Origin of the sequence: Streptomyces sp. NPDC058637 (assembly GCF_042717325.1) — a bacterium.
In the GTDB taxonomy this organism is placed as follows: domain Bacteria; phylum Actinomycetota; class Actinomycetes; order Streptomycetales; family Streptomycetaceae; genus Streptomyces.
The window spans coordinates 57,546-113,650 of the sequence record NZ_JBHXRD010000005.1 but is presented as its reverse complement, the minus strand read 5'-3'; the positions used below and the strand labels follow the sequence as shown (position 1 = coordinate 113,650).

50 protein-coding genes and 4 tRNA genes (2 of these 54 cut by a window edge) are annotated in these 56,105 nt (G+C 70.2%); 18 read left to right on the top strand and 36 right to left on the bottom strand.

Annotation, left to right across the window (positions count from 1 at the left end; all coding sequences use genetic code 11):
- Positions 1–146, bottom strand: the beginning of a protein-coding gene (locus ACFWVP_RS06680) for a hypothetical protein (protein WP_384494159.1). It extends 274 nt beyond the left edge of the window; only the first 146 of its 420 coding nucleotides appear in the window; it begins with the start codon at positions 144–146; its stop codon lies beyond the left edge, outside the window.
- A gap of 157 nt (positions 147–303) precedes the next feature.
- Between ACFWVP_RS06680 and ACFWVP_RS06675 the strand changes: the two genes are divergently transcribed.
- Positions 304–2,394: a PIG-L family deacetylase gene (locus ACFWVP_RS06675; protein ID WP_384494157.1), complete on the top strand. Its 2,091-nt coding sequence runs from the start codon at positions 304–306 to the stop codon at positions 2,392–2,394.
- 332 nt (positions 2,395–2,726) lie between these two features.
- Positions 2,727–3,467 carry a S1 family peptidase gene (locus ACFWVP_RS06670; RefSeq protein ID WP_384494155.1) on the top strand — a complete coding sequence of 247 codons (741 nt, stop codon included), beginning with the start codon at positions 2,727–2,729 and terminating at the stop codon, positions 3,465–3,467.
- Between the two features lie 146 nt (positions 3,468–3,613).
- Here the strand turns inward: ACFWVP_RS06670 and tuf are convergent, their stop codons facing one another.
- The 4 genes from tuf to rpsL form a co-directional block, all read right to left on the bottom strand.
- Positions 3,614–4,807: an elongation factor Tu gene (gene tuf / locus ACFWVP_RS06665; RefSeq protein WP_384494153.1), complete on the bottom strand. Its 1,194-nt coding sequence runs from the start codon at positions 4,805–4,807 to the stop codon at positions 3,614–3,616.
- 158 nt (positions 4,808–4,965) lie between these two features.
- On the bottom strand, positions 4,966–7,095 hold the full coding sequence (gene fusA, locus ACFWVP_RS06660; protein ID WP_384494151.1) for an elongation factor G: 2,130 nt from the start codon (positions 7,093–7,095) through the stop codon (positions 4,966–4,968).
- A gap of 38 nt (positions 7,096–7,133) precedes the next feature.
- Complete coding sequence (rpsG, locus tag ACFWVP_RS06655; protein WP_018101248.1) at positions 7,134–7,604, bottom strand: 30S ribosomal protein S7; 471 nt, start codon at positions 7,602–7,604, stop codon at positions 7,134–7,136.
- Between the two features lie 2 nt (positions 7,605–7,606).
- The gene (gene rpsL, locus ACFWVP_RS06650) at positions 7,607–7,978 is read right to left on the bottom strand and encodes a 30S ribosomal protein S12 (RefSeq protein ID WP_003948652.1); all 372 of its coding nucleotides are present in this window, start codon (positions 7,976–7,978) and stop codon (positions 7,607–7,609) included.
- Between the two features lie 457 nt (positions 7,979–8,435).
- Between rpsL and ACFWVP_RS06645 the strand changes: the two genes are divergently transcribed.
- From ACFWVP_RS06645 to ACFWVP_RS06620, 6 genes are all read left to right on the top strand, one after another.
- Positions 8,436–9,152 (top strand): Crp/Fnr family transcriptional regulator, encoded by a 717-nt coding sequence (locus ACFWVP_RS06645; protein WP_384494150.1) that lies wholly within the window; start codon positions 8,436–8,438, stop codon positions 9,150–9,152.
- 143 nt (positions 9,153–9,295) lie between these two features.
- On the top strand, positions 9,296–10,228 hold the full coding sequence (locus tag ACFWVP_RS06640) for a hypothetical protein (protein WP_384494148.1): 933 nt from the start codon (positions 9,296–9,298) through the stop codon (positions 10,226–10,228).
- Positions 10,225–12,468, top strand: a complete 2,244-nt coding sequence (locus tag ACFWVP_RS06635) for a hypothetical protein (RefSeq protein WP_384494146.1) — start codon at positions 10,225–10,227, stop codon at positions 12,466–12,468. Before ACFWVP_RS06640 ends, ACFWVP_RS06635 begins: the two co-directional genes overlap by 4 nt.
- A 32-nt stretch (positions 12,469–12,500) precedes the next feature.
- On the top strand, positions 12,501–14,114 hold the full coding sequence (locus ACFWVP_RS06630) for a hypothetical protein (RefSeq protein ID WP_384494144.1): 1,614 nt from the start codon (positions 12,501–12,503) through the stop codon (positions 14,112–14,114).
- Positions 14,111–14,635, top strand: coding sequence for a Pycsar system effector family protein (locus tag ACFWVP_RS06625; RefSeq protein WP_384494142.1), 525 nt, complete (start codon positions 14,111–14,113; stop codon positions 14,633–14,635). Before ACFWVP_RS06630 ends, ACFWVP_RS06625 begins: the two co-directional genes overlap by 4 nt.
- A 55-nt stretch (positions 14,636–14,690) precedes the next feature.
- A complete protein-coding gene (locus ACFWVP_RS06620; RefSeq protein WP_384494140.1) occupies positions 14,691–15,845 on the top strand; it encodes a M48 family metalloprotease in 1,155 nt (384 codons plus the stop codon).
- Positions 15,846–15,925: 80 nt separating this feature from the next.
- On the opposite strand, the gene ACFWVP_RS06615 is transcribed toward ACFWVP_RS06620, so the two are convergent.
- From ACFWVP_RS06615 to ACFWVP_RS06570, 10 genes are all read right to left on the bottom strand, one after another.
- A complete protein-coding gene (locus ACFWVP_RS06615) occupies positions 15,926–19,825 on the bottom strand; it encodes a DNA-directed RNA polymerase subunit beta' (protein ID WP_384494139.1) in 3,900 nt (1,299 codons plus the stop codon).
- Positions 19,826–19,953: 128 nt separating this feature from the next.
- Entirely contained in the window at positions 19,954–23,439 is a 3,486-nt protein-coding gene (gene rpoB / locus ACFWVP_RS06610; RefSeq protein WP_384494137.1) for a DNA-directed RNA polymerase subunit beta, read from the bottom strand.
- 599 nt (positions 23,440–24,038) lie between these two features.
- Positions 24,039–24,422 (bottom strand): 50S ribosomal protein L7/L12, encoded by a 384-nt coding sequence (gene rplL / locus ACFWVP_RS06605; protein WP_384494135.1) that lies wholly within the window; start codon positions 24,420–24,422, stop codon positions 24,039–24,041.
- Between the two features lie 86 nt (positions 24,423–24,508).
- A complete protein-coding gene (gene rplJ / locus ACFWVP_RS06600; protein ID WP_384494133.1) occupies positions 24,509–25,072 on the bottom strand; it encodes a 50S ribosomal protein L10 in 564 nt (187 codons plus the stop codon).
- 295 nt (positions 25,073–25,367) lie between these two features.
- Entirely contained in the window at positions 25,368–26,285 is a 918-nt protein-coding gene (locus tag ACFWVP_RS06595) for a hypothetical protein (protein ID WP_384494131.1), read from the bottom strand.
- Positions 26,286–26,404: 119 nt separating this feature from the next.
- Positions 26,405–27,127 (bottom strand): 50S ribosomal protein L1, encoded by a 723-nt coding sequence (gene rplA / locus ACFWVP_RS06590; protein ID WP_056796660.1) that lies wholly within the window; start codon positions 27,125–27,127, stop codon positions 26,405–26,407.
- An 81-nt stretch (positions 27,128–27,208) separates the two neighbouring features.
- Positions 27,209–27,643 (bottom strand): 50S ribosomal protein L11, encoded by a 435-nt coding sequence (gene rplK, locus ACFWVP_RS06585; protein WP_384494130.1) that lies wholly within the window; start codon positions 27,641–27,643, stop codon positions 27,209–27,211.
- Between the two features lie 176 nt (positions 27,644–27,819).
- Positions 27,820–28,731 (bottom strand): transcription termination/antitermination protein NusG, encoded by a 912-nt coding sequence (nusG, locus tag ACFWVP_RS06580; RefSeq protein ID WP_384494128.1) that lies wholly within the window; start codon positions 28,729–28,731, stop codon positions 27,820–27,822.
- 74 nt (positions 28,732–28,805) lie between these two features.
- Positions 28,806–29,093: a preprotein translocase subunit SecE gene (secE, locus tag ACFWVP_RS06575; protein ID WP_384494127.1), complete on the bottom strand. Its 288-nt coding sequence runs from the start codon at positions 29,091–29,093 to the stop codon at positions 28,806–28,808.
- 106 nt (positions 29,094–29,199) lie between these two features.
- Positions 29,200–29,272 (bottom strand) — tRNA-Trp (locus tag ACFWVP_RS06570).
- 214 nt (positions 29,273–29,486) lie between these two features.
- On the opposite strand from ACFWVP_RS06570, the gene ACFWVP_RS06565 reads away from it, so the two are divergent.
- Entirely contained in the window at positions 29,487–30,713 is a 1,227-nt protein-coding gene (locus ACFWVP_RS06565; RefSeq protein ID WP_384494125.1) for a pyridoxal phosphate-dependent aminotransferase, read from the top strand.
- A gap of 123 nt (positions 30,714–30,836) precedes the next feature.
- Entirely contained in the window at positions 30,837–31,850 is a 1,014-nt protein-coding gene (locus ACFWVP_RS06560) for an adenosine deaminase (RefSeq protein WP_384494123.1), read from the top strand.
- Positions 31,851–31,898: 48 nt separating this feature from the next.
- On the opposite strand, the gene ACFWVP_RS06555 is transcribed toward ACFWVP_RS06560, so the two are convergent.
- The 6 genes from ACFWVP_RS06555 to ACFWVP_RS06530 form a co-directional block, all read right to left on the bottom strand.
- Positions 31,899–32,954 (bottom strand): UDP-N-acetylmuramate dehydrogenase, encoded by a 1,056-nt coding sequence (locus ACFWVP_RS06555; RefSeq protein ID WP_384494121.1) that lies wholly within the window; start codon positions 32,952–32,954, stop codon positions 31,899–31,901.
- 173 nt (positions 32,955–33,127) lie between these two features.
- Entirely contained in the window at positions 33,128–33,556 is a 429-nt protein-coding gene (locus ACFWVP_RS06550; RefSeq protein WP_384494120.1) for a MaoC family dehydratase, read from the bottom strand.
- A complete protein-coding gene (locus ACFWVP_RS06545; RefSeq protein WP_384494119.1) occupies positions 33,553–34,008 on the bottom strand; it encodes a MaoC family dehydratase N-terminal domain-containing protein in 456 nt (151 codons plus the stop codon). Before ACFWVP_RS06545 ends, ACFWVP_RS06550 begins: the two co-directional genes overlap by 4 nt.
- A gap of 114 nt (positions 34,009–34,122) precedes the next feature.
- Positions 34,123–34,287, bottom strand: coding sequence for a 50S ribosomal protein L33 (gene rpmG, locus ACFWVP_RS06540; RefSeq protein WP_003956487.1), 165 nt, complete (start codon positions 34,285–34,287; stop codon positions 34,123–34,125).
- A gap of 88 nt (positions 34,288–34,375) precedes the next feature.
- Positions 34,376–34,448 (bottom strand) — tRNA-Met (locus tag ACFWVP_RS06535).
- Between the two features lie 45 nt (positions 34,449–34,493).
- Positions 34,494–34,566, bottom strand: a tRNA-Thr gene (locus tag ACFWVP_RS06530).
- A 310-nt stretch (positions 34,567–34,876) separates the two neighbouring features.
- Here ACFWVP_RS06530 and ACFWVP_RS06525 point away from each other — a divergent pair.
- Together ACFWVP_RS06525 and ACFWVP_RS06520 are read left to right on the top strand one after the other, a co-directional pair.
- Positions 34,877–36,139, top strand: a complete 1,263-nt coding sequence (locus ACFWVP_RS06525; RefSeq protein WP_384494117.1) for a hydrolase — start codon at positions 34,877–34,879, stop codon at positions 36,137–36,139.
- 34 nt (positions 36,140–36,173) lie between these two features.
- Positions 36,174–36,830 carry an SDR family oxidoreductase gene (locus ACFWVP_RS06520; RefSeq protein ID WP_384494115.1) on the top strand — a complete coding sequence of 219 codons (657 nt, stop codon included), beginning with the start codon at positions 36,174–36,176 and terminating at the stop codon, positions 36,828–36,830.
- Between the two features lie 558 nt (positions 36,831–37,388).
- Here the strand turns inward: ACFWVP_RS06520 and ACFWVP_RS06515 are convergent.
- Positions 37,389–37,470, bottom strand: a tRNA-Tyr gene (locus tag ACFWVP_RS06515).
- 166 nt (positions 37,471–37,636) lie between these two features.
- On the opposite strand from ACFWVP_RS06515, the gene ACFWVP_RS06510 reads away from it, so the two are divergent.
- The 3 genes from ACFWVP_RS06510 (at position 37,637) to ACFWVP_RS06500 (ending at position 39,558) form a co-directional block, all read left to right on the top strand.
- On the top strand, positions 37,637–38,125 hold the full coding sequence (locus tag ACFWVP_RS06510) for a YajQ family cyclic di-GMP-binding protein (RefSeq protein WP_056796691.1): 489 nt from the start codon (positions 37,637–37,639) through the stop codon (positions 38,123–38,125).
- A 189-nt stretch (positions 38,126–38,314) separates the two neighbouring features.
- Positions 38,315–38,833, top strand: a complete 519-nt coding sequence (locus ACFWVP_RS06505) for a methylated-DNA--[protein]-cysteine S-methyltransferase (RefSeq protein WP_384494113.1) — start codon at positions 38,315–38,317, stop codon at positions 38,831–38,833.
- Positions 38,833–39,558, top strand: a complete 726-nt coding sequence (locus ACFWVP_RS06500) for an alpha-ketoglutarate-dependent dioxygenase AlkB family protein (RefSeq protein WP_384494367.1) — start codon at positions 38,833–38,835, stop codon at positions 39,556–39,558. Before ACFWVP_RS06505 ends, ACFWVP_RS06500 begins: the two co-directional genes overlap by 1 nt.
- Before the next feature lies 1 nt (position 39,559).
- Here ACFWVP_RS06500 and ACFWVP_RS06495 read toward each other — a convergent pair whose 3' ends face one another.
- The 14 genes from ACFWVP_RS06495 to ACFWVP_RS06430 form a co-directional block, all read right to left on the bottom strand.
- Complete coding sequence (locus ACFWVP_RS06495) at positions 39,560–39,832, bottom strand: GlsB/YeaQ/YmgE family stress response membrane protein (RefSeq protein WP_384494111.1); 273 nt, start codon at positions 39,830–39,832, stop codon at positions 39,560–39,562.
- An 81-nt stretch (positions 39,833–39,913) separates the two neighbouring features.
- Complete coding sequence (locus ACFWVP_RS06490; protein WP_384494110.1) at positions 39,914–40,306, bottom strand: YccF domain-containing protein; 393 nt, start codon at positions 40,304–40,306, stop codon at positions 39,914–39,916.
- Positions 40,303–41,166 carry a zinc metalloprotease HtpX gene (gene htpX, locus ACFWVP_RS06485; RefSeq protein ID WP_384494109.1) on the bottom strand — a complete coding sequence of 288 codons (864 nt, stop codon included), beginning with the start codon at positions 41,164–41,166 and terminating at the stop codon, positions 40,303–40,305. The genes ACFWVP_RS06490 and htpX overlap by 4 nt, the downstream gene beginning before the upstream one ends.
- 289 nt (positions 41,167–41,455) lie before the next feature.
- The gene (gene mscL / locus ACFWVP_RS06480; protein ID WP_384494108.1) at positions 41,456–41,926 is read right to left on the bottom strand and encodes a large conductance mechanosensitive channel protein MscL; all 471 of its coding nucleotides are present in this window, start codon (positions 41,924–41,926) and stop codon (positions 41,456–41,458) included.
- 92 nt (positions 41,927–42,018) lie between these two features.
- Complete coding sequence (locus ACFWVP_RS06475; RefSeq protein ID WP_384494106.1) at positions 42,019–43,551, bottom strand: NADH-quinone oxidoreductase subunit N; 1,533 nt, start codon at positions 43,549–43,551, stop codon at positions 42,019–42,021.
- Positions 43,548–45,098 carry a NuoM family protein gene (locus tag ACFWVP_RS06470; protein WP_384494365.1) on the bottom strand — a complete coding sequence of 517 codons (1,551 nt, stop codon included), beginning with the start codon at positions 45,096–45,098 and terminating at the stop codon, positions 43,548–43,550. Before ACFWVP_RS06470 ends, ACFWVP_RS06475 begins: the two co-directional genes overlap by 4 nt.
- A 27-nt stretch (positions 45,099–45,125) precedes the next feature.
- A complete protein-coding gene (locus ACFWVP_RS06465) occupies positions 45,126–47,126 on the bottom strand; it encodes an NADH-quinone oxidoreductase subunit L (RefSeq protein WP_384494104.1) in 2,001 nt (666 codons plus the stop codon).
- The gene (gene nuoK, locus ACFWVP_RS06460) at positions 47,123–47,548 is read right to left on the bottom strand and encodes an NADH-quinone oxidoreductase subunit NuoK (RefSeq protein WP_384494103.1); all 426 of its coding nucleotides are present in this window, start codon (positions 47,546–47,548) and stop codon (positions 47,123–47,125) included. The genes ACFWVP_RS06465 and nuoK overlap by 4 nt, the downstream gene beginning before the upstream one ends.
- Positions 47,548–48,099: an NADH-quinone oxidoreductase subunit J gene (locus ACFWVP_RS06455; protein ID WP_384494101.1), complete on the bottom strand. Its 552-nt coding sequence runs from the start codon at positions 48,097–48,099 to the stop codon at positions 47,548–47,550. The genes nuoK and ACFWVP_RS06455 overlap by 1 nt, the downstream gene beginning before the upstream one ends.
- The gene (locus ACFWVP_RS06450; RefSeq protein WP_384494099.1) at positions 48,096–48,695 is read right to left on the bottom strand and encodes a NuoI/complex I 23 kDa subunit family protein; all 600 of its coding nucleotides are present in this window, start codon (positions 48,693–48,695) and stop codon (positions 48,096–48,098) included. Before ACFWVP_RS06450 ends, ACFWVP_RS06455 begins: the two co-directional genes overlap by 4 nt.
- Positions 48,695–49,663: an NADH-quinone oxidoreductase subunit H gene (locus ACFWVP_RS06445; protein ID WP_384494097.1), complete on the bottom strand. Its 969-nt coding sequence runs from the start codon at positions 49,661–49,663 to the stop codon at positions 48,695–48,697. The genes ACFWVP_RS06450 and ACFWVP_RS06445 overlap by 1 nt, the downstream gene beginning before the upstream one ends.
- Positions 49,660–51,252, bottom strand: coding sequence for an NADH-quinone oxidoreductase subunit C (locus tag ACFWVP_RS06440; RefSeq protein WP_384494095.1), 1,593 nt, complete (start codon positions 51,250–51,252; stop codon positions 49,660–49,662). Before ACFWVP_RS06440 ends, ACFWVP_RS06445 begins: the two co-directional genes overlap by 4 nt.
- Positions 51,249–51,884: an NADH-quinone oxidoreductase subunit B gene (locus ACFWVP_RS06435; protein ID WP_384494094.1), complete on the bottom strand. Its 636-nt coding sequence runs from the start codon at positions 51,882–51,884 to the stop codon at positions 51,249–51,251. The genes ACFWVP_RS06440 and ACFWVP_RS06435 overlap by 4 nt, the downstream gene beginning before the upstream one ends.
- Positions 51,875–52,276, bottom strand: a complete 402-nt coding sequence (locus ACFWVP_RS06430) for an NADH-quinone oxidoreductase subunit A (RefSeq protein ID WP_033297557.1) — start codon at positions 52,274–52,276, stop codon at positions 51,875–51,877. Before ACFWVP_RS06430 ends, ACFWVP_RS06435 begins: the two co-directional genes overlap by 10 nt.
- 169 nt (positions 52,277–52,445) lie before the next feature.
- On the opposite strand from ACFWVP_RS06430, the gene ACFWVP_RS06425 reads away from it, so the two are divergent.
- The 3 genes from ACFWVP_RS06425 to ACFWVP_RS06415 all read left to right on the top strand — a co-directional run.
- On the top strand, positions 52,446–53,636 hold the full coding sequence (locus tag ACFWVP_RS06425) for a sensor histidine kinase (protein ID WP_384494092.1): 1,191 nt from the start codon (positions 52,446–52,448) through the stop codon (positions 53,634–53,636).
- A 245-nt stretch (positions 53,637–53,881) separates the two neighbouring features.
- Complete coding sequence (locus ACFWVP_RS06420; protein ID WP_384494090.1) at positions 53,882–55,246, top strand: sensor histidine kinase; 1,365 nt, start codon at positions 53,882–53,884, stop codon at positions 55,244–55,246.
- Between the two features lie 298 nt (positions 55,247–55,544).
- A protein-coding gene (locus ACFWVP_RS06415) for a LuxR C-terminal-related transcriptional regulator (protein WP_384494364.1) crosses the window boundary here: on the top strand, positions 55,545–56,105 show its 5' portion. The gene runs 99 nt beyond the window's last position; the window shows 561 of its 660 coding nt (coding positions 1–561); the start codon lies at positions 55,545–55,547; its stop codon lies beyond the right edge, outside the window.

The following is a 56,105-nucleotide window of genomic DNA, read 5'->3' as shown; positions in this document are numbered from 1 at the left end:
TCCGCCACGGCCAGCGCCTGCGCCTGGGTGCCGCTGACGGGGTGGCTGGCCACCAGTGACCAGCGGTGCAGCTTCAGATCGACGCCGTCTGCCTGCCGAGTCACCCGGGTGTCCTCCTCGATGAGGACGTACCACTGATCAGTCATGACCGGAGCCTAGCCACCCCGGGGTGGCCCGGTGCCTCCACCGTCGCCGTGCAGGCAACCCGGACGGCCTGATCGCCGTCTGACCCCTCGCGGGAGCGCGGCACGGGCGCCATGGGGTGTCCATCCGCTGCGGGGGGAGCGGACGGACGTGTACAGCATGAGGGACCAGCCCGGCCTGCCCGGAAACGGCGAGCGGGTCGACCGGAAACGGTTTGCGGCGGCACCGGGCGTGGGGCGGCGGGCCGTGCTCACGGCCACCGCCCTGGGCTCGGCGCTCACCGCCTGCTCCGTACCACCGCCCCGGCGCAGCGATCCGCCCCCGAACCCGGCGCCGGGCCTCCCGATCAGCACCGGGCGGCGGGCTCTGCTGATGCAGATCCTCGCCCACCCCGACGACGACCTGTACTTCATGAACCCGGACACCCGGCAGGCCGTCGACGCCGGTACGCCGCTGGTCTGCGTCTACCTCACGGCCGGCGAGGCCGACGGCGTCAACAGGATCCCGGGTGCTCCGCGCCCCGCACCGGACAAGGCCGCCTACTCCTCCGCCCGCCACCAGGGACTGCGCCAGGCGTACGCGACGCTGCTCGGCCTGGACCGGTTCACACCCTGGGAGACGTCCGTCGCCGAACTCGCCGGCGACCACCGCGCCGAGGTCGACACCCTCACCGCGGGGGCCCGACGGGTCGAGCTGGTCTTCCTCAACACGGCCATGCACACCGGCCGCCAGCGCCTCGGGCTCCCCAGCCTCTGGCGGGACCGGCGGCTCGTGCTGCGTACGGTCGTCGCCGACGGGTCGCCGCTGACCCGGGCGGGTTCGTACACGTACGACGGGCTCGTCGACGTCCTCGCCGGGCTGCTGGAGGGCCACCGGCCGACCGTCGTGCACACCCTGGACCCCGATCCGGACATCCAGCACAGCACCGAGGCCGTCCGGCGCGCGGACAGCGAGCAGCGGGGTTACTCGGACCACGCCGACCACACCGCGGCCGCGTGTTTCGCCTGGGCGGCGATGATCCGCTGGGTGGCCCGGACCACGGCGACCGGCGGGGACGTGCCGGGCTTCGTCACCACCGCCTACCGCGGGTACTACAGCCGGCACTGGCCCAAGAACCTGCCGCCCGGTGTCCTGGAGACGAAGGCCGCGCACCTCGTGCCGTACGGCGGCTCGCCGGACTGGGAGTGCGGGAACGCGGCGGGGTGCGGCGACTACAACGTGGGCGGCGACCGTCCGCTGACCAACAGGAAGGGGTGGGTCCGGTCCACCCACCACCGCTACCCGGGCGCCCGGGTGGCCGTGGCCGCCGAGTCCGACGGGCGGCTGGCAGCGTACGCGGTGCTGGGGCTGCGGGTGGCACGGTGGCGCGAGACGGAACCGGGCAGCGGCGTCTGGGGGCCGCCGCACGACCTCGGCGGCGGCCCGCTCGCCCCGGCGCTGGGCACGGCGGCCGCGGCCGACGGCCGGCTGCTCCTGTTCGGGCTCCGCTTCGCCGCGCTCGGCGGGCACGGCGGCGACAACGAGCGCGAGATCGTGGTGCTGGAACAGACCGCGCCGGGCGGCGGCTTCCTCCCCTGGCGCGGTCTCGGCAACCCCTCCCCCGGCCGCGACCAGGGGCGGCGCATAGGTGTGCCCGTCGCCGTCACGGCTCCCGACGACCGGGTCCACCTCTTCGTACGCAACGCGGAGAAGGGCCTCAGCACCCGGGTACGGGAGGGTGACGGCCGGTGGGGCGGGTGGCGGGACACGGGTGGCGGCGAGGTACAGGACGGGTTCAGCGCCGTGGTGGACGCCGAGGGGAGGGTCCATGTGTACGGGGCCGGCCACCACGCGGTGCACCACTGGACGCAGGACGGCCCGGGCGAGGAGCTGACCGCCCGGACGCAGGTCGACGCGGGTCCGGTGCCGGGCACTCCCCCGGCCGCCCTGGCCGCCGCCGACGGGTCCGTGGAGCTGTTCCACCGCGCCGAGGCCGGGCCCCGGCTGACCGCTGTACACGCGGGCACCGCGGCGGAGCTGCCCGGCTTCGACGGGTACGGACCGGTCACGGCCGCCGCGTCACCGCGGGGCCCGGTGCTGCTCGGCCGTACCGGCGAGGGGCTGCTCCAGCTCCGTACCGCTGAGGGCGTCCTCGTACGGTCCCGGGGCCCGGTGGCCCTGGACGGGCCGGCGCTCCACGTCGGTGAGGCGGGGCGCGCGGCGGTGGTGGGGCTGGGTACGGACGCGCTGCCCTGGCTCTGGCGTCCTTAGGTCGTATCGCCGGCCCGCCGGCCGCTCCGTCGGCCCGCTCCGCCTTCCCGCGGGGCAGCAGCACGCCTCGTGCGGTCACGCCGGTCTGCGAGCAACTGTTCCAGCCTTACGTGACCAACGGGGCGTGCGAGGCGTGCGAGGCGTGCGAGGCGTGCGAGGCGTGCGGGGTGTACCAGGCGTGCGGGGTGTCCAAGGCGTGCGGGAGGGCATAACGCCGCGACATGGCCGAATGTCAGGTACCCGCCAACGTCGTTCTCCGGAACCCTGGGTCCGTCGAAGCCTCTCGACCCCCCACAGACACGCCCCCGTCGTGTCCCGCGAAACGAGGAAGCATGCGAATAGCCAGGTTGGTCCCCGCCGTCTCCGCCGTGGCGGTCTCCGTCCTCGCCCTGCTCAGCCCCACCGTCTCGGCGTCGGAGGCGTCCACGGCGTCTCAGGTGGCGACCGCGTCGACCCGGGCCGCCGTACAGCCCATCATCGGCGGCGGGTACGCGCAGAACGCCCCGTGGGCCGCCCGCCTCTTCTCCAACGGCAGGGAGACGTGTTCGGCGACGATCATCGCGCCGACCTGGATCCTCACGGCGAAGCACTGCGTCACCGGCGGCGGCCTGTCGTTCCGCATCGGCAGTCTCGACCAGCACAGCGGCGGCACCGTGGCCAACGGCGTCCAGACCTACACCCACGGCTCGGACCTGGCGCTGGTGCGTCTGGACCGCTCCGTGCAGGGGACCTACTCCCCGCTCGGGCAGCCCGGCACCGTACGCGTCGGGCAGAGCGTCCAGGTGTGGGGGTGGGGCGCCACCTCGCAGTGCGGCTCCGAGGCCAACTGCCAGTCCCGCTATCTGAAGGTCGCCGACGTGACGGTGAGCGGCGGCTGCACCGACGCGTACGGGGGCTCGGCGATCTGCGCCCGCCGCGGCAACGGCATCACCGCCGGCGGCGACTCGGGCGGCCCGATGACGGCGGGCGGCGTCCAGGTCGGGGTCGCCTCGACCAGCGACCGGCAGACCACGACCGCGTACACGAACGTCACGGCGTACCGCTCCTGGATCCGGTCGGTCGCGGGCGTCTGAGCCCGGGGGCCCTGCGGTCCGGCGGCCCTGCGGCCATTGGGCTCGGCCCCGCACACACCGAAGGGCCCCGTACCTCTCTCGCGAGAGGTACGGGGCCCTTCTTGGTGCTCTGTGCGGAGCTACCAGGTCAGACGATCAAGCAGGAACTACTTGATGATCTTGGTGACCTGGCCGGCGCCCACGGTCCGGCCACCCTCACGGATGGCGAACTTCAGGCCCTCTTCCATGGCGACCGGCTGGATCAGCGCGACGTCCATGAGGGTGTTGTCACCCGGCATGACCATCTCGGTGCCCTCGGGGAGGGTCACAACGCCCGTCACGTCCGTGGTACGGAAGTAGAACTGCGGGCGGTAGTTGTTGAAGAAGGGGGTGTGACGGCCACCCTCGTCCTTCGACAGGATGTAGGCCTGGGCCTGGAAGTCGGTGTGCGGCGTGACCGAACCCGGCTTGATGATGACCTGGCCGCGCTCGACGTCCTCGCGCTTGATGCCACGAAGAAGCAGACCGACGTTCTCACCGGCCTGGCCCTCGTCGAGCAGCTTGCGGAACATCTCGATGCCGGTGACCGTGGTGGTGGTCTTCTCGGTCTTGATACCGACGATGTCGACGGTCTCGTTGACCTTCAGGACACCACGCTCGATGCGGCCGGTGACGACCGTACCGCGACCGGTGATCGTGAAGACGTCCTCGATGGGCATGAGGAACGGCTTCTCGACGTCACGCTCGGGCTGCGGGATGGACTCGTCGACGGCCTTCATCAGGTCGAGAACGGTCTGGCCCCACTCGGCGTCGCCCTCGAGGGCCTTGAGCGCCGACACCTTGACGACCGGAAGGTCGTCGCCCGGGAACTCGTACTCGGAGAGGAGCTCACGAACCTCGAGCTCGACGAGCTCCAGGATCTCCTCGTCGTCCACCATGTCGGCCTTGTTCAGGGCGACGACGATGTACGGAACGCCGACCTGGCGGGCCAGGAGCACGTGCTCCTTGGTCTGCGGCATCGGGCCGTCGGTGGCGGCGACCACGAGGATGGCGCCGTCCATCTGCGCCGCACCCGTGATCATGTTCTTGATGTAGTCGGCGTGACCCGGGCAGTCGACGTGCGCGTAGTGACGCGACTCCGTCTGGTACTCGACGTGCGCGATCGAGATCGTGATACCGCGCTGGCGCTCTTCGGGAGCCTTGTCGATCTGGTCGAAGGCCGAGGCCTCGTTCAGGTCCGGGAAAGCGTCGTGCAGCACCTTGGTAATGGCGGCCGTGAGGGTCGTCTTACCGTGGTCGATGTGACCGATGGTGCCGATGTTGACGTGCGGCTTAGTCCGCTCGAACTTTGCCTTCGCCACTGGGGTCCTCCTGAGTGGTTCTGTACGCCTTGCTTCATCGGCGCCAGGTGATCTTTGCTGGAATGCCGGTGCCGGGGGCATTCACCACGTCGCTTACGCGCTGCGGCGAATGCCCGGCCGGACTCCGGTGACAAGCCTAAAGCGTGAACTCGGAAGAGTTACTCGCCCTTGGCCTTCGCGATGATCTCCTCGGCGACGTTCCGCGGAACCTCGGCGTAGGAGTCGAACTGCATCGAGTAGCTTGCGCGACCCGAGGTCTTGCTGCGGAGGTCTCCGACGTAGCCGAACATCTCCGAGAGAGGCACGAGGCCCTTCACGACGCGAGCGCCGCTGCGCTCCTCCATGGCCTGGATCTGGCCACGGCGGGAGTTGAGGTCGCCGATGACATCGCCCATGTAGTCCTCGGGCGTGGTGACCTCGACGGCCATCATCGGCTCGAGGAGCACGGGGGACGCCTTGCGGGCACCCTCCTTGAACGCCTGCGAACCGGCGATCTTGAAGGCGAGCTCCGAGGAGTCGACCTCGTGGTAACCACCGTCGAGAAGGGTGACGCGGACGCCGACCATCTCGTAACCGGCCAGGATGCCGAACTGCATGGCTTCCTGAGCACCCGCGTCCACCGAGGGAATGTACTCACGGGGGATGCGGCCACCGGTGACCTTGTTGACGAACTCGTAGGAGGCGTCGCCACCCTCGATGGGCTCGAGGGCGATCTGCACCTTCGCGAACTGGCCGGTACCACCAGTCTGCTTCTTGTGCGTGTAGTCGATGCGCTCGACGGTCTTGCGGATCGTCTCGCGGTACGCGACCTGGGGCTTGCCGACGTTCGCCTCGACGCGGAACTCGCGCTTCATGCGGTCGACGAGCACCTCGAGGTGGAGCTCGCCCATACCACCGATGATGGTCTGGCCGGTCTCCTCGTCCGAGTGCACCTGGAAGGAGGGGTCCTCCTCCGAGAGGCGCTGGATGGCGACACCCAGCTTCTCCTGGTCACCCTTGGACTTGGGCTCGATGGCGACCTGGATGACCGGCGCCGGGAAGTCCATGGACTCCAGGATCACCGGCTGCTTGTCGTCACACAGCGTCTCACCGGTGGTGGTCTGCTTCAGGCCCATGACGGCGACGATGTCACCGGCGCCCACCGAGGGGATCTCCTCACGCTTGTTCGCGTGCATGCGGTAGATCTTCCCGATGCGCTCCTTCTTGCCCTTGACCGAGTTCAGCACCGCGGTGCCGGCCTCGAGGCGACCGGAGTAGATCCGGACGAAGGTGAGCTTGCCGAGGTGCGGGTCGCTCGCGATCTTGAACGCCAGACCGGAGAACGGCTCGTCGTCCGAGGGCTTCCGCTGGACGACCTTCTCCGGGTCCTTGACGTCGTGGCCTTCGATGGCCTCGACGTCCAGGGGAGAAGGCAGGTAGCGGACGACCGCGTCGAGCAGGGGCTGAACGCCCTTGTTCTTGAACGCGGTGCCACAGAACACCGGGGTGACGGTGACGGAGTCGGCGCTGCCCTTGGACGCGAGGGTGATCCGACGGATCGCCTCGTAGAGCTGGTCCTGGGTGGGCTCGACGCCCTCCAGGTACAGCTCCATCATGTCATCGTCGTTCTCCGAGACGGCCTCGAGGAGCTTGCCGCGCCATTCCTCGGCGGCCTCCTTGAGGTTGTCCGGGATCTCGACGGTGTCGTACATCTCGCCCTTGACGGCCTCTTCGGGGTACACGAAGGCCTTCATCGTCACGAGGTCGACGACGCCGCGGAAGTCTGCCTCCGCACCGATGGGGAGCTGCATGACGATCGGGACCGCGCCGAGGCGCTGGACGATCATGTCGACGCAACGGAGGAAGTCTGCACCCGTGCGGTCGAGCTTGTTGACGAAGCAGATACGCGGCACGCCGTAGCGGTCCGCCTGACGCCAGACAGTCTCGGACTGGGGCTCGACACCCGCCACACCGTCGAACACGGTGACGGCACCGTCGAGGACGCGGAGCGAACGCTCCACCTCGACGGTGAAGTCGACGTGACCCGGGGTGTCGATGATGTTGATGGTGTGGTCAACATCATTGAGCGGCCAGTGACAGGTCGTCGCGGCGGACGTGATCGTGATGCCGCGCTCCTGCTCCTGCTCCATCCAGTCCATCGTGGCTGCGCCGTCGTGGACTTCACCGATCTTGTACGAGACGCCGGTGTAGAAGAGGATCCGCTCGGTGGTGGTCGTCTTGCCCGCGTCGATGTGGGCCATGATCCCAATGTTGCGGACCTTGGCCAGGTCAAGCGAAGTGGTGGCCATAAGGCTCAATCTTCTCTCGGTCTCGATGGGGTAAGCGACTACCAGCGGTAGTGCGCGAAGGCCTTGTTCGACTCGGCCATCTTGTGGGTGTCCTCGCGCTTCTTGACAGCAGCGCCAAGACCGTTGGAGGCGTCGAGCAGCTCGTTCATGAGGCGCTCGGTCATGGTCTTCTCGCGACGGGCGCGGGAGTAACCGACGACCCAGCGGAGAGCGAGGGTGGCGGCGCGACCGGGCTTGACCTCGATCGGCACCTGGTAGGTGGCGCCACCGACACGGCGGGACTTGACCTCGAGCGAGGGCTTGACGTTCTCAAGCGCGCGCTTCAGCGTGATGACCGGGTCGGCGCCGGTCTTCTCGCGGAGGCCTTCCATGGCGCCGTACACGATCCGCTCGGCGGTGGAACGCTTGCCGTCGAGGAGGATCTTGTTGATCAGCGAGGTGACAAGAGGAGAGCTGTAGACCGGGTCGATGATGACCGGGCGCTTCGGGGCGGGGCCCTTACGAGGCATTCTTACTTCTCCTTCTTGGCGCCGTAGCGGCTGCGGGCCTGCTTGCGGTTCTTGACACCCTGGGTGTCGAGCGAACCGCGGATGATCTTGTAACGAACACCCGGCAGGTCCTTCACACGGCCACCACGCACGAGCACGATGGAGTGCTCCTGCAGGTTGTGCCCCTCACCCGGGATGTAGGCCGTGACCTCGATACCGGAGGTCAGACGCACACGCGCGACCTTACGGAGCGCCGAGTTCGGCTTCTTCGGGGTAGTCGTGAACACGCGCGTGCAGACGCCACGACGCTGGGGCGAACCCTCGAGCGCGGGCGTCTTGTTCTTCTCGACCTTGTCCTGCCGGCCCTTCCGGACCAGCTGCTGGATCGTAGGCACTACTTCTCCGGTTTCTGTGTGCCGTTCGTGAAACTAACCTGGAACACTCACCGACCCACGCGGTCGGGTGTGTCGAACACTGCAAGCTCCTGCCCTGAGGCAGAAGAAGCGCAGATTGCGGTGGCCACTTACGGACTCGCCATGCGGTTGAGGACACGCACCCGAGCCCAGGCACACCCCAGGCACAAGGCTTGAGCGTACCTACCTCACGGAGCTGGGTCAAAACAAATGCCCGGGAGCGCGGCCCACGCGGGCCCGGGGCGCGCTGTGGCGAGCTGCCGCGGGCCAGATCCGGCTTTCTCCCGGCGGGCGGCGTTCACTGCCAGTAGTTTGACCTGCCCGCCGCGTCGGCGGGCGGGCCACCGGAGCGGCCACCGCGACAGCGGGAGGGGCCGGGCCCGGGACGGGCCGTCCGCGCCGGGCGGGACGGTCAGCGCGTGATGCGCAGGGGGGCACGATGACCATGCTCGAACCGCCGGGGGGCCACGGACTGGACGACCGCGTCCCCTTTCTCGCCAGGCTGGAGCGGGCGGACCGCGCCGCGCTCCTCGCGCTCGGCGGAAGGCTCCGCTTCGGGACGAGGTCGGCGCTCATCCACCAGCAGGAGCCGTCCTCCCACGTCCTGCTGATCACCGAGGGCTGGACCAAGGTCACCGCGTCCGCGGCGAACGGCTACGAGGCGCTGCTGGCCCTGCGCGGCCCCGGCGACATCGTCGGGGAGTCGTCGGCACTGACCGGCCGCGCGAGATCGGCCACCGTCACGGCGCTGGAGCCGGTGGAGGCCGTGGCCGTGGAGCACGACCTCTTCAAGGAGTACCTGTCCCGGTCCCCCGCCGCGGCCTTCACCCTCCTCGGGCTGACTTCCGACCGCACCAGGGCTGCCGACCGCCGCAGGCTGGAATTCGCCTCGCTGACCGTACGGGAACGGTTCGCCGTACTGCTGCTCGATCTGGCTCGCACCCATGGCGTCCGCACCGAGGAGGGCATCGAGCTCACCGTGCCGCTGAGCAAGCAGGAGCTGGCCGGTTCCGTCGGGGCGTCCCGGGAGATGGTGCAGCGGCTGCTCAGGGATCTGCGGGCCCGGCAGGTGGTGTCGACCGGCCGGCGGACCCTGCTGATCCTGCGGCCCGACGTGCTGCGCCGGATCGCCCGGGCCCAGGACCCCGCGGGCTGACCCGGGCCTGCGCCCGGCCCGCTCCTGACCGTATGTGCACACGGTCACACTTCCAGTGGGTCATCTGCCCTCACCGGTCCGGGCCCGGCGGGCCCAGGCTGCTGCCACTCGCAGATCCCCGAAAGGCAGCCATGACCGATCCCGTGAGCCGCACCATCCTGCTGTTCGACATCGAGCGCTTCAGCGACCGTGACGACATCGAGCAGAACTACCTGCGGCGCATGCTCTACGACATCGCCGACCGCACACTCACGGCGGCCGGGATCGAGGAGGGCCGGCGGATCCGCGCCGACCGGGGCGACGCGGTCATGGAACTGATCGACGCGAACGCCTCGGTGGCCGCGCTGCTGCGGGCGCTGCTGACCGAGACCCCCGTGCAGCTGCGCGGGGTCAACCGGTTGGCGTCGAGCAGCGCCCAGATCCGGCTGCGGGCCGTACTCGCCACGGGGTACGTCGCCGTCGACGGGCGGGACGGCTGGGTGGGCTCCGACCTGAACCACGCCTGCCGGCTGCTGGACGGCGACGTGTTGCGGGCCGCCCTGCGGGAGCGCACGGGCGATCTGGCGCTGTGCGTGTCCGAGGACGTGCACCGCGGGATCGTGCGGCACGGCCATCCCGGCATCGTGCCGGAAGAGTTCCGCCCCGTCACCGTGGCCGGCAAGAACGGCCCGATGAAGGCCTGGCTGCACGGCGCGGTGCCAGGGGCGGGAACGGCCGCGTCGGCGTACGGGGACACCGACGCGGCCGGAAGGGCGGAGGCGGCGCACGGGGGCGACACCTCCGCCGCGGGGGGAGCGGGGCGCGGGGGCGCCGACGGCGGGTCGCCGGAGGGGACGGACGGGGGCCCCTCCGGCGATCCGGCGTCCGGGACGGCGGGCGGGGCCGTGTTCCACTTCCACGGCGGCGCGCCCTCCTTCGGTGGCGGGCTGGCCGGGCGTGACCTGCACGGGGTGAGCGGCGGGAACGTCTCGGGGGATGTCGTGCTCGGTGGTACCGGCGACGGCCGCCCGGCGGACGTCCGCGGCCCCCGCGCCGTCGACACGGACGGCCCCGTGGACGGCGGTGCCCTCCGATGAGCCAGGATCCGCCCGCACCGACGGGCCACGGGCCGGACGGTGCCACCGGCGCCCCCGGGGCGGCGTCGGGCGGCGCTGCCGACGCGTCCGAGGCACCGAAGGCCGGGGACGGCGCGCCCTCCCCCGCTCCCGACGCCCCGGAGGAGGAGGCGGAACAGCCGCAGGACGCCTGGAGCGCGCGCCGCGACCTCTACGCCCACAGCCCCGGCATCATGGTCGGCGCCTCGGCGCGCTTCGAGGGCGGGCTGAGCGGCCGCGACCAGCACGGCGTCAGCGGGGGCCACGTCGTCGGCGACGTGATCATGGGCAGCAAGACCGAGATCTACCAGCTCGGGGTGTCCAGCGACGCGCACACCTCCGGCCTGGTCCCGCAGGACAGCCTGGACCGGACGGCGGCCCTCTTCGTACCCGGTGGGGACGGGTCGGTGTTCACCGGGCTCGTGGAGCGGCTGCGGACGGAACGCGTCCTGGTGCTTTCCGGGCAGCACTTCACCGGCCGTCGTACCGCCGCCCTGATGCTCCTGAACCGTCTGGGCGCCACCCCCGTACGCGCTCTGGACCGCGACACCACCCCCGCGGCGCTGCCCGGGCTGCTCGACGGCGCCCGAGGCCATGTGCTCTGCGACCTCGCGCTCCGGCGTGACCTGCCCCTGCGCGATACGCACCTGCTGGCGCTGCGGGACAGGCTCGTCGAGCAGGACGCCTATCTGGTGATCACCGTCGACCCGGCCGCGGCACTGGAGGACGTGTCCGTCGCGCACTGGCGGCCGCCGCGGTCGCGTGCCGTCCTGGAGGCCCATCTGACGGCCCGGCCCGACGGCCCCGCCGGTCTCGGAGCGGAGGCCGCAGCGCTGCTGGAGCACCGTTCCGTCAAGGAGTTCCTGGACCGCGGCCACCAGTTGCGCGAGGTGGCGGCCTTCGCCCGGCTGCTGGCCCGCGTCGCGACCGGCCGGGCCGCGGGGCACGAGCTGGAGCACTTCTCGCTCGCTGCTCTGGAGAGCCAGGTCGAGGAGTGGTTCGGCGATCCGTCGGCCTCGCTCTCCGACAAGGCGTTCCTCGTCTCGCTCGCCGCGTTCGACGAGGCGCCGTACGCCCTGACCGCCGAGCTGAGCGATGCGCTGTACGCGCTGCTCCAGAAGACCGAAGACCCCTCGAAGTCACCCCTCGTGCCGGTCTTCGGCAATGCGGCGGGCGGACGGCTGAACCGGGCGCGCGCCGAGCGGTACGAGGAGAACGAGATGACCGAATGGGGTCCGGTCGCCCAGCGCAAGGCCCGGTACCGCGACGACCGCACCGCGCTCGTCCTGCTGCGCGAGGTGTGGACCGGCCACCCGTCCGCCCGCCCGGCCCTGGTGGCCTGGCTGGACCGGCTCGCGGACGACGGGCGCCCCCTCGTACGGACCCGTGCCGCCTCGACCGCGGCCGTGCTCGCCGCGGCGGACCTGCCGTCGGCGATGGCCCTCGTCATCACCCGCTGGGCCACGTCGCGTCGTTACCGTCAGCGACTCGTCGCGGTCAACGCGCTCACCCTGGCCCACTTCCTCGGGGCGCCCAACGTCCTGCGGATCCTGGGCAGCTGGTGCACGGGGGGTGACCGCAGGGAACGCTGGACAGCGATCCGCGCCTATGCCCTGATCGGCCCCGCCCACCCGGCTCAAGCCCTGCTCGCCCTGCGCTCCGCTGCCTGTACGCACTTCGCGGCGGGTGACGGACGCGGCGGCGACACCGACAGGCTCGCCGAGGAGATCGACGAACTCTCCTCGTCCGTGGCCCTGTTGCTGCTGTCCCCGGCCGGCGGACAGGTGCTGGCCGAGATGGAGAGCTGGCTGGGCGACGAACCCGCCCTGCGCGATCTCGCCCTGCGTGCCTTCCTGTACGCCTGCGCGCATCCCCAGGACGACGATCCGGCGGGCTCCCCGGCCCCGCTGCTGGAGTGGTACGCCCAGGCGTCCGCCGTGCGCGCCCCGCAGGCCCGGGACCTCACGGACCTGTGGGCGGCCGCGCTCCGCGACCGCCACCACACGGACGACGCCCTCGCGGTCCTGCGCACGTGGACGTGGTCCGCGGACCACCTCCCCCGCGCGGAGGCGGCCCTGACCGCCCTGCTGTCCGACCTCGCCGAGACCGAGACCGACCGCAGGCGGCTCGCCCATCTGCTGCGCACGATGCCCGCCGAGGACGGCGGTGCGACACCGCCGCCGGTCGCGGGCCGGATGCTCGCCGTCGTCGATCCCGGCTGAACCAGCCGTACCCGTCAAGGAGAAGAGTTCCGATGGCCGACTTCCGCCGTCCGCCCGAATGGCAGCAGAATGCCGACCGCCACACGCGGCTGACCGATCCGGTGCTGACCGTGCGGCAGCTGACGCGCTTCGAGTACGTGACCCGCAAGCCGGTCACCCAGGTCGATCACGCGCTGGTGTTCGTCACGTCCAGGGGTGAGTACGACACCTTCCTGCCGCCCCACCGCCCCCTCCGCGCCGACATGGCGACCCGGCGCTACACCGCGGTCTACGAGGTGGACATGGGGATCCATCCGGTGCGCACGGAGCTGGCCCTGCCCAGCGACAACGACGCGTTCGAGTTCGGCGTGGCGGTCGACCTGTCCTGGCAGGTGCTGGAGCCGGACGTCTTCGTCAGGAGCGGCCACCGCCACGTCCCCGAACTCCTGCTGGGCGAACTGCAGCAGGCCGCACGGCCGGTCACCCGGGCGTTCCCCGTCCATCGCAGCGCCGAGGCCGAACAGGCGGTGCTGCGGGCGGTGGAGGCGCGCGGGCAGCTGGGGGCGACGGCCGGACTCCTGGTCACCTGGACCGTGCGGGTGCGCCGGGACGACGACAACATCGCCCACGAGAGGCGCAAGCAGGCCATCGAGCACCAGAGTGCGGAGCAGGTCCTCATCGCCCGGCGTGGCATGGACATCGATCTGGAGGTCGACCGCCGCTCCCGGCAGCAGGACCAGCTCCTCACGGGCAGGGCCCTCGAACACCAGCGGCAGCAGCACGAACTGGCCATGCAGCAGCAGGCACTCCAGCACCAGCACGCGCTGCTCGCGGGCCGCCAGGACCTGGAGCTCCAGGCCCTCCAGGCACAGAAGATCAATTTCTACGCCTACCACCTCCAGCACGGCGGGGTGCACGCCTGGGCGCTCCACCTCTCCGAACACCCGGAGGACTCCCGGCTGGTGATGCAGTCCATGCGCGACGACCAGCTGCGGCTGATCCAGCAGCAGAAGGAGCTGGTCTCGGAGCTGCTAGGCGGCAAGCACGCGGAGGCGTTCGAGCTCGACGGGCCGAAGGAGCTCGCGCTCAGGACGGTCACCGAGATCCTCGCGCAGCGGTTGCCGGGAGTGGCCGACACCGTGCCGAGCCCGGTCCCGCCGGCCTCGCTCCCACCGGCGGACGCCGTACCCGAGGATCCCGTCCCCCCCGCGCCGTCGCTGAGCGGGATCGTTCCCGGGCAGCCCGCCACCACGCCACCGGTGGCCGGATTCCACCCCCCGGCCGGGGGTGCGGCGGTCCACCCGGCCGCGCCGTTCGACGGGTACGTACCGCCCCCTGCCTACGCACCGGCTCCGGCCTACGCACCGGCTCCGGACCGGCAGCCGTCCTACGGCCCCGCGGTCGCGGCGTCGCCGGGGCCTGCCGTGCCACCGCCGTACGGTTTCCCGCCCCCGCGGCCTCCCGTCGCGCCCACCGTGCCGACGGCCGGACCGCCCCCGATGCCCGCCGTGCCCTTCGCCGGCCCGGCGCACGCCGCCGGGCCGCTGCAGGGCACCGGCCCGTGGCAGGGCGCACCACCGTCGCAGGGCGCACCACCGTCGCGGAGCGAGGCTGCCGAGCCCCAGGACGAGCCTTCCGCCACGGGCCTGGAAGGCGGGCCGTCATGACCGCCGACCCGGCCCCTGCCCCCTCGGAGGCGGCCTCCCTGGAGGTTGCCGGCCGGCTGCTCACCGACGCCCGCAGCGAGATCGCGCGCGCTGACAGCAAAGCCGCGGTGCTCGCAGGGGCGCTCGGGGTGACGGTGGGCGTCCTCAGCGGATTCCTGTCGGCCAGGCGCTGGCGTCCGTGGGACCTGAGCGGACTCAGCGGCGTGCTGTGGTGGGCCGGGGCCTGCTGTGTGGCGCTGGCCCTGCTGTCCCTCCTCATGGCGATCCTGCCGCGCTACCGGCCGAGTACCTGGGTGCCGGGACAGCCGCTGACCTACTTCGCCGACACCCGACGGGCCTCCTCGCAGGGCCTGCTCGCACGGGCACTGGCCGACACGGCCCGCTCCCCGGCCGACGCCCTGCTCGTCTCGCTGGCGGAGACCAGCCGCATCGTCGCGGACAAGCACCGCTGGATACGGATCGGTCTGGCCGCCTTCTTCCTCAGCACCTTCTTCTTCCCGGTCGCGGGGCTTCTGGGCTGAGCCGCCCGTCCACAGGACCCGTGCACGCGCCGCCCCACCCCGAGGAGCCAGTCCGATGACCCACCCGCCCGGCCATGACGCCCCACCGCCGGAATACCCCGGCCCCCCGCCCACGTACCCCGGCACGACCGCGGACACCGCACCCGCGTACCCCGGCACACCCACCGACCTCGCACCCCCGTACCCCCACGTCCCGTTCCCTCCGCCGCCTCCGGCGTACCCCGAGGCGCTCGGCCCCGCGCCTGCTCCGGTTCCGGGGCGGCCCGGGCACCACCCGCACGAGATGGACTTCGAGCAGCGGCGTGTCCATCTGACCGCTCGCCAGCGGGGCGCGGACGCCACCGCCCTGAGCCGGCTCCTCGTCCAGGTGCCCGCGTTCCTCTGCAGCCTCGCCGTCGTGACCGGCTTCGCGTCTGCGTTCTTCGGGTCGGCCGCCTGGCTTCCCGTCACCCTCTGGGTGCTCAGCGGCGCCCTGGTCTTCCACCGGCCCACCGAGGGCTTCCTCGCCCGCAGGCTGCTGCGGCTGCGCGTTCCGACCGCCGCCGAACGGGCCCGGCTGGAGCCGGTGTGGCGGGAGGTCACGGCACGGGCGGGCGTCGATCATCAGCGGTACGAGCTGTGGATCGAGGAGAACGACGGCATCAACGCGTACGCCGCGGCCGGCCACATCGTCGGCGTCACCACCTTCTCCCTGAACCACCTGCCGGGCGGGCAGCTGGCCGCCACGCTCGCGCACGAACTCGGCCACCACACGGGCGGGCATGCCTGGGCCTCGCTGCTGGGCCACTGGTACGCACAACCGGCCGAGCTGACCTGGCGGGCGATACGCGCGATGTCGCGGCTCGCGCTGCGCGTGGCACGCGTCATCTCGCTGCCGGCGACAGGAGTCCTGGTCCTGCTGTTCGGCTGCGGGCTGCTGGCCTTCGTCGCGGCGGCCTGGATGGTCGTCCTGCCGATGGCGGTCGCTCCGTACCTGCTGGCCCTGGTCAACAGGAGGTCCGAGCTCCGGGCCGACGCACTCGCGGCAGGCCTGGGCTTCGCCCACCCCCTCGCCGGGGTCCTGCACACCATGCGGGCGCACGAGGAGGCGGCCGCGGGCCCCCGGGCCGCCCGTACCGGCGGCCTCACCAAGCTGCTGTCCTCGCACCCCGGCTACGCGGACCGGCTGCAGCACCTCCGGCCCTACCTGGAGGACCGTCCGCCCCGGTGACACAGGCACCGGGCACGCCGAAGGGCGGCCACCCCGTACGCAACGGGGTGACCGCCCTTCGGTCGTGTCAAGCGACTCGCTTACTGGTTGTACGGACCGTAGTCGTAGTCCTCCAGCGGAACGGCCTGGCCGGAGCCCGTGCCGAACGGCGAGTAGTCGATGTCGTCGTAGCCGACGGCCGAGTACATCGCGGCCTTGGCCTCCTCGGTCGGCTCGACCCGGATGTTGCGGTAGCGGGACAGACCCGTACCGGCCGGGATGAGCTTACCGATGATGACGTTCTCCTTGAGGCCGATCAGGGAGTCCGACTTGGCGTTGATCGCCGCGTCGGTCAGGACCCTGGTCGTCTCCTGGAAGGACGCCGCCGACAGCCACGACTCGGTGGCGAGCGAGGCCTTGGTGATACCCATCAGCTGCGGACGGCCGGAGGCGGGGTGACCGCCCTCGGTGACCACACGACGGTTCTCGACCTCGAACTTCGACCGCTCGACGAGCTCGCCCGGCAGCAGCTCCGCGTCGCCGGACTCGATGATCGTCACCCGGCGCAGCATCTGCCGGATGATGATCTCGATGTGCTTGTCGTGGATCGACACGCCCTGCGAGTTGTAGACCTTCTGGACTTCGCCGACCAGGTGGACCTGGACCGCGCGCTGACCGAGGATCCGCAGCACGTCGTGCGGGTTCGTGGCACCGACGGTGAGCTTCTGGCCCACCTCGACCGCGTCACCCTCGCCGACCAGCAGACGGGCACGCTTGGAGATCGGGAACGGCGTCTCCTCGCTGCCGTCGTCCGGAGTGACGACGAGCTTCTTGGTCTTCTCGGTCTCCTCGATCCGGACCCGGCCCTTGGCCTCCGAGATCGGGGCGACACCCTTGGGGGTACGCGCCTCGAAGAGCTCGACGACACGCGGCAGACCCTGCGTGATGTCGTCACCGGCCACACCACCGGTGTGGAAGGTACGCATCGTCAGCTGGGTACCGGGCTCACCGATGGACTGGGCGGCGATGATGCCGACCGCCTCACCGATGTCGACCAGCTTGCCGGTGGCGAGCGAACGTCCGTAGCAGAAGGCACAGGTGCCGACCGCGGACTCACAGGTCAGGACCGAGCGGGTCTTGACCTCCTCGACGCCGGCGCCCACCAGGGCGTCGATCAGGACGTCACCGAGGTCGACGTTGGCAGGCGCGATGACCTTGCCGTCGACGACGACGTCCTCGGCCAGCATGCGGGCGTACACCGAGGTCTCGACGTCGTCCGTCTTGCGAAGGACACCGTCGGCACCCTTGACCGCGATCTTCAGCTTGAGGCCGCGGTCGGTGCCGCAGTCCTCCTCGCGGATGATGACGTCCTGCGAGACGTCCACCAGACGACGGGTCAGGTAACCCGAGTCGGCGGTACGCAGGGCGGTGTCCGCCAGACCCTTACGGGCACCGTGCGTGGAGATGAAGTACTCCAGAACGGTGAGGCCCTCACGGAAGGACGCCTTGATGGGACGGGGAATCGTCTCGTTCTTGGCGTTCGACACCAGACCACGCATACCCGCGATCTGACGCATCTGCATCATGTTTCCTCGGGCACCCGAGTCGACCATCATGAAGATGGGGTTCGTCTTCGGGAAGTTCGCGTTCATCGCCTCGGCAACCTCGTTGGTCGCCTTGGTCCAGATCGCGATGAGCTCCTGCGTGCGCTCGTCCTTGGTGATCAGACCGCGCTCGTACTGCTTCTGGACCTTCTCGTCCTGCTCCTCGTAGCCCTTGACGATGGCCTTCTTGGCCTCGGGTACGACGATGTCGGCGACAGAGACGGTGACCCCGGAACGGGTCGCCCAGTGGAAGCCCGCGGCCTTCAGGTTGTCGAGCGTCGCCGCCACGATGACCTTGGGGTAACGCTCGGCCAGGTCGTTGACGATCTCGGAGAGCTGCTTCTTGCCCACCGAGTAGTCGACGAACGGGTAGTCCTCGGGCAGCAGCTCGTTGAAGAGCGCGCGGCCCAGGCTCGTACGCAGCCGGAAGGTGTCACCCGGCTGGTACTCGGGCTCGCCCTCCTCGGCGACCGGCGGCACCCAGCCACGCGGGGGCATGGTGCCCACCGGGAAGCGGATGTCCACCTGTGCCTGGAGCGAGAGCTCGCGGGCGTCGAAGGCCATGGTCGCCTCGGCCGTGGAACCGAACGCCCGGCCCTGACCGATGACCTTGCGCTCCTCCTCGTCCGTGGTGAGGAAGAACAGGCCCAGCACCATGTCCTGGGTCGGCATGGTGACGGGACGACCGTCGGCCGGCTTCAGGATGTTGTTCGAGGACAGCATCAGGATGCGGGCCTCGGCCTGCGCCTCCGCGGAGAGCGGAAGGTGCACGGCCATCTGGTCACCGTCGAAGTCCGCGTTGAACGCGGTGCAGACGAGCGGGTGGATCTGGATGGCCTTGCCCTCGACCAGCTGGGGCTCGAAGGCCTGGATGCCGAGGCGGTGCAGGGTGGGCGCGCGGTTCAGCAGCACCGGGTGCTCGGCGATGACCTCTTCGAGGACGTCGTACACGACGGTGCGGCCACGCTCGACCATGCGCTTGGCCGACTTGATGTTCTGCGCGTGGTTCAGGTCCACCAGGCGCTTCATCACGAACGGCTTGAAGAGCTCCAGCGCCATCGCCTTCGGCAGACCGCACTGGTGCAGCTTGAGCTGCGGACCGACGACGATCACGGAACGCGCGGAGTAGTCCACGCGCTTGCCGAGGAGGTTCTGACGGAAACGGCCCTGCTTGCCCTTCAGCATGTCGCTGAGGGACTTCAGGGGACGGTTACCGGGACCGGTGACCGGGCGACCGCGGCGGCCGTTGTCGAACAGCGCGTCGACGGCCTCCTGCAGCATCCGCTTCTCGTTGTTCACGATGATCTCGGGGGCACCGAGGTCAAGGAGACGCTTGAGGCGGTTGTTGCGGTTGATCACACGGCGGTACAGGTCGTTCAGGTCGGAGGTCGCGAAGCGGCCACCGTCCAGCTGCACCATCGGACGCAGGTCCGGCGGGATGACCGGCACGCAGTCGAGCACCATGCCCTTGGGCTTGTTGCTGGTCTGCAGGAACGCCGAGACGACCTTGAGGCGCTTGAGCGCGCGGGTCTTCTTCTGGCCCTTGCCGGTACGGATGATCTCGCGGAGGCGCTCGGCCTCCTCGTCGAGGTCGAAGGACTCCAGGCGCTTCTGCAGGGCAGCGGCGCCCATGCAGCCGTCGAAGTACGTGCCGAAGCGGTCACGCAGCTCGCGGTAGAGCAGCTCGTCGCCCTCGAGGTCCTGGACCTTGAGGTTCTTGAAGCGGCTCCACACCTCGTCGAGACGGTCGATCTCGCGCTGCGCACGGTCGCGCAGCTGCTTCATCTCACGCTCGGCACCTTCGCGCACCTTGCGGCGCACGTCGGCCTTGGCACCCTCGGCCTCGAGCTCGGCCAGGTCGGTCTCGAGCTTCTTGGCGCGGTTCTCGAGGTCCGAGTCGCGACGGTTCTCGACCTGCTGGCGCTCGACGGAGACGTGGGCCTCCAGCGACGGGAGGTCGCGCGTGCGGCGCTCCTCGTCGACGAACGTGATCATGTACGCGGCGAAGTAGATGACCTTTTCGAGGTCCTTCGGCGCGAGGTCCAGCAGGTAGCCCAGGCGCGACGGGACGCCCTTGAAGTACCAGATGTGGGTGACGGGAGCGGCAAGCTCGATGTGGCCCATGCGCTCACGGCGCACCTTGGCGCGCGTGACCTCCACGCCACAGCGCTCACAGATGATGCCCTTGAAGCGGACACGCTTGTACTTGCCGCAGTAGCACTCCCAGTCCCGGGTCGGACCGAAGATCTTCTCGCAGAAGAGTCCGTCCTTCTCGGGCTTGAGCGTGCGGTAGTTGATGGTCTCAGGCTTCTTCACTTCGCCGTGGGACCAGGTCCGGATGTCGTCCGCGGTGGCAAGGCCGATCCGCAGCTCGTCGAAGAAGTTGACGTCGAGCACTTGTCGTCAATCCCTCTTTCGGGGGTTCGAGCCCCCTCGCTTCACGCGAGAATCGGGGCACTTCAGCAATGGTCTGAACGGGTCCGGGGAGAGCCGGCCGGATCACGAGGATCCGGCCGGCCAACCCGTCAGACCTCTTCGACGCTGCTCGGCTCGCGCCGGGACAGGTCGATACCGAGCTCCTCCGCCGCGCGGAAGACGTCCTCGTCCGTGTCACGCATCTCGATGGACATACCGTCCGAGGACAGCACCTCCACGTTGAGGCAGAGCGACTGCATTTCCTTGATGAGCACCTTGAAGGACTCGGGAATGCCGGGCTCGGGGATGTTCTCGCCCTTGACGATCGCCTCGTAGACCTTCACGCGGCCGGTCACGTCGTCGGACTTGATCGTCAGCAGTTCCTGGAGGGCGTATGCGGCGCCGTAAGCCTCAAGGGCCCACACCTCCATCTCACCGAATCGCTGCCCACCGAACTGTGCCTTACCACCCAGCGGCTGCTGCGTGATCATGGAGTACGGTCCGGTCGAACGGGCGTGGAGCTTGTCGTCGACCAGGTGGTGCAGCTTGAGGATGTACATGTAGCCGACCGAGACCGGCTCGGGGAACGGCTCGCCGGAGCGGCCGTCGAACAGGTTGGCCTTGCCCGAGGGCTGGACCAGCCGGTTGCCGTCGCGGTTCGGGATCGTGGCCTCGAAGAGGCCGGTGATCTCGTCCTCGCGCGCACCGTCGAAGACGGGCGTGGCGACGTTGGTGCCGGGGGCGACCTTGTCGGCACCGATGGCCTGCAGGCGCTTGGCCCACTCGTCACCGAGGCCGGAGACGTCCCAGCCGCGGCTGGCGAGCCAGCCGAGGTGGATCTCCAGGACCTGTCCCGGGTTCATTCGGGACGGGACACCCAGCGGGTTGAGGATGATGTCGACCGGGGTGCCGTCCTCCAGGAACGGCATGTCCTCGATCGGCAGGATCTTGGAGATGACGCCCTTGTTGCCGTGACGGCCGGCGAGCTTGTCACCATCGGTGATCTTGCGCTTCTGCGCGACGTAGACGCGGACCAGCTGGTTCACGCCCGGCGGCAGCTCGTCGCCCTCTTCGCGGTCGAAGACGCGGACGCCGATGACCTTGCCGATCTCACCGTGCGGGACCTTCAGCGAGGTGTCGCGCACCTCGCGCGCCTTCTCACCGAAGATCGCACGGAGCAGACGCTCCTCCGGGGTCAGCTCGGTCTCACCCTTGGGCGTGACCTTGCCGACGAGGATGTCGCCGGCGACGACCTCGGCACCGATACGGATGATGCCGCGCTCGTCGAGGTCGGCGAGGACCTCTTCGGAGACGTTCGGGATGTCCCGGGTGATCTCCTCCGGGCCGAGCTTGGTGTCACGGGCGTCGACCTCGTGCTCCTCGATGTGGATCGAGGAGAGGACGTCGTCCTGCACGAGGCGCTGCGACAGGATGATCGCGTCCTCGTAGTTGTGACCCTCCCACGGCATGAACGCCACGAGCAGGTTCTTGCCGAGCGCCATCTCACCGTTCTCGGTGGCCGGCCCGTCGGCGAGGACCTGGCCCTCGATGACCCGGTCGCCCTCGGAGACGACGACCTTCTGGTTCACCGAGGTGCCCTGGTTGGAGCGCGAGAACTTGGCGATGCGGTACGTGGTGTACGTGCCGTCGTCGTTGGTGACGGTGATGTAGTCCGCGGAGACCTCCTGGACCACACCGTCCTTCTCGGCCTTCAGGACGTCACCGGCGTCGGTGGCGCAGCGGTACTCCATGCCGGTGCCGACGAGCGGCGCCTCGGACTTGATGAGCGGCACCGCCTGACGCATCATGTTCGCGCCCATGAGGGCACGGTTGGCGTCGTCGTGCTCCAGGAAGGGGATCATCGCGGTGGCGACGGACACCATCTGGCGCGGCGAGACGTCCATGTAGTCGACGTCGTCGCCCGGGATGTAGTCGACCTCTCCGCCACGACGGCGGACCAGGACGCGGGGCTCGGTGAACCGCATGTCCTCGGAGAGCGTCGCGTTCGCCTGGGCGATCACGAAGCGGTCTTCCTCGTCGGCGGTGATGTAGTCGACGTCGTCGGTGACCCGGCCGTCGACGACCTTGCGGTACGGCGTCTCGATGAAGCCGAACGCGTTGACACGGCCGTACGAGGCGAGCGAGCCGATCAGGCCGATGTTCGGGCCTTCAGGGGTCTCGATCGGGCACATGCGTCCGTAGTGGGACGGGTGCACGTCACGGACCTCGAAGCCGGCCCGCTCACGGGAGAGACCACCCGGGCCAAGAGCCGACAGGCGGCGCTTGTGGGTGAGACCCGAGAGCGGGTTGTTCTGGTCCATGAACTGCGACAGCTGGCTGGTGCCGAAGAACTCCTTGATGGAGGCGACGACGGGCCGGATGTTGATCAGGGTCTGCGGCGTGATCGCCTCGACGTCCTGGGTCGTCATGCGCTCACGCACGACGCGCTCCATACGGGCGAGACCCGTACGGACCTGGTTCTGGATGAGCTCGCCGACGTTACGCAGACGACGGTTGCCGAAGTGGTCGATGTCGTCGGTCTCGACGACGATCGTCCGGCCGGACTCGCCGACGGTCTCGAGCTCACCGGCGTGCAGCTTCACCAGGTACTTGATGGTCGCGATGATGTCGTCGCTGGTGAGGACACCGGCGTCGAGCGGCTCGTCCGCGCCGAGCTTCTTGTTCACCTTGTAGCGGCCGACCTTCGCGAGGTCGTAGCGCTTCGGGTTGAAGTAGAGGTTCTCGAGCAGCGTCTGAGCGGCCTCGCGCGTCGGCGGCTCGCCGGGACGCAGCTTGCGGTAGATGTCGAGCAGCGCGTCGTCCTGGCCCTGGGTGTGGTCCTTCTCCAGGGTGGCGCGCATGGACTCGTACTCGCCGAACTCCTCCAGGATCTGCTCGGTGGTCCAGCCGAGAGCCTTCAGGAGGACGGTGACGGACTGCTTGCGCTTGCGGTCGATGCGGACACCGACCATGTCGCGCTTGTCGATCTCCATCTCCAGCCAGGCACCCCGGGACGGGATGATCTTGGCGGAGAAGATGTCCTTGTCGGACGTCTTGTCGATGGAGGAGTCGAAGTAGACACCCGGCGAGCGGACCAGCTGCGACACGACGACACGCTCGGTGCCGTTGATGACGAAGGTGCCCTTGTTGGTCATGAGCGGGAAATCGCCCATGAAGACCGTCTGGGACTTGATCTCGCCGGTCTCGTTGTTGGTGAACTCGGCCGTGACGAAGAGCGGCGCGGCGAACGTGAAGTCGCGCTCCTTGCACTCGTCGATGGAGTTCTTCGGGGGCTCGAACCGGTGGTCGCGGAACGTGAGCGACATCGACCCGGAGAAGTCCTCGATCGGCGAGATCTCCTCGAAGATCTCTTCCAGGCCGGACTTGGTGGGGACGTCTTGTCCGCTGTCCAGAGCAGCCTCGACGCGACCCTTCCAGGCGGCGTTGCCGAGGAGCCAGTCAAAGCTCTCGGTCTGCAGCGCGAGGAGGTTCGGAACCTCGAGGGGCTCCCTGATCTTTGCAAAAGAGATGCGCAGCGGGGCGGTGCTGGCACCGTTGTTCGTATTCGAGGTCGAGGCGTTGCGCGAGGCGGCCAAGAGGGGGTCCTTCCGAGGGCTCGGACTCACTACGCGCGTACCGGCCCCAAGCCGCACACAGAGACAGAAATCCCAAGATCAGGGAAAGTCGGTCATCGGTGCTAGGCGTGGGCATGCCCCTGGTGACGGGCAGGAGGCAGCTAACAGGCAGCGCAAAGGGTCAGTGTAGCCAAGCGGCACACTGATGTCCAGTCGGGGTTCTCAGAGACCCACGTTGCTCTCAACAGCTGTTCTCAACACCCATGAATAGCCCTCGCGCGGTGTGCGCTCTTCTTTACTGCCCGCTTCGTTCTCGATCCATGCCTCGGATGCGGATCGAGATGAAGACGCGTCCTGAGAATTGCGCGCCGCGTGCGGTTCGTCAAGGCCCCGAGGCCGGGACGGATCCCCGGCGATCTTCACCTGGGCCCCCAGGACGCCCGTTGACGCCCCCTGGGAGACGCACGGCGAAGATCACCCTACTCGTCACCGCCGGAAGATCAAGGCAGCGTCTCGGGGCACGCCAAAGGGCGACCACCCGGATGGGTGATCGCCCTTCGCGATGTGACATCCCCGCCTCGCGGCAGGAACGGTCCTGAGGAGTCAGATGACTCGCAGGGTCACTTGACCTCGACGGAGGCGCCGGCGGCCTTGAGGGACTCGGCGGCCTTCTCGGCGGCCTCCTTGGCGACCTTCTCGAGGACGGGCTTCGGGGCGCCGTCCACGAGGTCCTTGGCCTCCTTGAGACCCAGCGAGGTCAGCTCACGCACGACCTTGATGACCTGGATCTTCTTCTCGCCGGCACCCGTGAGGATGACGTCGAACTCGTCCTGCTCGGCCTCGGCCTCGGCGGCGGGGCCACCGGCGGCGGGACCGGCGACGGCGACGGCCGCGGCGGCGGTGACGTCGAACTTCTCCTCGAACGCCTTAACGAACTCGGAGAGCTCGATGAGGGTGAGCTCCTCGAACTGGGCGAGCAGGTCTTCCTGGCTGAGCTTCGCCATGATGGCGTCCTTCCACTAATTCGGCAGGTGCCGGATGTATATGTAGGCGGGCGTACGGGCCCGCTTCGAGCCGGTGGGGCGGAGTGTTACTCCGCCACCTCGGCGTCGGCGGGAGCCGGCGTACCGGCACCGCCCTGCTCGGCCCTCTTGGCGCGAAGCGCTTCCGCGGTGCGGACGAACTTCGACGGCAGAGCCTGGAAGAGCTGCGCAGTCTGAGTCTGCTTGCCCTTCATGGCACCGGCCAGCTTGGCGAGCAGAACCTCGCGGGACTCGAGGTCCGCGAGCTTCTTGATCTCATCGGCGGACAGCGCCTTACCGTCAAGGACACCGCCCTTGATGATGAGGTTGGGGTTGTCCTTGGCGAAGTCACGAAGACCCTTCGCCGACTCCACCGGGTCACCGGTGATGAAGGCAACCGCCGTCGGACCTGCGAACAGGTCGTCCAGCGTGTCGATCCCGGCCTCGTTGGCCGCAATCTTGGTCAGCGTGTTCTTCACCACGGCGTACTGGGCGTTCTCACCGAGCGAGCGACGCAGCGTCTTGAGCTGCGCCACGGTGAGACCCCGGTACTCGGTCAGCACAGCGGCGTTCGAGCTGCGGAACTGGTCCGTCAGCTCGGCTACCGCGGCAGCCTTGTCGGGCCTTGCCATGAGCGTCGGCCTCCTTCCGGGTGATGAGGACCGCTCAGAAGGGGCCGGGAAAGACGAAACGCCCCGGCGCAGGCGCCAGGGCGTAGCTCGACCGAACGAATCCGGGAGCTTTCCACGGTCACCTGCGCAGGTCGTCCGTTCTCGACGGATCCTTCGGTCACCGTCCCTCTTGCGAGAGCGCGGTAACGACCAGCGGTCTTTGGCTTCCTGTGGAGAGTACGCGACCGGGGCCGCGCCGAGCAAATCCGTCCCGGTTCGACCGGTGCGGGAGGTTTGGGACGAGGCCGCCCAGGGGTCAGGAGGCGCCCGCGGTGCTGCCCTGCTGCTTCAGGATGTCCTTGAAGTCGACCGTGTCACCGGCCGCGGGCTTCTCCACCGCGACGTCCGTGCCGTAGTCGCTGTAGAAGACCGTCGAATTGAGCTCGCCGGTCTTCGTCTCGCCCCGCTCGGTCTTCTTCACCAGCAGGTTGTCCTTGTCGACCCAGATGTCGACCGTCTCGGTCGTGATGCCGAGCTGTTCGAGCTGCTTCTTGAAGGCGGCGAGCTGCGTCGCGTCCAGCGACGAGCTCTCCGCGGTCAGCTCCGCCACGTCGACCGTGCCGGAGTAGTGCGTCGTGGCGACACCGCGTACGTCCTCCTGGCCGACCTCCTTGACGTCGCCGGAGGCCAGCAGCGCGTTCACCCCCTGCTGCGGGGTGCTGTTCCGCATCTGCTCCTTCATGACCTCGCCGGAGGCGCCGGCCAGCTCGGCCAGGTCCGCGTAGCCGTAGCGGATCCAGTGCTTGCCGCCCACGTTCGCCGCGAAGGCCTCGCCCATGTTGGCGTAGTACTCGTCCTTCAGGTAGCGGGCCTGCATCGTGCCGTCGCCGCCCGCCTGCTTCAGGGCGTCCCCCATGGTGCCTCCGGTGTACGTGATCTCCAGCTCACCGGTGATCCCGTCCGTCCAGGCGAGGACACCGGACTGCTCCATGGACATGCTGCTGCCCATCACCGTGGTGCCCTCGACCTTGGCCGAGTCGGCATCGCCGGTCTCCTTCTGCACCAGGCGCAGGGCGGCGACGGCCTGCGTGTTCACCGCACCGCCGGCTTCGCGCCCGCCGTCCGCCCCCGGGGACTTCGCGGAGCCGTCCGGGCCACTGCAGGCCGTCACCGATATCAGCGCCGCTGCCGCGGCCAGCGAGAACCCCGCACGCCGCACCGTATTGATCGTCATGTAGCACTCCACCCCTTGCTCACTGATTCCTTCTACGGATACGAGGACGGGCCCCGCACCTCGAAAGGTTGCGGGGCCCGTCACATGCCGTGAAACGGCTACCGGGTGAGCACGGGGGCTCAGACGGAGGCCGGGTCCTCCTCGACGAGGAGGTTGCGCACGCGGTTGGAGTCCAGCGGGATGCCGGGGCCCATCGTCGTGCTCATGGTCGCCTTCTTGATGAAGCGGCCCTTGGCGGCGGACGGCTTCAGACGGAGGATCTCCTCCAGCGCCGCACCGTAGTTCTCGACCAGCTTGGTGTCATCGAACGACGTCTTGCCGATGATGAAGTGCAGGTTCGAGTGCTTGTCGACGCGGAACTCGATCTTGCCGCCCTTGATGTCGTTGACAGCCTTGACGACATCGGGGGTGACGGTGCCGGTCTTCGGGTTCGGCATCAGACCACGCGGACCGAGCACGCGGCCCAGGCGGCCGACCTTGCCCATGAGGTCCGGGGTGGCGACGACGGCGTCGAAGTCCAGACGGCCCTTCGCCACCTCGTCGATGAGCTCGTCGGCGCCGACGATGTCGGCGCCCGCGGCTTCCGCGGCCGCAGCACGGTCACCGGTCGCGAAGACCAGGACCCGGGCGGTCTTGCCGGTGCCGTGCGGGAGGTTCACGGTGCCACGGACCATCTGGTCGGCCTTGCGCGGGTCCACACCCAGCGCGAAAGCGACCTCGACGGTGCTGTCGAACTTCGTGGAGGCGGTGTCCTTGGCGATACGGACGGCCTCGAGCGGGGCGTACTGGCGCTCCCGGTCGATCTTCGCGTCCGCAGCGCGGAGGTTCTTGCTGCGCTTCACTTCTACTCCTGTGGGTTCAGAGTGTGGAGTCGTGGTGCGGACCAGCGCTTGGTCCTACCACTTGGGGCTTGAGGGGCTGACTCAGCCTTCGACCGTGATGCCCATGGAACGGGCGGTGCCAGCGATGATCTTCGACGCGGCGTCGAGGTCGTTGGCGTTCAGGTCGGGGAGCTTCGTCGTGGCGATGTCGCGGACCTGGGCAGCCGTGAGCTTGGCGACCTTGGTCTTGTGCGGCTCGCCGGAGCCCTTCTCCACGCCCGCGGCCTTGAGGATCAGCTTGGCGGCCGGCGGAGTCTTCGTGATGAAGGTGAAGGAGCGGTCGTCGTAGACCGTGATCTCCACCGGCACGACCATGCCACGCTGCGACTCGGTCGCGGCGTTGTAGGCCTTGCAGAACTCCATGATGTTGACGCCGTGCTGGCCCAGCGCGGGGCCGACCGGCGGCGCCGGGTTGGCCGCACCGGCGTTGATCTGGAGCTTGATGAGCCCCGTGATCTTCTTCTTCTTGGGAGGCATTGCTCTCTCCGGGTCCTAGTGAGAGTGTTTCGCCGCCATTCCGGTCATCCGGATGGAGGCATACCGCGCAACGATAACGGGTATAGCTGCGCGACCAAAAACCGAGCAGGTCAGACCGGCTGCGAAGCCTGTCTGACCTGCTCGGTAAGCATGTGTCCAGAAGTCGGCGGAAAGCGCTAGTTCTTCTGGATCTGGTCGAAGCTGAGCTCGACCGGAGTCTCGCGACCGAAGATCTCGACGAGGCCCTTGACCTTCTTCGAGTCGGCGTTGATCTCGTTGATCGTCGCCTGCAGCGTCGCGAACGGGCCGTCGGTGACGGTGACCGAGTCGCCCACCTCGAAGTCCAGCACCTGGACCTCGACCTTGCGGGCCGGAGCCGGCTTGCCCTCGGCCTCGGCAGCCTCGCGGGCCGCCTTCTCCTCGGCCTCGGGGGCGAGCATCTTGACGATCTCGTCCAGGGTCAGCGGGTACGGGTCGTAGGCGTTGCCCACGAAGCCGGTGACGCCGGGCGTGTTGCGCACGACACCCCAGGACTCGTTCGTCAGGTCCATGCGCACCAGGACGTATCCCGGGAGCTTGTTCTGACGGACGTTCTTGCGCTCACCGTTCTTGATCTGGACGATCTCTTCCTCGGGCACCTCGGCCTGGTAGATGAAGTCCTCGACGTTGAGCGAGACGGCGCGCTGCTCCAGGTTGGCCTTCACACGCTTCTCGTAACCGGCGTACGTGTGGATGACGTACCACTCGCCGGGAAGTCCGCGCAGTTCCTCGCGCAGGGCGGTGACGGCGTCGACGGGGGCGGCCGGCTCGGCCTCTTCCGCGTCGGACTCGTCGCCCTCGGAGGCGTCCTCGACGTCCTCGTCCTCGGCGGCCTCGTCGGATTCGGCGGCCTCCTCGGCCTCCGCCTCCTCGTCGGACTCGACGTGCACGGCGTCCTGCTCGGCGGGCTCGCCCGCGGCTTCGTCAGCAGCTTCGACCTGGTCCGGGGCCACGGCGTCCGCCGCCTCGACGATGTCGAGCTCGTCCTCGGCGGACTCGACGGCGCTCGCCGTGGGCTCGGCGTCGTCGTTCAGGTTCGGGTCAGACACGATGGCTGCTTCTTCCTGGATACAAATGGGTGGAACATGCGAAAGAGGCGCCGATGAGGCGCCCTCCGCGGGGATCAGCCGAAGACGTACTTGATGACCCGCGCAAATCCGAAGTCGATCACGGTGACGAGACCGATCATGACTACAACGAAGACGATCACCACGGCCGTGTACGTCGACAGCTGGCTGCGCGTCGGCCATACGACCTTGCGGAGCTCGGCGACGATCTGGCGGTAGAACAGCGCGAGACGGCCCAGAGGGCCCTTCTTGCCGCGCTTGCCGCCCTTCCGAGACTTCTTCTCCGACTCGGGGGCTTCGTCCTCGGCATCAGGCATGTCGATGGAGCCCACGGCGTCCGTCACGCTACTCACCTGATTCCGGGTCGTGGCCGTGCCGCGCCCGGTGGAGCCGCACGGCGGTGCATTGAAGTACGTACATGCGCACACATCCTGGCGAAGGAGTGTGTAGCAGGGCCGGAGGGACTTGAACCCCCAACCGCTGGTTTTGGAGACCAGTGCTCTACCAATTGAGCTACGACCCTTTGTGGTTTCCACCAACCTACCGCATCCTCCCCGGTGGGCCGGGTGCGAAAACGGTGTGGCTGATGAAGGCCAACGACAGGTGAGTGTACGTGCTCAGCGGCGCCGCGTCGAACAGACAACTACCGACCGGTCCTGTCCGGATCCTGTCCGAGTGCTGTCCGGTCCCTGAAACCCCTGTGCCGTCGGCATTTCGTGTCTGCGAGCATGGGGGCCATGAGCGCTGCAACTTCTCCGTCCGAGCGCCGGGTTTCGGCCCGCATCGGTGCGATCTCCGAGTCCGCCACCCTCGCCGTCGACGCCAAGGCAAAGGCCCTCAAGGCCGCCGGGCGCCCGGTGATCGGTTTCGGTGCCGGCGAGCCCGACTTCCCGACCCCCGGTTACATCGTCGACGCCGCGATCGAGGCCTGCTCCAACCCGAAGTACCACCGCTACACCCCCGCGGGCGGGCTCCCCGAGCTCAAGGCCGCCATCGCAGAGAAGACGCTGCGCGACTCCGGTTACGAGGTCGAGCCGTCCCAGGTCCTGGTGACCAACGGCGGCAAGCAGGCCATCTACGAGGCCTTCGCCGCGGTCCTCGACCCGGGCGACGAGGTCATCGTCCCGGCGCCGTACTGGACCACCTACCCGGAGTCCATCCGTCTCGCCGGCGGTGTGCCGGTCGAGGTGGTGGCCGACGAGACCACCGGGTACCGGGTGTCCGTCGAGCAGCTGGAGGCGGCGCGCACCGAGCGCACCAAGGTCGTCCTGTTCGTCTCGCCGTCCAACCCGACCGGCGCCGTCTACGACCGGGCCGACACCGAGGCGATCGGCCGCTGGGCCGTCGAGCACGGCCTGTGGGTGCTGACCGACGAGATCTACGAGCACCTGGTCTACGGGGACGCCGAGTTCACCTCGCTGCCGGCGATCGTGCCCGAGCTGCGCGACAGGTGCATCGTGGTCAACGGTGTCGCCAAGACCTACGCGATGACCGGCTGGCGGGTGGGCTGGATCGTCGGCCCCAAGGACATCGTGAAGGCCGCGACGAACCTCCAGTCGCACGCCACCTCCAACGTCAGCAACGTCGCGCAGGTCGCCGCGCTGGCAGCCGTCTCCGGCCCGCTGGACGCGGTCGCCGAGATGCGCACGGCCTTCGACCGCCGGCGCAGGACGATCGTGCGGATGCTCAACGAGATCGACGGCGTGTTCTGCCCCGAGCCCGAGGGCGCGTTCTACGCGTACCCGTCGGTGAAGGAGCTGCTCGGCAAGGAGATCCGCGGCAAGCGCCCGGCCACCTCCGTCGAGCTCGCCGCCCTCATCCTCGACGAGGCCGAGGTCGCCGTCGTCCCCGGTGAGGCCTTCGGTACCCCCGGCTATCTGCGGCTGTCCTACGCCCTGGGCGACGAGGACCTCGCCGAGGGCGTCTCGCGGCTCCAGAAGCTGCTGGGCGAGGCCCGCGACTGATCAGCCCACTCACGTGAGCAGGTTGGCCCCCGGCTCCGGCCGGGGGCCATTTCTTTGTTCGAGAGGTAACTCAGGAGGAGAACCGGCTACCGCGACACGCCCCGCATGCGGCAAGATCCTTCAATGGAGCGTGACGTACGGCTGTTGCCCAAGGCCCACCTGCACCTGCACTTCACCGGGTCGATGCGGCCCACGACCCTGCTGGAACTCGCGGACAAGTACGGGGTCCGGCTGCCCGAGGCGCTGACCGGCGGCGAGCCGCCCCAGCTGCGGGCCACCGACGAACGCGGCTGGTTCCGCTTCCAGCGCCTCTACGACATCGCCCGGTCCTGCCTCCGCTCGCCGGAGGACATCCAGCGGCTCGTGCGCGAGACCGCCATGGAGGACGTCGCGGACGGCTCCGGGTGGCTGGAGATCCAGGTCGACCCCACCTCGTACGCCCCGCTGCTCGGCGGGCTGATCCCGGCCATCGAGATCATCCTGGACGCCGTGGACAGAGCGGCGCGCGAGACCGGGCTCGGGATGCGGGTCGTGATCGCGGCGAACCGGATGAAGCACCCGCTGGACGCCCGGACGCTGGCCCGGCTGGCCGTGCGGTACGCGGACCGCGGGGTGGTGGGCTTCGGGCTGTCCAACGACGAGCGCCGCGGCATGGCCCGCGACTTCGACCGGGCCTTCGCCATCGCCCGCGAGGGCGGCCTGTTCGCGGCCCCGCACGGCGGCGAGCTCGCCGGCCCCTCCAGTGTCCGGGACTGCCTGGACGACCTGGGCGCGGGCCGGATCGGGCACGGCGTACGGGCGGCGGAGGACCCGAGGCTGCTGCGCAAGCTCGCGGAGCGGGGGGTGACCTGCGAGGTCTGCCCCGCGTCCAACGTGGCGCTCGGCGTCTACGAGAAGCCCGCCGACGTACCCCTGCGCACTCTGTTCGACGCGGGGGTCCCGATGGCGCTCGGAGCGGACGACCCGCTGCTCTTCGGCTCGCGGCTGGCCGCCCAGTACGACCTCGTACGGCGCCATCACGCGTTCACCGACGAGGAGCTGGCCGAGCTGGCGCGGCAGTCCGTGCGGGGGTCGGTGGCGCCCGTCGACGTGCGGGAGAGGCTGCTGGGCGGCATCGACGCGTGGCTCGCGGGCTGAGGAGCGACTCGGTACGCCTGCTGTGCCGCTGCCCCACCCGCTGTGCCGTCAGAGGCTGACGCCGACCGTCACCGGTTCGTTGACGAGGGTGACGCCGAAGGCCGCGTGGACGCCGTCGACGACCTCGCGGGCCAGGGCCAGCAGGTCCTCGGTGGTCGCTCCGCCGCGGTTGGTCAGGGCGAGCGTGTGCTTGGTGGAGATGCGGGCCGGGCCCGTGCCGTACCCCTTGGTGAAGCCCGCCCTGTCGATGAGCCAGGCGGCGGACGTCTTCGTGCGGCCCTCTCCGGCGGGGAAGGCCGGGGGTGCGGTGTCCTCGCCGAGGCGGTCCCTGACACGGGCGAGGAAGGCGGTGTGCTCCGCGTCGTCGAGGATCGGGTTGGTGAAGAAGGACCCCGCCGACCAGGTGTCGTGGTCCTCCGGGTCGAGCACCATGCCCTTGCCGGCCCTCAGCCGCAGGACGGTCTCGCGGGCGGCGGCGAGAGGGACGCGGTCGCCCTGTCCGACGCCCATGGAGCGGGCCGTCTCGGGGTAGCGCAGCGGTGCGGACAGCCCGCCCGCGTCCTCCAGCCCGAAGCGGACGCGGAGCACCACGAACCGGTCGGGCTCCGCCTTGAAGCGGCTGTGCCGGTACGAGAAGGCGCACGCGTCGTTCGGGATGGTGACCGTCTCGCCGGAGCGCCGGTCGTAGGCGACGACCTCGGTGATGACGGAGGACACCTCCTGGCCGTACGCACCGACGTTCTGGATGGGGGTCGCCCCCGCCGATCCGGGAATTCCGGCGAGGCACTCGATGCCTGCCAGGCCCGCCTCGACCGTACGGGCCACGGCCTCGCTCCACGGCTCGCCGGCCGCCAGTTCCAGCGTCGTACCGGAGAGCTCGAAGCCCTCGGTGGCGATGCGCAGGGCTGTTCCGTCGAAGCCCTTGTCCCCGATGACCAGGTTGGAGCCGCCGCCGATGATCAGGAGCGGGGTGCCGCTCGCGTCGGCCTCCCGCACGGCGGCGATCACCTCGGCGTCGGTGGTGGCCGTCAGGAGGCGGGCGGCGGGGCCGCCGAGCCGGAAGGTGGTCAGGGGGGCGAGGGGGGCGTCGTGGAGTTCCAGCACGGGGACAAGAGTACGGTCCGCGGCCCCGCCGCTCGGGCGGGGCCACGGACCGTGCACATGCGCGGGGATCCGGCGGCGGCAGCGACCTGGCCGCCGGCCGGCACCGGGGAGAGCGGCCGGGACCGGCCCGCGAGGCACCCTCGGCGACCGGGACCGGCCAGCGGCTCCGTACCTCAGGCCAGCCGGACCACGGCGCGGGACATGCCCAGCACCTTCTTGCCGTCGCTCGTCGCCGTCAGGTCCACCCGCACCAGGTTGTCGTCCAGCTTCGCGGCGACCTTGCCGCTGACCTCGACCACCGCACCCGTGTCGTCGTTCGGCACGACGACCGGCTTGGTGAACCGCACGCCGTACTCGACGACCGCACCCGGGTCACCGGCCCAGTCCGTGACCACCCTGACGGCCTCGGCCATGGTGAACATGCCGTGGGCGATCACATCAGGCAGCCCGACCTCACGTGCGAACTTCTCGTTCCAGTGAATGGGGTTGAAGTCACCCGAGGCGCCGGCGTACCGCACCAGCGTCGCCCGGGTCACCGGGAACGACCGCGCGGGCAGCTCCGTGCCGACCTCGACCGCCCCGTACTCCACACTCGCCGTCATGACGCCTCCTCGGCGGCACGCGCCACCAGCTTCGTCCACGCGGTCACGACGTGTTCGCCCGACTCGTCGTGCACCTCGCCGCGGATGTCCAGGATGTCGTTGCCGGCCATCGTCTTGACCGCCTCGATCGTCGAGGTGACCGTCAGCCGGTCCCCCGCGCGCACCGGACGCGTGTACGCGAACTTCTGGTCGCCGTGCACCACACGGCTGTAGTCCAGGCCCAGCTGCGGGTCCTGGATCACCTGACCTGCTGCCTTGAATGTGATCGAGAAGACGAACGTGGGCGGAGCGATCACGTCCGAGTGCCCCAGAGCCTTGGCGGCCTCCGGATCCACATAGGCGGGATGGGTGTCACCCACCGCCTCCGCGAACTCCCGGATCTTCTCCCGGCCGACCTCGTACGCCGGAGTGGGCGGATAGGTCCGCCCCACGAAGGACTGGTCGAGCGCCATGAGCCCGCTACCTCCTGATGAAAAGTCGAAATAGGGCGAGGGACGGCCCGAGCCATCAAGATAAACGACACGAGGCCGCCCCCAGTGGGGACGGCCTCGTGTACGAGCCTGTTTTCAGCGCGTTTCGCGGTGCGCAGTGTGCGAGTTGCAGCGCGGGCAGTGCTTCTTCATCTCAAGACGGTCCGGGTTGTTACGCCGGTTCTTCTTGGTGATGTAGTTCCGCTCCTTGCACTCCACGCAGGCCAGCGTGATCTTCGGGCGGACGTCGGTGGCAGCCACGTGAGTGCTCCTTGGACGGACGATGGACGGATGAACGCAAAAAAGAGTAGCCGATCGAAGGACCGACCCCACAATCGGCTACCGTTAGTAGCGGTGACCGGACTTGAACCGGTGACACAGCGATTATGAGCCGCTTGCTCTACCGACTGAGCTACACCGCTTTGATGACGAGCTTCCCCGCCGAAGCGGGGTTACCCGATCACCAGAGCCCCAATGCGGAATCGAACCGCAGACCTTCTCCTTACCATGGAGACGCTCTACCGACTGAGCTATTGGGGCGAGCGAGGAAGACATTACACGCTCTGTCGCCGTCGCCCAAATCCGTTTCCGCGGCCCCTCCCGGGCCCTTCACCGGCCTCCCCCCGGACCTCGGCCACGACCCCCTGATCAGGCCCTTGATCAGCGCGTACGCCGCCTCTCCGGACCATCGCACAACCCCCGCACCAGCACCCTCGGCCCCGCCTTCCCCGCACGCCCCGGGAGGCCACATTCGTACGACTATTCCGCTGCTGCGCCGGGGGCACCGGGCCCGCCCATAGGCTCGGCGCACTCAACGTGACGTGATCTTGCACCCCCTTCCAGGAGCGCGATGCCCGACGACCGGCCGCGGCGGCCCGACAACGGCGCGGCCGGCCCGGACGCCGGCGAAGGCACGGGCCCGCTCCTGCTCAGCGGGGCCCGGCTCGCCGACGGACGCACGGTCGACGTACGGATCGACGGCCCGCGCATCGAGGCGGTCGGCACCGCGGGCAGCCTCGGCACCCGCGGCACCCGCCTGGACCTGCGCGGCTATCTGCTGCTCCCCGCACCCACCGAACCCCACGCGCACGGCGACACGGCACTCACCGCCTCCACCGGCGGGCCCGCGTCCCAGCGGCCCGAGGACGTCCGCCGGCGCGCGACCGAAGCCGCCCTCCTCCAGCTCAGCCACGGGGCCACCGCCCTGCGCGCCCACGTACGCGTCGGAGACGTACAGGGCCTCACCTCGCTCGAAGCCGTCCTCGGGGCGCGCCGCTCCCTGCGCGGGCTCACCGACGTCACCACCGTCGCCGCGCCCCGGCTGCTCACCGGTGTGGCGGGGGCCGAGGGTCTCGCCGTGCTCCGGGACGCCCTGGACATGGGCGCGGACGTCATCGGCGGCTGTCCGGACCTCGACCCCGACCCGTCCGGCTACGCGGAGACGGTGCTGGGCCTCGGCGCCGAGCACGGCCGCTCCGTCGACCTCCACACGGACGGTGACGCCCCCGCCCGGCTGGCCCGGCTGGCCGCCATGGCCGGCGGACTCCGCCCCCGCGTCTCCCTGGGCCCCTGTGCGGGTCTCTCCCGGCTTCCCGGCGACGCCGCCGCCCGTGCCGCCGACCAGCTCGCCGCCGCGGCCGTGACGGTGATCTGCCTCCCCCAGGGCGGCTGCTCCGGCGCACGCCTCCGCGGCAACGCTCCGGTAGGGCTCCTGCGGGCCGCCGGGGTGCGCGTCGCGGCGGGCGGCGGGGCCCTGCGCGACACCTCCAACCCCGTGGGCCGCGGCGACCCCCTGGAAGCCGCGTACCTCCTGGCCTCCCGGAGCGGGATCGCACCCGGGCACGCCTACGACGCCGTCTCCACCACCGCGCGGGCCGTCATGGGCCTGCCCGAGGTACGTGTCGAGGCCGGTTTCCCCGCCGAGCTCCTCGCCGTACGCGGCGACGGGCTCTCCGGGGTGCTCTCCCTCGCGTACAGCAGGATCGTGGTGCACCTGGGGCGGGTGGTCGCGCGGACCAGCGCCGTACGCGAGTACTGCGACTCCGAGGCCGTGGCCGCCCTGGACCTTCCCCGCCAGGGACGCGCCGATTCCGGCCCGGGCAGCGGCCCTTGAGCGCGGGCGCGCGCTCCGGCGTACCGTCGGAGGCATGCGCATTGTCATTGCAGGTGGACATGGTCAGATCGCACAGCGGCTGGAGCGGCTGCTCGCCGCCCGCGGCGACGAGGCGGTCGGCATCATCCGCGACCCGCAGCAGGGCGAGGATCTCCGGGCCGCAGGCGCCGAACCCCTCGTCCTCGATCTCGAATCGGCCTCCGTGGAAGAGGCCGCCGAGGCGCTGCGCGGCGCGGACGCGGCGGTCTTCGCCGCCGGTGCCGGCCCGAACAGCGGTACGGAACGCAAGGACACGGTGGACCGCGGCGCGGCCGTGCTGTTCGCGGACGCGGCGGAACAGGCGGGCGTACGCCGGTACATCGTCGTCTCCTCGATGGGCGCCGACCCGGAACACCCGGGCAACGAGGTCTTCGACGCGTATCTGCGTGCCAAGGGCGAAGCCGACGCGTACGTACGCTCCCGGACGGCCCTGGCGTGGACGGTCGTGCGTCCCGGCATGCTGACGAACGACGCCGGCACCGGTCAGGTCCTGCTCCAGGCCTCGACGGGCCGCGGGCCCGTCCCGCGCGACGACGTGGCGGCGGTCCTGCTGGAGCTGCTGGACACCCCGGCGACGGCGGGCCTGACCCTGGAACTGATCTCGGGAAGCGTGCCCGTGGCGGTCGCGGTGAGGGACGTGGCCGGGAACTGACCTCCGGCGGGGCGCCTTCCGGCCCCCGGAAACGAGAAGGCCCCTGACCGGACGTACCGGTCAGGGGCCTCGTCCGTGTGGGGCGCCAGGGTGCGAACCCGGGTGGGCCCGAGCCGGCGGATTCGCGACGGAGTCCTCGGACTCCATAAGCGTTCGCTGTTGCGTAGGTTGACAGCCCGTCAGTCGCACCGCCGACCGGGAGGCGCACGCACCTCGCCACGCACGGCAGTGGCGCCGGACGGCCGACTGTTCCGTACGAGCCGCGGCGGGCTTCAGAAGGCCGGGTCGCCGCCCTTATGATCTTCGCCACGCCGGGGTTCCCTGCTGGCTCAGCAGGGCGCGCGAACCGTCCGGATCGACGCGGCGCCGCGTGAACGGAACGAGCCCGGGCAGCGTCTCCCCGGGGGGACGGCTGGGGGACACCCTGATCAGGGTGGGATCCGGGTGGGCCAACGTCTGGGTACGAGGGGCGATCGGCACGTCCGCGGTCACACGTGCACACATGCAGAAACCCCGCCCGACCTGCGCTTAGCAGATCGGACGGGGTTTCCCGTCCTGTGGCGGCGCCAGGGTTCGAACCTGGGTAGGCTGAGCCGGCAGATTTACAGTCTGCTCCCTTTGGCCACTCGGGCACACCGCCTTGAACGACGCGTCGAAGCTCGGCTTCCGGGCTCCTTGGCGACGACGTAAACGATACCTGATGGCCGGGGGTGCTACGCCACCTGATTGATCAGTGCTCGGCGCGGGCGGGGGTGGCTAGGCTTTGCGGCGTACCCCAACGCATACGACGCAAGGAGCCACACGTCATGGCCGACTCCAGTTTCGACATCGTCTCGAAGGTCGAGCGGCAGGAGGTCGACAACGCCCTCAACCAGGCCGCCAAGGAGATCTCCCAGCGTTACGACTTCAAGGGCACGGGTGCCTCGATCTCGTGGTCCGGCGAGAAGATCCTGATGGAGGCGAACGGCGAGGAGCGGGTCAAGGCGATCCTCGACATCTTCCAGTCCAAGCTGATCAAGCGCGGGATCTCCCTGAAGTCGCTGGACGCGGGCGAGCCGCAGCTGTCCGGCAAGGAGTACAAGATCTTCGCCACGATCGAGGAGGGCATCTCCCAGGAGAACGCCAAGAAGGTGGCGAAGATCATCCGCGATGAGGGCCCGAAGGGTGTCAAGGCTCTGGTCCAGGGCGACGAGCTGCGGGTCAGCTCGAAGAGCCGGGACGACCTGCAGACCGTGCAGGCGCTGATCAAGGGCAAGGACCTGGACTTCGCGGTGCAGTTCGCCAACTACCGGTAGACGGTTCGCCGCTGTGTGCGGCGGTTCTCGGGCGGGGTGGGGTGTGCCGGTCGGGCGCACCCCGCCCCGTCCGCGTGTGCGATGTCCGAAATCCGCCGGTCGGGACGCGGTGGAGGTCGCAGACTCGTGTGTACGGGGATGGCGCGGGCCCGGTTCACGCGGGCCGCCGGGCAGGGAGTGTGACGAGTGATGACGACGGTGTACGCGAAGGTCGACAGCCCGCTGGGTGAGTTGTTGCTGGCCGGCGAGGAGCGGGCCGCAACGGGTGGGGCGGGCGGGGTGGCATTGGCCTCCTTGTCGCTGCCGGGGCAGAAGGGCGCCGCGGTCGTGCGGGACGGCTGGCGGCACGCTCCTGAGCTGTTCGGCGAGGTCGCACGGCAGTTGGAGGCGTACTTCGAGGGGCGGTCGACCCGCTTCGACGTCGCGTACGCGGACGGCGTCGGCACGGACTTCCAGCGGCGGGTCTGGCGGGCGCTGGACACCATTCCGTACGGGCGGACGGTGTCGTACGGGCAGATCGCCGCGCAGGTGGGTTCCGCGGGGGCCGGGGTGCGGGCCGTGGGGACGGCGATCGGGCGCAATCCGCTGCTGGTCGTGCGGCCGTGCCACCGGGTGATCGGGGCGGACGGGGCCCTGCGGGGCTATGCGGGCGGCGTGGAGCGCAAGGAGCGGCTGCTGGAGCTCGAGGGCGCCCTGGCGTGCAGGTGATGTCCCGCGGGGTGCCGTACGCGTCCGACGGGCTGTTCCCGCGACCGCGGGCGGTCGTGGCGCCGGGGGCGGTCCATGTGCCGGGGTGGTTGTCGGAGGTACGGCAGCGGGAGTTGGTGGAGGCGTGCCGGGAGTGGGCACGGGGCCCTGTGCCGTTGCGGCACAGCGTGCTGCCGGGCGGGGCGGTGATGTCGGTGCGGACGGTGAGCCTGGGGTGGCACTGGGTGCCGTACCGGTACGTGCGGACGGCCGACGACGTCAACGGGGCGCGGGTCGCCGCCTTCCCGCCGTGGCTCGCGGAGCTGGGGCGGGCCGCGGTGGCGGACGCGTACGGGGACGCGGAGGCGGGCGCCGCGTACGCGCCGGATTCCGCGCTGGTGAACTTCTACGACGGTGCGGCGCGGATGGGGATGCACCAGGACAAGGACGAGCGGTCGGGTGCTCCCGTGGTGTCGCTGAGCCTCGGTGACACCTGCCTGTTCCGCTTCGGGAACACGGAGGACCGGGGACGGCCCTACACGGACGTGGAGTTGGCCTCCGGCGATCTGTTCGTGTTCGGCGGTCCGTCGCGCTACGCGTTCCACGGGGTGACCAAGGTGTTCGAGGGAACGGCCGGTCCCGCGTCGGGGATGCGGGCCGGCCGGCTCAATCTGACGTTGCGCGAGACGGGCCTGGGCGGGACGGGCTCGCGCGGGACTCGGTCGGGCGAGTGGGGCGGGGCGTAGGTCAGCGGCGGTCGCGGGAGTTGCCGAAGAGCAGCCGGTAGGCGATCAGCAGGACGAGCGAGCCGGCGACGGCCGCGATCCATGTCGCCGTGTCGTAGAAGTCGGTGTTGATCGGCCGGTCGAGGAAGCGGGACGACAGCCAGCCCCCGAGGAAGGCGCCCACGATGCCTATGAGGGTCGTGCCGATGATGCCGCCGGGGTCGCGGCCCGGCAGGAGGAACTTGGCGATTGCCCCGGCCAGCAGTCCGAGGATGATCCAGCTGATGATGCTCATGTGCGCGAACCTACCCGTCACGTGTTCCCGCAAGCCAGGGCGCTCGTGGGGGCAGGTTCGATTGCCCGGGGCGCTGCCCGTCTACCGCGTCGCGAACGGCTGGTCGCTGCGGACGATCTCCTTGCCGAAGGGCATCAGGGAGACCGGGATCAGCTTGAAGTTCGCGATGCCCAGCGGGATTCCGATGATCGTGACGCACAGGGCGATGCCGGTGAAGATGTGGCCGAGTGCGAGCCACCAGCCGGCCAGGATCAGCCAGAGGATGTTCCCGATGAACGAGGGGCTCCCGGAGTCCCTGCGGTCGACGACGGTGTAGCCGAAGGGCCAGAGGGCGTAGACGCCGATGCGGAACGCGGCCAGGCCGAAGGGGATGCCGATGATCGTGATGCAGAGGAGGACGCCCGCGGCGACGTAGCCGAGGAACATCCAGAAGCCGCACAGGATCAGCCATATGACGTTCAGGATTGTCTTCATGGTCGATACCCTGCCATCTGCTCGAGTCTGGAGATGCGTTCCGCCATGGGCGGGTGGGTGGAGAACATCTTGGACATGCCGCGGCCGGGCCGGAACGGGTTCGCGATCATCATGTGGCTCGCGGTCTCGATCCTCGGTTCGGGCGGCAGGGGCAGCTGCTTGGTGCCGGCGTCGAGCTTGCGCAGGGCGCTCGCGAGGGCGAGCGGGTCGCCGGTGAGCTGGGCTCCGGCCGCGTCGGCCTCGTACTCGCGGGAGCGGCTGACCGCGAGCTGGATGACGGAGGCCGCGAGCGGGCCGAGGATCATGATCAGGAGCATGCCGACGATGCCGGGGCCCTCGTCGTCGTTGGACCGGCCCACGGGGATCAGCCAGGCGAAGTTGACCAGGAACATGACGACGGAGGCGAGGGCTCCCGCGACGGAGGAGATCAGGATGTCGCGGTTGTAGACGTGGCTGAGCTCGTGGCCCAGGACGCCGCGCAGTTCGCGTTCGTCGAGGATCTGGAGGATGCCCTCGGTGCAGCACACGGCGGCGTTGCGCGGGTTGCGGCCGGTGGCGAAGGCGTTGGGTGCCTGTGTCGGGGAGATGTAGAGCCGGGGCATGGGCTGTCGGGCCGCGGTCGAGAGCTCTCGGACGGTGCGGTAGAGCTGTGGCGCCTCGAATTCGCTGACGGGGCGGGCCCTCATGGCGCGCAGGGCGAGCTTGTCGCTGTTCCAGTACGCGTAGGCGTTGGTGGCGAGCGCGACGAGGAGGGCCACGACGAGGCCGGTGCGTCCGAAGAAGCTGCCGATGACGATGATGAGTGCGGACAGTCCGCCGAGGAGTACGGCGGTCTTCAGCCCGTTGTGCCGGCGGTGCACGGTACGCCCTCCAAATGGTGCAGCAGGGGAACCCTTGCTCGGTGGTGCTCCACTCCCCAGTGGAGCCTCCCGTACTGGTCAACGCGAGGCGAGGGGAGCTAGTTCCCTTGTGCTCGGAGGCCCGGAGGCAAAGACGGAAGGGGCGGATCCGAGTGGATCCGCCCCTGGGCCGTACGGGTGGCCGCGCCCGTGCCGGGCGGGTGGCCGCGCCCGTGCCGGGCGGGTGGCCACGTCTGTGGCAACCGGTGCCGTGCCTCTGCCGTGACCCCGTGCCGCGTCGTCGTGCCGGTCAGCGCTGCGCGGGGAGGGGGAGGCCTGCCAGCGCGCGGGCCTCGGCGTCCGGCTCGACGTCGCTGGTGCAGTGGCCGCAGCGGGTGGCGACGGCGGGGATCTCGGTGAAGCAGCGGGGGCAGTCGCGCAGGGCGGCCTTGATGTCGGCCTTCTCTTCTTCTTCCTTCGTCGCGAAGCGGTTCTGGACGTTGGCCATGGGGACGACGACCAGGAAGTAGAGGACGGCGGCGGTGATGAGGAAGGCGATGGCGGCGCTGATGAACAGGCCGTACGGGAAGATCGCGCCGTCCACGGTGAAGGTGGCCTTGCCGAAGTCGCCGGTGCCCCGGGTGAGGAGACCTATCAGCGGCACGATGAACGCGTTGCTGAAGCCGGTGACCACGGCGGTGAAGGCGGCTCCCACTGCGAGGCCGATGGCCATGGAGATGACGTTTCCGCGCAGGATGAAGTCTTTGAACCCGTTCAGCACCGCTCTGGCTCCTCTTCGCTCTTCTTGGGTGACGCGTGCAGGCATGACCATGCCCCGTGCGCACCTTAGGGAGCAAGCCGATCCTGCGGGCGTCAGAAGAGGTTGACGGCCGCGAAGCGGAGGACGAGCTGGGGTGCGCCGGAGAGTGCGACCCCGATCACGGCGGTGAGGGCGATAACGGTGGTGAGCGGCGCGGGAGCACGGTGTTTCGGCGGCCTGGGAGGCTGCTCGCCGTCGGCCGTCTCCGGCGAACGGAAGAGTGCCGCGGTCCACTGGAGGTAGTAGTAGAGCGCGATCACCACGTTGACGGCCATGACGACGGCGAGCCAGCCCAGTCCGGCGTCGACGGCCGCGGAGAAGACCGTGACCTTCGCGAAGAGGCCGATGATGCCGGGCGGCAGACCGGCCAGGCAGAGCAGGAAGAAGCCCATGGCGAGTGCGGCCAGGGGGCGGGTGGCGTAGAGACCGCGGTAGTCGCTGATGCGGTTGCCCGGGTGGGTCCGGGCGACGAGGGCGGCCACGGCGAAGGCGCCGAGGTTCACGACGGCGTACATGAGGGCGTAGGCGACCGTGGAGCCGATCTGCTCGTCGCTGGAGTACGCGGCGGCGGCGATCGGGACGAGGAGGTAGCCCGCCTGACCGACGGACGACCAGGCGAGAAGGCGTACGGCGCTGCGCGCGCGGGTGGCGCTCTGCCGGAGCGCGGCGACGTTGCCGACGGTCATGGTGAGGGCGGCGAGGACGGCGAGGGCGGGGCCCCAGACGTCCGCGTAGGACGGGAAGCCGATCACCGTGACGAGGATGAGGCCGGAGAAGCCGACCGCCTTGCCGACGACCGAGAGGTAGGCGGCGATGGGGAGCGGGGCTCCGACGTAGGTGTCGGGGACCCAGAAGTGGAAGGGCGCGGCGGCGGTCTTGAACGCGAAGCCGACGAGGGTGAGGGCGACCCCGGCCTTGGCGAGGGTGTCGAACCGGCCGGGTACGTCGTCGAGGTGTGCGGCGATCTCCGTGAGGTGCAGGGTGCCGGTGGTCGCGTAGACGAAGCTGACGCCGAGGAGCATGACGGCGGTGGCGACGACGGAGGAGAGGAAGAACTTCAGGGCCGCTTCGGAGGACCGCCGGTCGCCGCGCTTGATGCCGACGAGGGCGAAGGCGGGGAGCGAGGCGACTTCGAGGGCCACGACGAGCGTGGCGAGGTCGCGGGCCGCCGGCAGGAGCGCGGCTCCCGCCGCGGAGCACAGCAGCAGGAACCAGAACTCACCCGCGGGGAGCTTGCGCGTGTCGCCGATGGAGAGCAGTGCGGTGAGCAGCGCGCCTCCGAGCACGAGGGCCTGGATGACGAGGGCGAAGTGGTCGGCGGTGTAGCTGCAGGCCTGGACGGGGCCGGTGAGGCAGAAGGTGGAGCGGTCCCCGGCGCGCAGGGGGATGAGGAGGGCGAGCGCCGCGACGAGTCCGGCCACGGCGCCGTAGCCGAGGAGCGGCTTGTGCCGTTCGCCGACGAAGAGGTCGGCGACCAGGATGAGGAGGGCCACCGTGGCGGCGGTGACGGGTGGTGCGATCGCGAGCCAGTCGACGGACTGGACGAGGCTCGCCGCCCCGGTTGCGCTGTCGGCTGCCACGGTCACGACTTGCCTCCTGCGAGGAGCTTCTGCACGGCCGGGTCGGTGAGGCCGAGGAGGACGGCGGGCCAGAGGCCGGCGAGGACGGTGAGCGCTGCGAGGGGGGTCCAGGCGGCGAGTTCGTAGCTCCGGATGTCGGCGACCGGGTGCGGCTCCTCGCGCTTCTCACCCATGCAGACGCGGCGTACGACGATCAGCATGTAGGCGGCGGTGAGCAGGGTGCCGAACGCGCCGATGGACATGAAGGTGAGGAACGCCGGGCGGCTGAGGCCCTCGGCGGGGTCGAAGGCGCCGAACAGGGTGAGCATCTCGCCCCAGAATCCGGCGAGGCCGGGCAGTCCGAGCGAGGCGATCGCGGCGAAGGCGAGGAGGCCGCCGAGTCGGGGGGTGCGGCCGTAGAGGGCCGCTCCGGTGGCTCCGGCGAGGGTGTCGAGGTCCGCCGTGCCGTAGCGGTCCTTGACGGCGCCCACCAGGAAGAACAGCAGACCGGTGATGAGGCCGTGGGCGATGTTGGCGAAGAGCGCGCCGTTTACGCCGGTGGGGGTCATGGTCGCGATGCCGAGGAGCACGAAGCCCATGTGGCCGACCGAGGAGTACGCGATGAGGCGCTTGAGGTCGCCCTTGGCGCCGGGGCGGGCGAGGGCGAGGCAGGCCAGGGATCCGTAGATGATGCCGACGACGGCGAAGGCGGCGAGGTAGGGCGCGAAGGTCCGCATCCCGTCGGGGGTGATGGGGAGCAGGATGCGCACGAATCCGTATGTGCCCATCTTCAGCATGACGCCGGCGAGGAGTACGGAGCCGACGGTCGGGGCCGCGGTGTGGGCGTCGGGGAGCCAGCTGTGGAGCGGCCACATCGGGGTCTTCACGGCGAGGCCGATCCCGATCGCGAGTACGGCGATGACCTGCACGGACGCGGTGAGGCCACGGCCGTTGTCAGTGGCGAGTGCCACCATGTCGAAGGTGCCGCTCTTCAGTCCGATGAGGAGCAGTCCCAGCAGCATGACGACGGAGCCGAGCAGGGTGTAGAGGATGAACTTCCAGGCGGCGGGCTGCTTCCGGTCGCCGCCCCAGCGGGCGATGAGGAAGTACATCGGGATGAGGACCATCTCGAAGGCCAGGAAGAACAGCAGCAGGTCGAGGACGGCGAAGGTCGCGAGGGTGCCGGACTCCAGGACGAGGACGAGTGCGACGAATGCCTTCGGGGACGGGCCCGTGGGCAGCTTGAAGTAGCTGTAGAGCGCGCAGAGGAAGGTCAGCAGCGCGGTCAGTACGAGAAGGGGGAGCGAGATGCCGTCGGTGCCGAGGTGGATCCGGACGTCGAGTGCCGGGATCCAGCTGATGTCGGTGGTGGCCTGCATCCTCGACGGGTGGTCGTGGTCGAAGCCGGCGGCCAGGACGAGTGCGGCGATGAGCACGGCGCCGGTGACGGTCACACCGTGGCGGAGCACGGCCTGGTCGGGGTTCCTGCCCCTGAGCCCGGGCGGGGCGGGCAGGAGCGCGGCGACGGCGCCCAGGAGCGGGGCGGCGACGATGAACGCCAGAAGGAACTGCATCACGGATGCGCTGATATCGATCACGGTTCACGCCCCGGCGTTGACGTTGGCGAAGACGACGGCGGCGATCGCCAGGACAAGGGTTCCGGCGAGCAGCGCGCCGAGGTAGGTCTGCACGTTGCCGGTCTGGGCGCGGCGGACCGCGGTGCCGAGTCCGCGGGCGAGGCTGCCCGAGCCGCGGACGTACGTGTCGACGACCTCACGGTCCAGGAAGCGGACGAGGCGGGCGGCGGCCTGGACGGGGCTGACGAAGAGCTTCGTGTACAGGGCGTCGAGGTGGAAGCCGGTGACCGCGTGGCGGTGGAGGGGGCCGAGGAGGAGACGGCCGGGGTCTGACGGGTCGGGGGCGTCCGCGATGGTGCCGTACGCGGCGGTGTGTGACGTCATCGCCTCGACTTCGACGAGGGCGGGTTCGGCGTCGGGGTGGGCGGCGACCGCGCCGACCGGGGGGCGGTCGGCGATTGCCGTGGTGTGGCGCCAGGCCCCGTAGGTGACGAGTCCGCCGACGAGGCACACGCCGGTGGAGAGGACCGCGGTCGTCAGGGTCGGGGTGAGGCTGTGTCCGTCGAACCAGTCGGTGATGACTCCGGCGGTGAGGCCGAAGGCGATCGTGGGGACGGCGAGGACCCAGAGGACGGAGGTCATCGCGACGGGCTGCTTGCCGTGGTCGGGTGCCTCCGGGCCACGCCCGCGGAACGCGAGGAGCCAGAGGCGGGTGGCGTAGGCGGCGGTGAGGACCGCGGCGAGGAGCCCGGCGACGAGGATCGTCCAGCCGGCGGCGGCCGGGGCGATGTCGCGGTCGCCGAGGGCGGTGTGCTCGGCGGCCACGAGGACGGCTTCCTTGGAGAAGAAGCCGGCGAACGGGGGGATCGCGGCGAGTGCCAGGAGGGCGACGGTCATCGTCCAGTAGGCGTCGGGGATCCGCTTGGTGAGGCCGCCCATGCGGGACATGGCGGCGAGTGAGTTGGTTCCCGCGGCGTGGATGACGACGCCGGCCGCCAGGAAGAGCACGGCCTTGAACGCGCCGTGGGAGATGAGGTGGAAGACGGCGGCCCCGCGGTCGCCGACGGCCAGGGCGCCGGACATGTAGCCGAGCTGGCCGATGGTCGAGTACGCGAGGACGCGTTTGATGTCGTCCTGGGCGAGTGCGGCGAGTCCGGAGCCGATCATCGTGACGGCCGCCATCACGGCGAGGACGACGAGGGCCGCACCGGAGGCGGCGAACACGGGGAGGAGCCGGGCCACGAAGTAGATACCGGCGGCGACCATCGTCGCTGCGTGGATGAGCGCGGAGACGGGGGTCGGGCCGGCCATCGCGTCGGGCAGCCAGGTGTGCAGGGGGAACTGCGCGGATTTTCCGGCGACGCCCGCGAGGAGCAGCAGGGCGATGAGGGTGGGGTGGTCGAGTCCGCCGTTCGTGACGGCGGCCAGGATGCCGGTGATGCGGAATGTGCCGGTGTCGGCGGCGAGGGCGAACAGTCCGATGAGGAAGGGGACGTCGCCGAGCTTGGTGACGAGGAACGCCTTGAGAGAGGCGGCGCGGGCCTCGGGCGTCTCCCAGTAGTGGCCGACGAGGAAGTACGAGCAGATGCCCATGATCTCCCAGCCGACCAGGAGCACCATCAGGTCGCCGGAGTAGACGACGAGCAGCATCGCGGAGGTGAAGAGGGAGACGAGGGCCGCGTACGAGGTGTACCGGGTGTCGTCGCGCAGGTAGGCCGTCGAGTAGATCTGCACGCAGGTGGCGACGAGTCCGACGAGGACGGCCACGAGGACGGCGAAGCCGTCGAGGTGCAGGGCGAGGTCGATGGGGACCGAGCCGGTGGGGGTGAGCTGGGTCGCGGCGTCGATGGCCGGGCCGCCGCCCTGGCGTACCGCGACGACGACGGCGATGACGGCTGCGGCGAGGGTGGGCAGGACGGCGAGGGGGCGGGCGAAGCCGGGGGCGGTCCTGCCGAGGAGGAGTCCGGCCGCCGCGCCCAGAAAGGGGAGGAGGGGGACGAGGACGGCGAGGGTCGTGGTGGTCACGCGGTGGCCTCTGCCTTCTTTGCCTTCCCTGCCGGAGCAGTGGCCTGGTCTGCGGTGCCGTGAGCGGTGTCCTCGTCGCCGGTTTCCTCGTCGCCGGGGAGCGTTTCGGCCTCGTCGGTCTCCGCGGTGTCGCGGAGGCGGTCGATGGCCGAGCTGCCCCGGTTGCGGTAGACGGCGAGGACGATCGCGAGGCCGATGCCGATCTCGGCTGCGGCGATGGCGATGGTGAAGAGGGTGAGCGCCTGGCCGGAGTGGAGTGCGTCGCGGAGCCAGACGTCGAAGGCGACCAGGTTGAGGTTGACGGCGTTGAGCATCAGCTCGACGGACATCAGGACGAGGATCGCGTTGCGGCGGGCGAGTACGCCGTACAGACCGGTGCAGAAGAGGAGGGCGGCGAGCACGGCGGGATAGGCGAGGTGCATCAGCTCTTGTCCTCTCGGTCCTTGCGGGACAGGACGATCGCGCCGACGAGGGCGGCGAGCAGCAGGACGGAGAGCGCCTCGAAGGGCAGCACCCAGTGCCGGAAGAGGAATGCGCCGGTGGCCTCGGTGGAGCCCTGGGCGGGGCCGTCCAGGTCGATCCAGGTCGTGCGGAAGGCGTCCACGACGACCCAGACGAGGGCGGCCGCCGAGGCGCCGGCCACGCCGAGGGCGATCCATCGGTTCTCCGAGTCGGCGTCCGGGGAACGGCCGATGGGCGCTCGGGTGAGCATCAGCCCGAAGAGGAGGAGCACGACGATGGAACCGACGTAGATCAGGACCTGTACCCAGGCGATGAACTCGGCCGTGAGCAGGAGGTACTCGACGGCCAGACCGCCGAGCGCGACGACGAGCCAGAGGGCCGCGTGCACCAGCTGCCTGGTCGTGACGGTGATGACCGCCGCGCCGAGGGTGGCGACACCGACGAGGAGGAAGGCGATCTCGACGCCGGTCGGGGAGAGGAAGCCGGGGTGGCCGACGACTGCCAGGGTCATGCCTGCCCTCCCTGTTCCGTGTCGCCTTCGGAGGCCTGCTCGGCGTTCCGTTCCGCTGCCTGTTCGGCTTCCTGGGCTGCCTGGAGCTTCTCCGCCGTCTTGCGGGCGGCCGCGATCTCCTTCGGCTCCTCGGCTCCCGGGTCGAGCGCCGGCGGCTCGGGCACGGTCCACATCCATTCGCGGAGCTTGTCGCGCTCATGGGTGAGCTCGTGGATGTCCGTCTCGGCGTACTCGAACTCCGGCGACCAGAACAGTGCGTCGAAGGGGCACACCTCGATGCAGATACCGCAGTACATGCAGAGGGCGAAGTCGATCGCGAAGCGGTCCAGGACGTTGCGGCTGCGCTCGCGGCCACCGGGGGCGGCCGCGGGCACCGTCTCCTTGTGGGAGTCGATGTAGATGCACCAGTCAGGGCACTCACGGGCGCAGAGCATGCACACCGTGCAGTTCTCCTCGAACAGCCCGATGACGCCGCGGGTCCTGGGCGGCAGTTCGGGCTGGACGTCCGGGTACTGAGCCGTGACGGTGCGCTTCGTCATGGTCCGCAGGGTGACGGCGAGACCCTTGGCCAGGCCTGCGCCGGGGATCGGAGGCACTAGTTGATCGCCACCTTCACGATGCCGGTGAGCGCGATCTGCGCGAGGGCGAGGGGGATGAGCGTGGTCCAGGCGAGCTTCTGCAGCTGGTCCTCGCGCAGTCGGGGATAGGTGACGCGGAGCCAGATGACGACGAAGGCGAGGATGCCCGTCTTGAGCAGGGTCCAGACCCAGCCGAGCCCGTCGGCGCCGAGCGGGCCGTGCCAGCCGCCGAGGAAGAGGACGGTGGTCAGCGCGCACAGGACGACGATCCCGGCGTACTCGGCGAGCAGGAACAGGGCGAACCGGAGGCCCGTGTACTCGGTGTACGCGCCGAAGATGATCTCCGAGTCGGCGACCGGCATGTCGAAGGGCGGGCGCTGGAGTTCGGCGAGCCCTGCCACGAAGAAGACGAGGGCGCCGACGATCTGCCAGGGCAGCCACCACCACTCGAAGGCGTTGAGGATGCCGGGGAGCGAGACGGTACCGGCCGCCATGGCCACCGAGGCGGCGGCGAGCAGCATCGGAAGCTCGTACGCGAGCAGTTGCGCGGCGGTACGGAGGCCGCCGAGCAGGGAGAACTTGTTGGCCGAGGCCCAGCCCGCCATCAGGGAGCCGAGCACTCCGACGCCCATGACGGCGAGGACGAAGAAGATGCCCGCGTCGACGACCTGACCGACCGCGCCCTCGCCGGGGCCGATCGGGATGGCGACGATCACGAGGAGGTACGGGAGGAGGGCGACGGCGGGGGCCAGCTGGAAGATACGGCGGTCCGCGCCCGCCGGGACGACGTCTTCCTTCTGTACGAACTTCACCCCGTCCGCGACGAGCTGGGCCCAGCCGTGGAACCCGCCCGCGTACATGGGGCCGAGGCGGCCCTGCATGTGAGCCATCACTTTGTGCTCGGCCTGCCCCACGATCAGCGGGACGACCATGAACACGGCAAAGACGATGAGGAGCCGGAGGGCGACGTCGAGTACGTCGTTCACGCGGTATCGCCTCCGGCGGGACGGTCGGTTCGGGGCGCGGGGCCTGGCCCGGCGTCGGGGTCGGGGTCGGGGTCGGGGTCGGGCGCAGGGTCCGGCGCGGCGTCGGCGGCGTACGCGGCATCGGGGGCTGGCCCGGTGTCGGCGCGGCGCTCGGGCTCGGAATCAGGCCGCCTGTCGCCGCCGGGCCCGGGCGCGGCTTCAGACGTCGGCGCGGCATCTGGCGTGGTGTCGGCGGCGTCCTGGGGCTGCGGTGTCGGTGCGGACTCGGGCTCGCTCCCGGCTTCCGCCTGCCGTTCTTCGGGCTCCGCCTGCCGTTCTTCGGGCTCGGCGGCTCGGTCCTCGCTCGGCGAGGCAGGCTTCGCGGACGCCGGCTCCTCGGGCCGTGACACCGACTCCGTTTCGGCGGATCCCGCCTGATGTTCGGCGGGCCCCGCCTCGGGTTCGGTGGACTCCGGCTCCTGCTCCGTGGGCCCGGACCTCGGCTCGCTGGCCTCGGGCTGCGGCTCGGACGCGGGGCCGGGTTCCGGGGCGGGCGTTGCGGAGTCGTCGGCCGGAGTCCCCGAGTCCGGAGTGCCGGACCCCCGGGTGCCGGAATCCGACGCCGGGGCGCCGTCGAAAGCGGGGCGGGCGTGGTGCCAGGGTGCGTCCGTGCTGCGGACCGCGCGAGGCTGCCGGGAGCCCGTGGACCCGGTGCCGGCCGACCCGGTGTCAGCCGGTGCCCCGGTGGCGGGTGCCTCGGCCTGCCGGGACGGTGCGGGGTCGGACGGGGCGGGCTTCGACGCCGGGTCCGTGGTCTGGGAGGCCGAGCCCTGGGACGCGCTGCGTGTGCGGCGCGCCGGCGGCGTGGCCGCCGCGTCCGTACCCGTACCCGCCCCAGTAGCCGCGTCCGCCGCTGCGTCCCCCGCGGGCCGCTGTGCCGCCGAGCCCTCGGTCACGCTGCGGGCCCGGCGTACCGGCCGGTCGCCCGCCGCGCGGGCTGCCCTGGCGGGGCGGGCCTGGGCGGGCGGGAGCTGGCCCTTGAGCGGGCCCCACTCGTTCGGGTCGGGCACGCCCGGCGGCAGCATCGTGCGCCGCTTGGGCCCACCGTGCTCGGACTCGCCCGGTTCCTTCGCGCCCGGCCAGGCCTTGGCGACCCGGGCCGCCAGGACGAAGTCCTTCCGCAGTGGGTGGCCTTCGAAGCCCTCGGGCAGCAGCAGCGGGACCAGGTGCGGGTGGTCCTCGAAGCCGATGCCGAACATTTCGTGCGTCTCGCGCTCGTGCCATTCCGCGCCCGCGTACACGCCGATGGCGCTGGGCAGGGTGGCGGCCTCGTGCGGCACGGTCGTGCGGACGAGCAGGCGCCGGACCGTACCGTCGCCCAGCGCCGCGACATGGGCGCAGACGCGGAAGGCGGTGCCCTCGTCGACCGCGCTCAGCCAGTCGAAGTAGGTGCAGCCCAGTGCGTCACGGGCCGTTTCGAGGGCGTCGGTCCAGGCGGCGGCGGGGACGTCGACGGTGAGCAGGTCGTACGCGTACGTGGCGGTGGCGTCCGCGCCGAAGATGTCGGTGACCGCGTCCGGCAGCCGGTCATAGGTGTCCGCGGCAGTCATTTCGGCTCCTCCCCCGGCGTCTGCGGGGCGGCGACGAGACCGCTGCGCAGGGCGGCGGCCGAGGGCCGGGCCGCGCCCCCGGTGGCGTACCGGTCGGCGAGCGACTCGCGGGCGATCTTCTCCTGGAGCTTGAGGATGCCCTGGAGCAGCGCCTCGGGCCGGGGCGGGCAGCCGGGTACGTACACGTCGACGGGGATGATCTGGTCGACGCCCTTCGTCACCGAGTACGAGTCCCAGTACGGGCCGCCGCAGTTGGAGCAGGCGCCGAAGGAGATGACGTACTTGGGTTCGGGCATCTGCTCGTACAGCCGCTTCACGGCCGGGGCCATCTTGTCCGTCACCGTGCCGGACACGATCATGAGGTCGGCCTGCCGGGGGCCGGGCGCGAAGGGGATCACACCGAGCCGGATGAAGTCGTGGCGCGCCATGGAGGCGGCGATGAACTCGATGGCGCAGCAGGCGAGTCCGAAGTTGAAGACCCAGAGGCTGTAGCGGCGGCCCCAGTTGAGGACCACCTTCATCGGTTCGGGCGCGAGCCGGGACAGCACGCCGAGCCTCTGCGGCTCGGGCAGCGTCGTCGGGTCGGGCAGCGAAACGGGGGGTTCGGGGTTCGGCCGGCTCGTCACGCCCATTCGAGGACGCCCTTCTTCCATGCGTAGAGCAGTCCCACGGCCAGGAAGCCGAGGAAGATGAACATCTCCACCAGCGTCGTCGCACCGTATCCGGGCGCCGCGAACACCGTCGCCCACGGGAACAGGAAGATCGAGTCGACGGCGAAGATCACGTACAGGAAGGCGTACACGTAATAGCGGACCTGGGTGTGGGCCCAGCCCTCCCCCACGGGGTCCACGCCGCACTCGTACGTGAGGAGTTTCTCCGGCGTCGGGACCACGGGCCTGAGCAGTCGGCCGGCCCCGAAGGCGACGGCGACGAACAGCACGCCGACCACGGCGAGCAGTCCGACGACTGAGTAGCTCTGGAAGTAGTCCGACGCGAGAACGGTCGGTCCCGGCACGTCCGCCACGTCCGCCCCTCGCTCCCTCAGCCTGTTCGACGGTCTGTACGCACGGGAGTCTAGGCCCTGTTAAAGGGAGGGTAAGCAGCCGCGTCACACATCTGGTGGGGTTATCCCTACTTCGCCCCCACCCACGAACCCCATGGCGTGGGCGCCCCCGGCCCGGCAGGCTTGCGGTATGACCATGAGCCCCGCCATGCCGGACAACGACCTCCCCCCACGCGCCCGCTTCGCTTTCGACGGGTGGACGTGGAAGGAGATCGCCTATCTCCTGGCCAACCTGCCGATGGCGATCGCCGGATTCGTCTACGCCGTGTTCCTCGTCGGTGTGGGTGTGGGGCTCTCGGTCACCGTGGTCGGACTGCCGCTGCTCGCCCTCGGGCTGCAGGGTGCCCGGGGACTGGGCCGGGCCGAGCGGGGCCGGGCGCGGGGCATGCTCGGGGTGCGGATCGACGAGCCGAGTCCGATGTCGCTCAGCCGCCGGGACGCGGGCTTCTTCGCCTGGCTGTGGTCGGCGCTGAAGGACCCGGTGGCATGGCGGGCGTTGCTGTATTCGTTCATGCGGCTGCCGTGGGGCGTGGTGACGTTCGCCGTGACGCTGGTGAGTCTGTTCGTGCTCTGGCCGGTGCTGCCGTTCATCGCGCGGGGGCTGACGAACGCGGACCGTGCGATGGCGCGCGGGCTGCTGTCGCCCTCGGACGAACTGGAACGCAGGATCGCGGAGCTGGAGTCGGACCGGGGGGTGGTCGTGGACACGGCCGCCGCCGACCTGCGCCGCATCGAACGCGACCTCCACGACGGCGCCCAGGCTCGCCTCGTCGCCCTCGCCATGGGCCTCGGCCTGGCGAAGGAGAAACTCACCGACGACCCCGAAGCCGCCGCCCGCATGGTCGACGAGGCCCACGGAGAGGTCAAGGTCGCCCTCCAGGAACTCCGCGACCTCGCCCGGGGCATCCACCCCGCCGTCCTCACCGACCGAGGACTCGACGCCGCACTCTCCGCCATCGCCTCCCGCTGCACCGTCCCCGTCAACGTGTCCGTCGACCTGCCCGGACGGCCGGCGGAGGCGATCGAGGGCATCGCGTACTTCACCGTCTCGGAACTCCTCCAGAACGTCAGCAAGCACAGCCGTGCCCGGTCGGCCTCGGTCGAGGTATGGCGCTCGGGGGACCGGCTGCTGATCCAGGTCCAGGACGACGGGGCCGGCGGTGCGCGGCTGGACGGCGGTACGGGCATGGCGGGACTGGCGGAGCGGCTGGGGGCGGTCGACGGGCTGTTCGTCCTGGACTCCCCGGAGGGCGGGCCCACCGTGGTCACCGCGGAACTGCCCTGGCGGGACCGTACGGACGTCGCGGTGAAGCCCGCCTGACCGCGGGCCACGTACGGCACCGGAGGCCCCCGCGGGTCCCCACAGATCCCGCGGGCCCCGCGATCCGGGCATGCCCCGGAGACCCCCCGCGTGCCCGGGCGGCCCCAGGGGTGGGGAAAACCCCCGGCCGGATACGGAGACCGCCCTCATGGTGCGGCGCCGCCCGGCACAGCAGTCTTGAGCTATCAGCCGAAGTACAGGCCCGCGGGGAGTTCCCGCTCGGAAGAAACGGACGGACGCCACTCATGGCCACGGCATACGGACCGGACACGCGGGACCATCACAGGACCGGTGCCGGATCGGGCGACCCTTCGCCGGCACCCCGGACGAAGCACCTCCTCCCGGCGGCGCTCCGCGCGCCCGTCGAGGCACGGACCTGGCGCGAGCTGGGTTATCTGCTCCTGAGCCTGCCGATCAGCGTGGTGCTGTTCAGCTTCGCGGTGACGATGACGTCGCTGGGGCTGGGCATGCTCATCACCTTCCTCGGCATTCCGATACTCGCCGCCGGACTCGTCATGTGCCGCGGGTTCGGCGTGCTGGAGCGGGGCCGTGCGCGCGGGCTGCTGAAGCTCGACGTACCGGATCCGGAGCCGTTGCGGGGGAAGACGGGCGGCCTGATGTCCTGGGTCGGGGCCGTGCTGAAGAGCGGGGCGTCCTGGCGTCATCTGCTGTACGCGCTGCTGCACTTCCCGTGGGCCGTGTTCGCCTTCTGCGTCGCGCTGACGTTCTGGTCGTACGGATGGGCGGCGTTCACCTACCCGCTGTGGCACTGGGTCTTCCCGGTGTACGCGGGGATCGACGGCATCCAGCTGTACGGGGACCGTACGCACCAGGTCTACCTCGACTCGCCCTTCGAGCTGGCCGTGACCTGCGCCGCCGGTCTGGGGATCGTCCTGGTCACGCCGTGGATCATCCGTGGGCTGGCGTCCGTCGACCGGCTGATGGTCGCCGGTCTGCTGGGTCCCTCCCGGCTGGCGACCCGGGTCTCCGAGCTGGAGTCGGACCGGGGGGTGGTCGTGGACACGGCCGCCGCCGACCTGCGCCGCATCGAACGCGACCTCCATGACGGCGCCCAGGCCCGCCTCGTCGCCCTCGCCATGGATCTGGGCCTGGCGAAGGAGAAACTCACCGACGACCCCGAAGCCGCCGCCCGCATGGTCGACGAGGCCCACGGAGAGGTCAAGGTCGCCCTCCAGGAACTCCGCGACCTCGCCCGGGGCATCCACCCCGCCGTCCTCACCGACCGAGGACTCGACGCCGCACTCTCCGCCATCGCCTCCCGCTGCACCGTCCCCGTCAACGTGTCCGTCGACCTCGGTTCGAGGCCCGCACAGGCCATCGAGGGCATCGCCTACTTCACCGTCTCGGAACTCCTCCAGAACGTCAGCAAGCACGCCCGGGCCACCCGCGCCTCGGTCGACGTGTGGCGTACCGCGGACCGGCTGATGCTCCAGGTGACCGACAACGGGCTCGGCGGGGCGGACGTCTCGTCGGGCAGCGGCCTGGCCGGGCTGACCGAGCGCCTGGACGCGGTTGACGGTCTCCTCCTCGTCGACTCCCCCGCGGGCGGTCCGACGACGGTCACCGCCGAACTGCCCTGGCGGGGCTGAACCGCCCGGCCGGCACCCACGGGCCACCGGCCCCGCACCCACAGGCCACCGACAGCAGCGCCCCGGACGCCCTCATGGCTCCGGGGCGCTGCCGAGCGCCTGGGGTGCACCGGCGCGCGCAACCACCGGCGCGGGCGGACCGGCGGACCGGCGGGCAGGCGGGCAGGCGGGCAGGTCCGCGGTACAGCCCATCCGGGCGCCGGATCCTGGGATGCTGGACGGCGTAGGGGCGGCGCGTACAGCGGCGTACACGAGCAACACACCGACAGTGGGGGACAACAGCGTCGTGGAGGACAGAGTGCGGGTCGTCATCGCCGAGGATTCGGTACTGCTCCGGGAGGGACTCACCCGGTTGCTGACCGACTTCGGGCACGACGTCGTGGCGGGGGTCGGGGACGCCGAGGCGCTGATCAGGACGGTGGGCGACCTCGCGGCGCAGGACGCGCTGCCCGACGTGGTGGTCGCCGATGTGCGGATGCCGCCGACCCACACCGACGAGGGGGTGCGGGCCGCGGTGCGGTTGCGGAAGGACTACCCGGACATCGGGGTGCTGGTGCTGTCGCAGTACGTCGAGGAGCAGTACGCCACCGAGCTGCTGGCCGGCAGCAGCTCGGGTGTGGGCTACCTGCTCAAGGACCGGGTCGCCGAGGTCAGGGAGTTCGTGAACGCCGTCGTGCGGGTGGCGCGGGGCGGCACGGCACTGGACCCCGAGGTCGTGGCGCAGCTGCTGGGCCGCAGCCGCAAGCAGGACGTGCTGGCGGGGCTCACGCCGCGCGAGCGTGAGGTCCTCGGTCTGATGGCGGAGGGCCGCACGAATTCGGCCGTGGCCAGACAGCTGGTGGTCAGCGACGGAGCGGTG

Bases quoted from the DNA above. Each gene is read 5' to 3' on its own strand.
- ACFWVP_RS06675 (WP_384494157.1), top strand. From the start codon at position 304: ATGAGGGACCAGCCCGGCCTGCCCGGAAACGGCGAGCGGGTCGACCGG.
- ACFWVP_RS06670 (WP_384494155.1), top strand. From the start codon at position 2,727: ATGCGAATAGCCAGGTTGGTCCCCGCCGTCTCCGCCGTGGCGGTCTCC.
- fusA (WP_384494151.1), bottom strand. From the start codon at position 7,095: ATGGCCACCACTTCGCTTGACCTGGCCAAGGTCCGCAACATTGGGATC.
- rpsG (WP_018101248.1), bottom strand. From the start codon at position 7,604: ATGCCTCGTAAGGGCCCCGCCCCGAAGCGCCCGGTCATCATCGACCCG.
- ACFWVP_RS06645 (WP_384494150.1), top strand. From the start codon at position 8,436: ATGACCATGCTCGAACCGCCGGGGGGCCACGGACTGGACGACCGCGTC.
- ACFWVP_RS06635 (WP_384494146.1), top strand. From the start codon at position 10,225: ATGAGCCAGGATCCGCCCGCACCGACGGGCCACGGGCCGGACGGTGCC.
- ACFWVP_RS06630 (WP_384494144.1), top strand. From the start codon at position 12,501: ATGGCCGACTTCCGCCGTCCGCCCGAATGGCAGCAGAATGCCGACCGC.
- ACFWVP_RS06625 (WP_384494142.1), top strand. From the start codon at position 14,111: ATGACCGCCGACCCGGCCCCTGCCCCCTCGGAGGCGGCCTCCCTGGAG.
- ACFWVP_RS06620 (WP_384494140.1), top strand. From the start codon at position 14,691: ATGACCCACCCGCCCGGCCATGACGCCCCACCGCCGGAATACCCCGGC.
- rplL (WP_384494135.1), bottom strand. From the start codon at position 24,422: ATGGCGAAGCTCAGCCAGGAAGACCTGCTCGCCCAGTTCGAGGAGCTC.
- rplJ (WP_384494133.1), bottom strand. From the start codon at position 25,072: ATGGCAAGGCCCGACAAGGCTGCCGCGGTAGCCGAGCTGACGGACCAG.
- ACFWVP_RS06595 (WP_384494131.1), bottom strand. From the start codon at position 26,285: ATGACGATCAATACGGTGCGGCGTGCGGGGTTCTCGCTGGCCGCGGCA.
- rplK (WP_384494130.1), bottom strand. From the start codon at position 27,643: ATGCCTCCCAAGAAGAAGAAGATCACGGGGCTCATCAAGCTCCAGATC.
- ACFWVP_RS06565 (WP_384494125.1), top strand. From the start codon at position 29,487: ATGAGCGCTGCAACTTCTCCGTCCGAGCGCCGGGTTTCGGCCCGCATC.
- ACFWVP_RS06560 (WP_384494123.1), top strand. From the start codon at position 30,837: ATGGAGCGTGACGTACGGCTGTTGCCCAAGGCCCACCTGCACCTGCAC.
- ACFWVP_RS06550 (WP_384494120.1), bottom strand. From the start codon at position 33,556: ATGACGGCGAGTGTGGAGTACGGGGCGGTCGAGGTCGGCACGGAGCTG.
- ACFWVP_RS06545 (WP_384494119.1), bottom strand. From the start codon at position 34,008: ATGGCGCTCGACCAGTCCTTCGTGGGGCGGACCTATCCGCCCACTCCG.
- ACFWVP_RS06525 (WP_384494117.1), top strand. From the start codon at position 34,877: ATGCCCGACGACCGGCCGCGGCGGCCCGACAACGGCGCGGCCGGCCCG.
- ACFWVP_RS06520 (WP_384494115.1), top strand. From the start codon at position 36,174: ATGCGCATTGTCATTGCAGGTGGACATGGTCAGATCGCACAGCGGCTG.
- ACFWVP_RS06510 (WP_056796691.1), top strand. From the start codon at position 37,637: ATGGCCGACTCCAGTTTCGACATCGTCTCGAAGGTCGAGCGGCAGGAG.
- ACFWVP_RS06505 (WP_384494113.1), top strand. From the start codon at position 38,315: ATGACGACGGTGTACGCGAAGGTCGACAGCCCGCTGGGTGAGTTGTTG.
- ACFWVP_RS06500 (WP_384494367.1), top strand. From the start codon at position 38,833: ATGTCCCGCGGGGTGCCGTACGCGTCCGACGGGCTGTTCCCGCGACCG.
- ACFWVP_RS06495 (WP_384494111.1), bottom strand. From the start codon at position 39,832: ATGAGCATCATCAGCTGGATCATCCTCGGACTGCTGGCCGGGGCAATC.
- ACFWVP_RS06490 (WP_384494110.1), bottom strand. From the start codon at position 40,306: ATGAAGACAATCCTGAACGTCATATGGCTGATCCTGTGCGGCTTCTGG.
- ACFWVP_RS06470 (WP_384494365.1), bottom strand. From the start codon at position 45,098: ATGCAGTTCCTTCTGGCGTTCATCGTCGCCGCCCCGCTCCTGGGCGCC.
- nuoK (WP_384494103.1), bottom strand. From the start codon at position 47,548: ATGCACCTCGCCTATCCCGCCGTGCTCGCCGCCCTCCTCTTCTGCACC.
- ACFWVP_RS06455 (WP_384494101.1), bottom strand. From the start codon at position 48,099: ATGACCCTGGCAGTCGTCGGCCACCCCGGCTTCCTCTCCCCGACCGGC.
- ACFWVP_RS06440 (WP_384494095.1), bottom strand. From the start codon at position 51,252: ATGACTGCCGCGGACACCTATGACCGGCTGCCGGACGCGGTCACCGAC.
- ACFWVP_RS06435 (WP_384494094.1), bottom strand. From the start codon at position 51,884: ATGGGCGTGACGAGCCGGCCGAACCCCGAACCCCCCGTTTCGCTGCCC.
- ACFWVP_RS06425 (WP_384494092.1), top strand. From the start codon at position 52,446: ATGACCATGAGCCCCGCCATGCCGGACAACGACCTCCCCCCACGCGCC.
- ACFWVP_RS06420 (WP_384494090.1), top strand. From the start codon at position 53,882: ATGGCCACGGCATACGGACCGGACACGCGGGACCATCACAGGACCGGT.